General features: G+C 48.8%; 54 protein-coding genes and 1 other annotated feature. Of the genes, 50 read left to right on the top strand and 4 right to left on the bottom strand.

What is annotated here, in order from left to right:
• Positions 1–17: 17 nt before the first annotated feature.
• Genes fmt through QJ036_RS07725 form a run of 15 tightly spaced genes read left to right on the top strand, consistent with a single transcriptional unit; the run spans position 18 to position 16478 of the window.
• Positions 18–959, top strand: a complete 942-nt coding sequence (fmt, locus tag QJ036_RS07795) for a methionyl-tRNA formyltransferase (RefSeq protein ID WP_283230826.1) — start codon at positions 18–20, stop codon at positions 957–959.
• 3 nt (positions 960–962) lie between these two features.
• Positions 963–1682: a zinc metallopeptidase gene (locus QJ036_RS07790; RefSeq protein ID WP_283230825.1), complete on the top strand. Its 720-nt coding sequence runs from the start codon at positions 963–965 to the stop codon at positions 1680–1682.
• Complete coding sequence (gene rsmB / locus QJ036_RS07785) at positions 1675–3027, top strand: 16S rRNA (cytosine(967)-C(5))-methyltransferase RsmB (RefSeq protein WP_283230824.1); 1353 nt, start codon at positions 1675–1677, stop codon at positions 3025–3027. The genes QJ036_RS07790 and rsmB overlap by 8 nt, the downstream gene beginning before the upstream one ends.
• Positions 2984–4075 (top strand): dual-specificity RNA methyltransferase RlmN, encoded by a 1092-nt coding sequence (gene rlmN / locus QJ036_RS07780; RefSeq protein ID WP_283230823.1) that lies wholly within the window; start codon positions 2984–2986, stop codon positions 4073–4075. Before rsmB ends, rlmN begins: the two co-directional genes overlap by 44 nt.
• 34 nt (positions 4076–4109) lie before the next feature.
• The gene (locus QJ036_RS07775; protein WP_283230822.1) at positions 4110–4856 is read left to right on the top strand and encodes a Stp1/IreP family PP2C-type Ser/Thr phosphatase; all 747 of its coding nucleotides are present in this window, start codon (positions 4110–4112) and stop codon (positions 4854–4856) included.
• The gene (gene pknB / locus QJ036_RS07770) at positions 4850–7006 is read left to right on the top strand and encodes a Stk1 family PASTA domain-containing Ser/Thr kinase (RefSeq protein WP_283230821.1); all 2157 of its coding nucleotides are present in this window, start codon (positions 4850–4852) and stop codon (positions 7004–7006) included. The genes QJ036_RS07775 and pknB overlap by 7 nt, the downstream gene beginning before the upstream one ends.
• 8 nt (positions 7007–7014) lie before the next feature.
• Positions 7015–7893 (top strand): ribosome small subunit-dependent GTPase A, encoded by an 879-nt coding sequence (gene rsgA / locus QJ036_RS07765; RefSeq protein WP_283230820.1) that lies wholly within the window; start codon positions 7015–7017, stop codon positions 7891–7893.
• A 13-nt stretch (positions 7894–7906) separates the two neighbouring features.
• Complete coding sequence (rpe, locus tag QJ036_RS07760) at positions 7907–8566, top strand: ribulose-phosphate 3-epimerase (protein ID WP_283230819.1); 660 nt, start codon at positions 7907–7909, stop codon at positions 8564–8566.
• A gap of 14 nt (positions 8567–8580) precedes the next feature.
• Positions 8581–9228: a thiamine diphosphokinase gene (locus tag QJ036_RS07755; protein ID WP_283230818.1), complete on the top strand. Its 648-nt coding sequence runs from the start codon at positions 8581–8583 to the stop codon at positions 9226–9228.
• Positions 9229–9264: 36 nt separating this feature from the next.
• Positions 9265–10113: a pyridoxamine kinase gene (locus tag QJ036_RS07750; RefSeq protein ID WP_283230817.1), complete on the top strand. Its 849-nt coding sequence runs from the start codon at positions 9265–9267 to the stop codon at positions 10111–10113.
• Positions 10114–10137: 24 nt separating this feature from the next.
• Positions 10138–10713, top strand: coding sequence for a Maf family protein (locus tag QJ036_RS07745; RefSeq protein ID WP_283230816.1), 576 nt, complete (start codon positions 10138–10140; stop codon positions 10711–10713).
• On the top strand, positions 10710–11498 hold the full coding sequence (locus tag QJ036_RS07740; RefSeq protein ID WP_283230815.1) for an HAD family hydrolase: 789 nt from the start codon (positions 10710–10712) through the stop codon (positions 11496–11498). Before QJ036_RS07745 ends, QJ036_RS07740 begins: the two co-directional genes overlap by 4 nt.
• A gap of 13 nt (positions 11499–11511) precedes the next feature.
• Positions 11512–12648 (top strand): exonuclease SbcCD subunit D, encoded by a 1137-nt coding sequence (locus QJ036_RS07735; protein ID WP_283230814.1) that lies wholly within the window; start codon positions 11512–11514, stop codon positions 12646–12648.
• On the top strand, positions 12645–15407 hold the full coding sequence (locus QJ036_RS07730) for an AAA family ATPase (protein WP_283230813.1): 2763 nt from the start codon (positions 12645–12647) through the stop codon (positions 15405–15407). The genes QJ036_RS07735 and QJ036_RS07730 overlap by 4 nt, the downstream gene beginning before the upstream one ends.
• 21 nt (positions 15408–15428) lie before the next feature.
• The gene (locus tag QJ036_RS07725; RefSeq protein WP_283230812.1) at positions 15429–16478 is read left to right on the top strand and encodes a peptidylprolyl isomerase; all 1050 of its coding nucleotides are present in this window, start codon (positions 15429–15431) and stop codon (positions 16476–16478) included.
• Positions 16479–16550: 72 nt separating this feature from the next.
• Here the strand turns inward: QJ036_RS07725 and QJ036_RS07720 are convergent, their stop codons facing one another.
• Positions 16551–16775, bottom strand: coding sequence for a chorion class high-cysteine HCB protein 13 (locus tag QJ036_RS07720; RefSeq protein ID WP_283230811.1), 225 nt, complete (start codon positions 16773–16775; stop codon positions 16551–16553).
• Between the two features lie 183 nt (positions 16776–16958).
• Between QJ036_RS07720 and QJ036_RS07715 the strand changes: the two genes are divergently transcribed.
• The 10 genes from QJ036_RS07715 to QJ036_RS07670 all read left to right on the top strand — a co-directional run bounded on the left by QJ036_RS07715 (position 16959) and on the right by QJ036_RS07670 (position 26187).
• Positions 16959–17426: an Lrp/AsnC family transcriptional regulator gene (locus tag QJ036_RS07715; protein ID WP_283230838.1), complete on the top strand. Its 468-nt coding sequence runs from the start codon at positions 16959–16961 to the stop codon at positions 17424–17426.
• Complete coding sequence (locus tag QJ036_RS07710; protein ID WP_283230810.1) at positions 17426–17974, top strand: DUF5662 family protein; 549 nt, start codon at positions 17426–17428, stop codon at positions 17972–17974. Before QJ036_RS07715 ends, QJ036_RS07710 begins: the two co-directional genes overlap by 1 nt.
• Positions 17975–18214: 240 nt before the next feature.
• Positions 18215–18895, top strand: a complete 681-nt coding sequence (locus QJ036_RS07705) for a response regulator transcription factor (protein ID WP_283230809.1) — start codon at positions 18215–18217, stop codon at positions 18893–18895.
• Complete coding sequence (locus QJ036_RS07700; RefSeq protein WP_283230808.1) at positions 18892–20358, top strand: sensor histidine kinase; 1467 nt, start codon at positions 18892–18894, stop codon at positions 20356–20358. Before QJ036_RS07705 ends, QJ036_RS07700 begins: the two co-directional genes overlap by 4 nt.
• A gap of 42 nt (positions 20359–20400) precedes the next feature.
• Positions 20401–21297, top strand: a complete 897-nt coding sequence (locus tag QJ036_RS07695) for a metallophosphoesterase (protein WP_283230807.1) — start codon at positions 20401–20403, stop codon at positions 21295–21297.
• Between the two features lie 43 nt (positions 21298–21340).
• Positions 21341–22150 (top strand): segregation and condensation protein A, encoded by an 810-nt coding sequence (locus tag QJ036_RS07690; RefSeq protein WP_283230806.1) that lies wholly within the window; start codon positions 21341–21343, stop codon positions 22148–22150.
• A 32-nt stretch (positions 22151–22182) separates the two neighbouring features.
• Positions 22183–22752 (top strand): SMC-Scp complex subunit ScpB, encoded by a 570-nt coding sequence (gene scpB, locus QJ036_RS07685; RefSeq protein ID WP_283230805.1) that lies wholly within the window; start codon positions 22183–22185, stop codon positions 22750–22752.
• Positions 22753–22765: 13 nt separating this feature from the next.
• Entirely contained in the window at positions 22766–23563 is a 798-nt protein-coding gene (proC, locus tag QJ036_RS07680; RefSeq protein ID WP_283230804.1) for a pyrroline-5-carboxylate reductase, read from the top strand.
• Positions 23564–23650: 87 nt separating this feature from the next.
• Positions 23651–24922, top strand: coding sequence for an aspartate aminotransferase type Ic (locus QJ036_RS07675; protein ID WP_283230803.1), 1272 nt, complete (start codon positions 23651–23653; stop codon positions 24920–24922).
• Positions 24923–25002: 80 nt separating this feature from the next.
• A complete protein-coding gene (locus QJ036_RS07670) occupies positions 25003–26187 on the top strand; it encodes a pyridoxal phosphate-dependent aminotransferase (protein ID WP_283230837.1) in 1185 nt (394 codons plus the stop codon).
• 105 nt (positions 26188–26292) lie between these two features.
• Here the strand turns inward: QJ036_RS07670 and arcC are convergent, their stop codons facing one another.
• Positions 26293–27228, bottom strand: a complete 936-nt coding sequence (gene arcC / locus QJ036_RS07665; protein WP_283230802.1) for a carbamate kinase — start codon at positions 27226–27228, stop codon at positions 26293–26295.
• 164 nt (positions 27229–27392) lie between these two features.
• Here arcC and QJ036_RS07660 point away from each other — a divergent pair, with 164 nt between their 5' ends.
• From QJ036_RS07660 to codY, 8 genes are all read left to right on the top strand, one after another.
• A complete protein-coding gene (locus tag QJ036_RS07660) occupies positions 27393–28340 on the top strand; it encodes an alpha/beta fold hydrolase (RefSeq protein ID WP_283230801.1) in 948 nt (315 codons plus the stop codon).
• Between the two features lie 261 nt (positions 28341–28601).
• Positions 28602–29321 (top strand): FadR/GntR family transcriptional regulator, encoded by a 720-nt coding sequence (locus QJ036_RS07655; RefSeq protein WP_283230800.1) that lies wholly within the window; start codon positions 28602–28604, stop codon positions 29319–29321.
• A 179-nt stretch (positions 29322–29500) separates the two neighbouring features.
• On the top strand, positions 29501–30631 hold the full coding sequence (locus QJ036_RS07650; protein WP_283230799.1) for an Ldh family oxidoreductase: 1131 nt from the start codon (positions 29501–29503) through the stop codon (positions 30629–30631).
• 93 nt (positions 30632–30724) lie between these two features.
• Positions 30725–31900, top strand: a complete 1176-nt coding sequence (locus tag QJ036_RS07645; protein WP_283230798.1) for an NAD(P)-dependent malic enzyme — start codon at positions 30725–30727, stop codon at positions 31898–31900.
• Positions 31901–32138: 238 nt separating this feature from the next.
• Positions 32139–33674: a YifB family Mg chelatase-like AAA ATPase gene (locus QJ036_RS07640; protein ID WP_283230797.1), complete on the top strand. Its 1536-nt coding sequence runs from the start codon at positions 32139–32141 to the stop codon at positions 33672–33674.
• A 15-nt stretch (positions 33675–33689) separates the two neighbouring features.
• Complete coding sequence (gene dprA, locus QJ036_RS07635) at positions 33690–34805, top strand: DNA-processing protein DprA (protein ID WP_283230796.1); 1116 nt, start codon at positions 33690–33692, stop codon at positions 34803–34805.
• Position 34806: 1 nt separating this feature from the next.
• The gene (gene topA, locus QJ036_RS07630; protein WP_283230795.1) at positions 34807–36867 is read left to right on the top strand and encodes a type I DNA topoisomerase; all 2061 of its coding nucleotides are present in this window, start codon (positions 34807–34809) and stop codon (positions 36865–36867) included.
• Between the two features lie 121 nt (positions 36868–36988).
• Positions 36989–37765: a GTP-sensing pleiotropic transcriptional regulator CodY gene (gene codY / locus QJ036_RS07625; RefSeq protein WP_283230794.1), complete on the top strand. Its 777-nt coding sequence runs from the start codon at positions 36989–36991 to the stop codon at positions 37763–37765.
• A gap of 87 nt (positions 37766–37852) precedes the next feature.
• Here the strand turns inward: codY and QJ036_RS07620 are convergent, their stop codons facing one another.
• Positions 37853–39541, bottom strand: a complete 1689-nt coding sequence (locus tag QJ036_RS07620) for an ABC-ATPase domain-containing protein (protein WP_283230793.1) — start codon at positions 39539–39541, stop codon at positions 37853–37855.
• 158 nt (positions 39542–39699) lie between these two features.
• Positions 39700–39960, top strand: a binding site (T-box leader).
• Positions 39961–40050: 90 nt separating this feature from the next.
• Here QJ036_RS07620 and QJ036_RS07615 point away from each other — a divergent pair.
• The 6 genes from QJ036_RS07615 (at position 40051) to QJ036_RS07590 (ending at position 44831) form a co-directional block, all read left to right on the top strand.
• Positions 40051–40983 (top strand): bile acid:sodium symporter family protein, encoded by a 933-nt coding sequence (locus tag QJ036_RS07615; RefSeq protein WP_283230792.1) that lies wholly within the window; start codon positions 40051–40053, stop codon positions 40981–40983.
• A gap of 147 nt (positions 40984–41130) precedes the next feature.
• A complete protein-coding gene (rpsB, locus tag QJ036_RS07610) occupies positions 41131–41874 on the top strand; it encodes a 30S ribosomal protein S2 (RefSeq protein ID WP_283230791.1) in 744 nt (247 codons plus the stop codon).
• 98 nt (positions 41875–41972) lie between these two features.
• A complete protein-coding gene (gene tsf, locus QJ036_RS07605) occupies positions 41973–42905 on the top strand; it encodes a translation elongation factor Ts (RefSeq protein ID WP_283230790.1) in 933 nt (310 codons plus the stop codon).
• Positions 42906–43489: 584 nt separating this feature from the next.
• Positions 43490–43720 (top strand): hypothetical protein, encoded by a 231-nt coding sequence (locus tag QJ036_RS07600; RefSeq protein WP_283230789.1) that lies wholly within the window; start codon positions 43490–43492, stop codon positions 43718–43720.
• Positions 43717–43881: a hypothetical protein gene (locus QJ036_RS07595; RefSeq protein ID WP_283230788.1), complete on the top strand. Its 165-nt coding sequence runs from the start codon at positions 43717–43719 to the stop codon at positions 43879–43881. The genes QJ036_RS07600 and QJ036_RS07595 overlap by 4 nt, the downstream gene beginning before the upstream one ends.
• 41 nt (positions 43882–43922) lie before the next feature.
• Positions 43923–44831: a hypothetical protein gene (locus QJ036_RS07590; RefSeq protein WP_283230787.1), complete on the top strand. Its 909-nt coding sequence runs from the start codon at positions 43923–43925 to the stop codon at positions 44829–44831.
• 859 nt (positions 44832–45690) lie between these two features.
• Here the strand turns inward: QJ036_RS07590 and QJ036_RS07585 are convergent.
• The gene (locus QJ036_RS07585; RefSeq protein ID WP_283230786.1) at positions 45691–46026 is read right to left on the bottom strand and encodes a hypothetical protein; all 336 of its coding nucleotides are present in this window, start codon (positions 46024–46026) and stop codon (positions 45691–45693) included.
• 453 nt (positions 46027–46479) lie between these two features.
• On the opposite strand from QJ036_RS07585, the gene QJ036_RS07580 reads away from it, so the two are divergent.
• The 11 genes from QJ036_RS07580 to QJ036_RS07530 all read left to right on the top strand — a co-directional run bounded on the left by QJ036_RS07580 (position 46480) and on the right by QJ036_RS07530 (position 57127).
• Positions 46480–47130 carry a recombinase family protein gene (locus tag QJ036_RS07580; RefSeq protein WP_283230785.1) on the top strand — a complete coding sequence of 217 codons (651 nt, stop codon included), beginning with the start codon at positions 46480–46482 and terminating at the stop codon, positions 47128–47130.
• Positions 47127–47462, top strand: coding sequence for a hypothetical protein (locus QJ036_RS07575; protein WP_283230784.1), 336 nt, complete (start codon positions 47127–47129; stop codon positions 47460–47462). The genes QJ036_RS07580 and QJ036_RS07575 overlap by 4 nt, the downstream gene beginning before the upstream one ends.
• Positions 47459–48307: a HipA domain-containing protein gene (locus QJ036_RS07570; protein ID WP_283230783.1), complete on the top strand. Its 849-nt coding sequence runs from the start codon at positions 47459–47461 to the stop codon at positions 48305–48307. The genes QJ036_RS07575 and QJ036_RS07570 overlap by 4 nt, the downstream gene beginning before the upstream one ends.
• A 31-nt stretch (positions 48308–48338) precedes the next feature.
• Positions 48339–49352 carry a Fic family protein gene (locus QJ036_RS07565; protein WP_283230782.1) on the top strand — a complete coding sequence of 338 codons (1014 nt, stop codon included), beginning with the start codon at positions 48339–48341 and terminating at the stop codon, positions 49350–49352.
• A 38-nt stretch (positions 49353–49390) separates the two neighbouring features.
• Positions 49391–49618, top strand: coding sequence for a hypothetical protein (locus QJ036_RS07560; protein WP_283230781.1), 228 nt, complete (start codon positions 49391–49393; stop codon positions 49616–49618).
• 283 nt (positions 49619–49901) lie between these two features.
• Entirely contained in the window at positions 49902–50285 is a 384-nt protein-coding gene (locus QJ036_RS07555; protein ID WP_283230780.1) for a BlaI/MecI/CopY family transcriptional regulator, read from the top strand.
• Positions 50266–51645, top strand: coding sequence for a M56 family metallopeptidase (locus tag QJ036_RS07550; protein WP_283230779.1), 1380 nt, complete (start codon positions 50266–50268; stop codon positions 51643–51645). The genes QJ036_RS07555 and QJ036_RS07550 overlap by 20 nt, the downstream gene beginning before the upstream one ends.
• Before the next feature lie 194 nt (positions 51646–51839).
• The gene (locus QJ036_RS07545; RefSeq protein WP_283230778.1) at positions 51840–52547 is read left to right on the top strand and encodes a hypothetical protein; all 708 of its coding nucleotides are present in this window, start codon (positions 51840–51842) and stop codon (positions 52545–52547) included.
• 2140 nt (positions 52548–54687) lie between these two features.
• Positions 54688–55545 carry a ParA family protein gene (locus tag QJ036_RS07540; RefSeq protein WP_283230777.1) on the top strand — a complete coding sequence of 286 codons (858 nt, stop codon included), beginning with the start codon at positions 54688–54690 and terminating at the stop codon, positions 55543–55545.
• 3 nt (positions 55546–55548) lie between these two features.
• Positions 55549–56868, top strand: a complete 1320-nt coding sequence (locus QJ036_RS07535) for a ParB/RepB/Spo0J family partition protein (protein ID WP_283230776.1) — start codon at positions 55549–55551, stop codon at positions 56866–56868.
• Between the two features lie 49 nt (positions 56869–56917).
• Positions 56918–57127, top strand: coding sequence for a helix-turn-helix transcriptional regulator (locus QJ036_RS07530; protein ID WP_283230775.1), 210 nt, complete (start codon positions 56918–56920; stop codon positions 57125–57127).
• The last annotated feature ends 544 nt before the right edge of the window (positions 57128–57671 follow it).

The raw sequence follows: 57671 nt of genomic DNA, 5'->3' as shown, positions 1-57671 counted from the left end.
AGGTGGAGGAAAAGATTATGAGACTGATATTTATGGGTACCCCGGACTTTTCTGTGCCTGCCCTTGAAGCTCTCATTGCCGGAGGGCATCAGGTGGAGGCTGTGGTCACACAGCCGGACAAACGGAGAGGACGGGGAAAGGAAATGCAGATGACGCCGGTAAAGACGGCAGCTCTTTCTCACGGAATTCCGGTGCTTCAGCCGGAAAAGGTTAAAAACAATCCGGAATTTCTGACAAAAGTAAAGGAGATCTGCCCGGATGCCATTGTGGTCATCGCCTTTGGACAGATCCTTCCCAAGGAGATCCTGGAGCTTCCCAAATACGGATGTATCAATATTCATGCGTCGCTCCTTCCCAAATACCGGGGAGCGGCACCGATCCAGTGGGTCATCATCGACGGAGAAGCCGAGACCGGTGTCACCACCATGTATATGGAGGAGGGACTGGATACCGGGGACATGCTTCTCAAGACGGTAATTCCCATCGAGAAGGATGAGACAGGAGGAAGCCTGCACGACAAGCTGGCGGCGGCAGGAGGCCCTCTGATCCTGGAGACTTTAAAGGGGCTGGAAAGCGGTGCCCTCACACGGATGCCCCAGGTGGGCGAGACCTGCTATGCGAAGATCCTGACCAAAGCCCTGGGAAATGTGGATTGGTCCATGGATGCTGAGGCCATTGAACGGCTGATCCGGGGACTCTCTCCCTGGCCCAGCGCATACAGCCATCTGGATGGAAAGACAGTCAAGCTCTGGAAAGCTCAGGTATGTGAGGAGGATCTGAACGGAGACGATGTCCTGCCAGGTGAGATCGTCGGCGTTTCAAAGGACAGCATTTTTGTAAAGACCGGAAAAGGTCTTCTGGCCGTGAAGGAGCTTCAGCTGGAGGGGAAGAAGCGGATGGACGCGGGAGCGTTTCTGCGGGGATATTCCCTGAAGGCCGGAGACAGAATGGAGGAATAGCAAATGCCTTATTACGGATACTATTATTTCGATCCCACGTGGATCCTTGTACTGATCGGCATGGTGATCTGCATGATCGCATCGGCCAGGGTAAAAACAACATTTTCCAAATATTCGGGAGTCAGAAGCAGAACCGGCATGACCGGCGCTGAGGCGGCCAGACGGCTCCTTGACAGCCAGGGGATCTACGGTGTGCAGATACTTCCTGTTTCAGGAAATCTGACAGACCATTATGATCCCAGGGATAAGACTCTGAAGCTGTCCCAGTCGGTATACGGAAGTACCTCGGTGGCGGCCATCGGAGTGGCGGCCCATGAGTGCGGCCATGCCATTCAGGATGAGGTGGGCTACGGTCCTCTGCGTCTCCGGACAGCTTTTGTGCCGGTGGCAAACTTCGGCTCCAGCATCAGTATGATCCTGATCGTGGCGGGACTGATTTTCGGAGCAAGAAACGGAAGCTATTCGATTCTGGTCAATATCGGAATCCTCTGCTTTTCCCTGGCGGTGCTGTTCCAGCTGATCACCCTGCCTGTGGAATTCAATGCCTCCAGAAGAGCGCTTGTGCTTCTCAGGGAAAACGGGATTCTTTATGAGGACGAAGCAGCCCAGACGAGGAAGGTGCTTTCCGCAGCGGCTCTGACTTATGTGGCGGGAGCGCTTTCGGCAATTCTGCAGCTTCTGCGTCTTATCATTTTATTCGGAGGAAGAAGAGATCGTGACTGATGTTCGTGAAACAGCCCTTGTCTGCCTCATGAGGATTCTGGAAAAGGGTGAATACAGCCATGTGGTACTGAAGGAGGTCCTGGAAGCTCATGAGGAGCTGGAAAAGCGGGACCGGGCGTTTCTCACCCGGCTTGTGGAGGGAACCATCGAGCACCTGTATGAGCTGGATTATATCATCGATACCTTTTCGAAGACAAAAACGGCAAAGCAGAAGCCGGTGATCCGGGAGATTCTGCGGATGGGCGTTTATCAGATCCGATATATGGACTCCGTGCCGGACCGGGCTGCCGTCAATGAGTCGGTGCGTCTGACCGTAAAGCGGGGATATGGATTTTTTAAGGGCTTTGTGAACGGAGTGCTTCGCGCCGTCTCCGGAAATCCCGACGGTATTTCCTGGCCGAAACGGGAGGACGGCTTCGCACAGTGGGCCAGAGTGAAATATTCCATGCCTGTCTGGATCACGGAAAAGCTTCTTTCCGAATACGGGGAAGAACGGACGGAGGGACTTTTAGTCTGCGGTCTTTCGGAAAGACCGCTTACGGTGCGGTGCAACGAAAGCAGGGCCTCCCTGGAGGAGACAGAGGAAAGCCTCCGGTCCCAGAACATTGGGTTTCAGCGGGTGGAGGATGTTCCCGGCGCTCTGCTTCTTGAAAATTACGATAATCCTGCAGGGATCCGAGCCTTTGAGGAGGGCCATCTGCAGGTACAGGACGTGAGCTCCATGCTGGTGGGGCTTGCAGCGCAGATAAAGCCCGGAGACTGTGTGCTGGATGTCTGCGCGGCACCGGGCGGAAAAAGCCTTCATGCGGCGGATCTACTGGCAGGCACCGGTCATGTGGAGGCCAGAGATCTGACACCGGAGAAGGTGGCCCTCATCAGGGAGAATATCCGGCGCAGCCGCCTTACCAATATTTCGGCGAAGGTGTGGGATGCTCTGAATGAGGATCCGGAAAAAATAAAGTCGGCCGATGTGGTCCTGGCGGACCTGCCCTGTTCGGGAATGGGGATCATCGGACGGAAGAGTGATATCAAATACAGGCTGACAGAAGCTTCCGAGGAGGAGCTTTGTGCTCTCCAGAGAAAGATCCTTCAGGTAGTATGGAAGTATGTGAAGCCGGGAGGACGGCTGGTATTTTCCACCTGCACCGTATTTCCGGGGGAGAACCGGGACAATGCCCGGTGGTTTCTGGAGCATTATCCCTTTGAGCAGGTGGATCTTAAAAAGGTGCTGCCGAAGCGCTTTTTTGCAGAGGGAGAAGAATACTACGATCTCCAGCTTTTGCCGGGAGAGAAAGGAACAGATGGATTCTTTATTGCAGCATTCACAAGAAAATCAGATACATAAGAGGACGGACGGAAAGTGGGATATCAAATCCCTGAGCCTTGAGGAGCTTTCGGCGATCCTTGCCCAAATGGGGGAAAAGCCCTTCCGGGCAAAACAGATCTTTTCCTGGCTCCATGAAAAGCTGGTGACAGATTTTGAGGAGATGACCAATCTATCCAAAGGGCTTCGGGAGAAGCTTCGGGAGAACTTTTTTCTGACGGTGCTTACGCCGGTGGAGGTCCTGGCCTCCAGGCTGGATGCGACCAGAAAATACCTGTTCCGGCTGCCCGACGGCAATGTGATCGAGAGCGTCTGGATGGAGTATCATCATGGGAACAGCGTCTGCATTTCCTCCCAGGTGGGCTGCCGCATGGGCTGCCGCTTCTGCGCTTCCACCTTGGACGGCCTGGTCAGGGGATTGACTCCCGGGGAAATGCTGGAGCAGATCTACCGGATGCAGAGCCTTATGGGAAAGCGGATCTCCAACGTGGTCATTATGGGTTCCGGCGAGCCGCTGGATAATTACGACAATTTCGTGAAGTTTGTCCGCCTGGTGACTGATGAGCGGGGCTTTAACTTAAGTGTCCGGAACATTACCATTTCCACCTGCGGCCTGCCCGATCAGATCTTAAGGCTGGCCGATGAGGGACTTCCGGTGACGCTGGCCCTTTCCCTCCATGCGACCAACGATGAAAAGCGACGGGAGCTGATGCCCATCGCCAATAAATACAGCTTAAGCCAGGTACTTCCCGCCTGTGACACCTACTTTGAAAAAACAGGACGGCGGCTGAGCTTTGAATACAGCCTGGTGGGCGGGGTCAACGATACGGCAGAGGAAGCGAAGGCCCTGGCGGCACTTCTGGGAAAGCGAAACTGCCATGTGAATCTGATACCGGTGAATCCCATTAAGGAACGGAAATACGTTCGTTCCGGGCAGCAGGCCATTGCCAATTTCAAAAATATACTTGAAAAAAGTGGAATTAATGTTACTATAAGAAGAGAAATGGGGCGCGACATCAATGGAGCCTGCGGACAGCTGAGACGCAGCTACAGCGAAACGTGTCCGTAAAAGGGTATCTGTTCAGGCAGGAGGAGGATAGACCATGAAGGCCTACGCAATGACCGACCGGGGGAGAAAAAGACAGATCAATCAGGATGCAGTATATTATTCAGCCTATCCGGTTGGAAATATTCCCAATCTGTTCCTTGTGGCAGACGGGATGGGAGGGCATCAGGCCGGAGATTTTGCATCGAAATATACCATTGACAATCTGGTCAGACTGGTAGAGGAAGCCGAGGGAAACAACCCCATCACGATTTTAAACGAAAGCATCCGGCAGGCAAACAGCCTGCTCCTTCAAAAAGCCTCTGAGGAGGATGAGCTGGCCGGAATGGGAACGACTCTTGTGGCGGCATGTACCATGGGGCCGGTTCTGTGTGTGGCAAATGTGGGGGACAGCCGTCTCTATGTCGTAAGCGAAGAGGAGATCCGTCAGATCACCAGAGATCATTCTCTTGTGGAGGAACTGATCCAGCGGGGTGAGATGGAACGGGGAAGTGCGGCTTATCACGAGCATAAAAATATCATTACCAGGGCCATCGGTGCCGGAAAGGATGTATGCGCAGATTTTTTTGAAGTAAATCTGGAAGCGGGAGACACGGTGCTCATGTGCTCCGACGGCCTTTCCAATATGGTTGCCGATGAGCGGATCCGGGAGCTTTCCGCGGGCCGTGAGGACCTTCGGGCAGTATGTGAGGATTTGATAGAAGAGGCAAATAATAATGGCGGTAAGGACAATATCGCAGTTGTGGTGTTCCGTCCGTCAGACGATGAGGTGAAAGAATGGTAAGAGCAGGAATGTTTCTGGGAGACCGCTATGAGATCCTGGAAAAAATCGGTTCCGGCGGGATGTCGGATGTATACCGCGCCAAGGACCACAGACTGAACCGGGATGTGGCCGTCAAGGTTCTTAAGCAGGAATTCAATTCCGACAGAACGTTTATCGGAAAATTCAGGACAGAGGCCCATGCGGCGGCCTGTCTGTCTCACCCCAATATTGTCCATGTGTTTGATGTGGGCGATGAAAATGACATCCATTATATTGTCATGGAGCTGGTGGAGGGAATCACCCTCAAGACTTATATTTCCAAGAAGGGCAAGCTGGAGATCCGGGAGACCATCGGAATCGCCATGCAGGTGGCCCAGGGCATTGAAGCTGCCCATGAGCAGCACATTGTCCATCGGGACATCAAGCCCCAGAATATCATTATTTCCAGGGACGGAAAGGTGAAGGTGACGGACTTCGGCATTGCGAAGGCATCTACCACCGAGACCATTACCTCCAGTACCATGGGTTCGGTTCATTATATTTCTCCAGAGCAGGCCAGAGGCGGTTACTGCGACGAGAGAAGTGATATTTATTCTCTTGGTATTACCATGTATGAGATGCTGACAGGACGTGTGCCCTTCGAGGGGGATTCCACCGTATCGGTGGCTCTTCTGCACATTCAGGGCGAGATGGTTCCGCCGAGAAAATATGAACCGATGATTCCGGTGAGCCTGGAAAAGATCGTATTAAAGTGTACGCAGAAGAAGCCTGAGATGCGTTACCGCACTGTCACAGAGCTCATCGCTGATCTGAAGCGGGCTCTGATGACCCCCAACGAGGACTTTGTTCACATGAATACCGTGAACAGCAACGGTCCTACCAGAGTTATGAGCCAGGATGAGGTCAATCAGATCCGGAGCGGCGCCGCCATGGGTGCCATGGCAGCAGGCACGACAAAGGGACGCGGCAGCGAATATGCGGACAGAGGCTATGACGAATATGATGACATGGAGGAAGAGGAGCGGTATCAGCTGGATTATGATGACGAGGACCTTCTTCCTGATGATGAAGATGAGGACGATTACGAAGAAAATTCCAAATCCGATAAAGTTTACACCATCGTAGGGATTGCAGTTGCCGTGATCATCGTGCTGCTTGCCCTGTTTATTCTGGGCAAGACCTTTGGGTTTTTCAATTTCTCCGGAGGAAACAAAAATCAGACGGAGAGTACGGCCGAATCAGACGGAACAGAGGTAGAGATGCCGAGCCTTCTGGGCAAGACCATTTCTGAGGCAGAAGCCCTTCTGGCTCCGCTGGATCTGGAAATGAAGCTTTCCTACAGCGAGTCCAAGGATTACGAGGACGGTCAGATCATGGAACAGGAGTTCCCTGAGGGGCAGGCGGTGAAGCGCCATACGGTCATCAAGGTGACTGTGAGCAAGGGCTCCACAGAGACCAAGGTTCCGGAGAATCTGATCGGCATGACGAGAGAGCAGGCCATGAAGGCCCTCCATGAAGCCGGACTCAATCCGGAATTCAGCGAGATCTTCAGCGAGCTTCAGGAGGTCGGACTGGTGGCGAAGGTAAGCCCCGGTCTGGGCACAAAGGCTACCATGGGCGATACGGTTACGGTATACCTGTCCAAGGGACCGGAGACAAAGACGACCACCGTTCCCAATCTCCTCGGAAAATCCGAGAACCGTGCAAAGCAGGAGCTTTCTGATGCCAAGCTGGAGGTGGGAAGCATCACCGAGGATTACAGCGACGATTATGAAGAAGGCGAAGTTATGAGCCAGTCCGTCAAGAGCGGAAGCACCGTGGAGGAAGGCACCAAGGTAAGCTTTGTGGTAAGCCTTGGAAAGAAGGAGACCACCGTTTCCATGCCGGATGTCATCGGACGGTCTGAGGCGGACGCCATTGCAAGACTCCAGTCCCAGGGACTGATCGCAAAGCCGGGATATTATTATGACGATGAGATGGCACAGGGACTTGTCTTTGATGCGTCTGTGGATGCCGGAACAAAGCTGGATGTGGGCACAGAGGTGGAGATCTATGTGAGCAAGGGACCGAGACCGACTGAGGCGCCGACAACACCGCCCACGGAGGCACCGACCGAGGCACCGACCGAGGCACCGACGGATGCGCCGACCGAGGCGCCGGCATCAGAGTAGCTTAAGCCATGAAGGGAAAAATAATAAAGGGAATTGCAGGCTTCTATTATGTCCACGACGGTCATGATAAGGTCTATGAATGCAAAGCAAAGGGCATTTTCCGAAACCAGGGATTAAAGCCTCTGGTGGGTGATGATGTGTCGGTGGATGTCCTTTCCAGTGAGGAGAGCCTGGGGAATATCACGGAGATATTCCCCAGGAAAAACAGCCTGATTCGTCCGGCTTCGGCCAATGTGGACCAGGCCCTTGTGATCTTTGCAGTAAAGGAACCGGCCCCCAATCTGAATCTGTTGGACCGGTTTCTTGTTATGATGGGGCAGCAGGGGCTTCCCTGCCATGTCTGCATCAGCAAGACGGATCTGGATGTCGGCGAGGCAGAAAGACTGGCCGGTATCTATGAGAAGGCCGGTTATCCGTCTCATCTGGTGAGCACCTACGAAAAGAGGGGGCTTTCGGAGCTTTCCGTGCTCCTGGCAGGAAAAACCACGGTGATGGCCGGACCCTCCGGCGTGGGAAAATCCTCCCTTATGAATCTGATCAATCCGGAGGCACAGATGGAGACCGGTACCGTCAGCGCAAAGATCGGCCGTGGACGCCATACCACCAGGCATACGGAGCTTTTCTGTGTGGGAGAGGATACCTATCTTCTGGACACGCCCGGCTTCAGCTCTCTGGAAATCGAAGGGATGCTCTGCAGTGAGCTGCGGTTTTATTATCCGGAAATAGAAGCTCTTGAGGGAAAATGCCGGTTTCAGGGCTGCATTCATGGAAAGGAGCCGGACTGTGCAGTCAAGAAGGCGGTGCTGGAGGGCGGCATCAGCCGGGAACGATATGAAAATTATCTTCAGCTCTATGAGGAGCTGAAAGCAAAAAAACGTTATAAATGAAAAGGAGACCGATATGTTGATTTTATCCCCTTCTATCCTGGCGGCGGATTTCACAAAGCTGGGAGAACAGATCAAGGAGACTGTGGAGGCAGGTGCCGAATATATTCATCTGGATGTGATGGACGGCATGTTCGTGCCTCAGATTTCTTTTGGTATGCCGGTTATTGAGACTATAAGAAGCTGTACCGACAAGGTGTTTGATGTGCATCTGATGATCCAGGATCCGGGCCGGTACATTGAGACCTTTGCTAAAACGGGAGCCGATATTATCACCGTTCACGCCGAGGCCTGCACCCATCTGGACCGGGTGATCCAGCAGATCAAGGCGGCCGGTGTGAAGGCAGGCGTGGCTTTGAATCCGGCGACTCCCCTGTCTGCGCTGGATTATGTGCTGGACGAGCTGGACATGGTGCTGATCATGACGGTAAATCCCGGCTTCGGCGGACAGAAGCTGATTCCCTACTGCCTGAAAAAGGTCAGCGACCTGCGGGCGATGATGAAGGAGCGGGGACTGGACATCGACATTCAGGTGGACGGCGGCATCAAGGCCTCCAATGCAAAAGAGGTTATCGAGGCAGGTGCCAATGTACTGGTGGGCGGTTCGGCGGTATTTTCCGGCGATGTCGCGGCCAATACGAAGGCATTTATGGATGTGTTTGCAGAGTTTGAATAAAACGGGATGACAATATGAAGGTTTTGATTGTAACCGGCGGTGACGTGGACAAAGCGTCTGCCGCCGGATTTTTAAAGGGTTGGGGGCCGGACTTTGTGATTGCTGTGGACGGAGGCCTCCTTGCAGCGGAGGAGCTTACGCTTTTTCCCGACTGCATCGTCGGGGACTTTGATACCATTGAGCCAAAACGGCTCGCACCTTACCGGGAGCGTGGGGTCCATTTTGAGACCCATAAACCGGAGAAGGATTATACCGATACGGAACTGGCACTGTTTTACGGACTTTCCCTGGAGGGCGTCACGGAGATCACCATTCTGGGCGGCCTGGGCCGTCGGTTTGATCATGCGCTGGCCAATCTGCAGATCCTGCTTCACGGACTGAAAAAAGGCGTTTTCTGCCGGATGGTGGATGCATACAACTGCATTTATCTGTTAGAAAGGCCAAAAACACTGAAACGGTCAGAGACCTGGGGAAAATACATTTCTCTGATCCCATTCACGGAGAAGGTGAGTGGGGTGACCCTGGAGGGATTCAAATATCCGCTCCTCGAGGCGGTCCTGGTTCAGGGAAACAGCCTGGGCATCAGCAATGAACTGACGGAGGAGACGGGAACCATCCGGATCCGCGAAGGGATCGCCGTCTGTGTGGAGTCCAGAGATTGAAAATCATCGGGATCCGAAAATCAAAAAGGAGTAAATATGGGCAAGGAAATTGACAGATCACACAACAATCAGAAAAAAATCGCAGTCATCAATGATATCTCCGGATTCGGTCGCTGTTCCCTTACGGTGGCTCTGCCCATTATCTCGGCCATGAAGGTTCAGTGCTGTCCGGTTCTTACTTCGATTTTTTCCAACCACACCGGCTATCCGGAGTATTTCTTTGATGATTATACGGCAAAAATGCCGGAGTATATTGAAAAATGGAAGAGGCTGGGTCTTGAATTCGAGGGAATCTGCTCCGGTTTTCTGGGATCAAAGGAGCAGATCGATATTGTGAGGGATTTTATCCGGGATTTTCGGACAGAGAGAACCACTGTCATTGTGGATCCCATCATGGGAGATCACGGCGTTCCCTATGCCACCTATACGGAGGACATGTGTCGGGAGATGAAGCGGCTGGTGGAGTATGCGGACATTCTGACTCCCAATCTGACAGAGGCCTGTATTCTGACGGATACACCGTACCATGACGGCCGCTGGACCATGAAGGATCTTGTTTCCATGGCGGAGAAAATAAATGACGAGGGACCGGATAAAATTGTTATCACGGGAATCCGGCAGGGAGATTTTGTGGCAAATCTTGTCTATGAGGCTGGAAAGGAACCGAGAATCTTAAGAAGCCATCTGGTGGGAACGGAGCGGGCCGGTACCGGAGACGTGTTCTCCTCGGTCATCGCCGCGGATGCGGTAAACGGTGTCCCCTTTGACAGGTCCGTGAAGAAGGCAGGGGATTTCGTGAAAAGATGCATTCTCCGCTCAGAGGAGCTTGGGATCCCCAGACAGGATGGTGTATGCTTTGAGGAGCTTTTGATGACATTAAAATAAAGACGGAACAGTGGAGAATGAAAAATGGGAAAATTGATTCTGGCATCTGCATCGCCCAGAAGACGGGAGTTACTTGCCCTGACCGGACTTCCCTTTGAGGTGAGGCCGGGAAACGGGGAGGAGATCATTCATACAGACGATCCGGCAGAGGCGGTAAAGGAGCTGTCTTTTCAGAAGGCCTCGGCCGCCTGCGGGCTTGCTTCTGACGGAGATCTTGTCATCGGTGCAGATACGGTGGTGGCTCTGGATGGGACCATCATGGGAAAACCGAAGGATGAGGAGGAAGCCTTTTCCATGCTTGAGCGCCTTCAGGGAAGAGAGCATGGGGTCTATACAGGCGTTACAGTCATAAAAAAGGGAACTGAGGAATGCGTGACCTTTTCCGAACGGACAGCGGTCCATGTGCTTCCCATGACTTCGGAGGAAATATGGGATTATATAAAGACCGGAGAACCCATGGATAAGGCGGGAGCCTATGGGATCCAGGGCAGATTTGCCGTATATGTGGAACGGATCGAGGGAGATTACCAGAATGTGGTGGGACTTCCCGTAGCAAGACTTTACGGAGTGCTGAAAAAATTCAGGGAGGAGATCGTATGATCAAGCTGATAATGACAGATATAGACGGGACGCTGGTAAAGGATGGTTCCAGCACCCTGCCGAAGGAACTGGTGGACACCGTGAATGCCCTCATTGACAGGGGAATTCATTTTGTGGCCAACAGCGGCCGTTCCCTGATCAGTACGGAACGGCTGTTTGATCCCATCAAGGATCGGATCTATTATGCAGCCTGCAACGGGGCACTGATGGGACGCTATCAGGAGCTTCTTTTTGCGGAAACTGTTGAGAAGTCCCTTTTGTTGACCCTTCTTGAGGATGTGCGGACCATTAAGGATACGGTTCCCTTTTTTACGGGAGCGGGGATCATGTACTCCGATTCGGAGGATGAGGAGCTTCTTCGGTGGATGACCGAGGGATATCAGGAGGACATCACAAGGGTACCAGATATTGCCGCCATGCCGGAAGATTTTGTGAAGCTGAGCGTTTACGATAAAAAGCACAGATCCGGCGAAACCTTCCGGTCCTTCTGTGAAAAGTGGAAGGGTGTTGTCTCCACGGCAACAGCCGGCTCCATGTGGCTTGATGTATTTAAATTTGGCATCAGCAAGGGAACCGCAGTCAGATGGTATCAGAATTATTTTGGGGTGACCCCGGAAGAAACCCTGACCATGGGAGATCAGCAGAATGATGTTCCCATGTTAAAGGAGGCATACCACAGCTATGCGGTAGGCAATGCCATTCCTGAGGTTAAGGCGGCGGCCCGCCATGTGGTTGATACCTGTGAAAACGGCGGAGCGATCGCCGTGCTCAAGTCTCTCCTGTAAGGAGGAGCAGTCTGTGAAATTTGTCCATTTATCGGATCTCCATCTGGGAAAACGGGTCAACGGTTTTTCCATGATGGAGGACCAGAATTATATTTTAAAGGAAATTCTGAATATCATCGATGAGGAACGGCCGGACGGGGTGATCGTTGCCGGGGACGTATACGATAAAGCTGTGCCTGCTGCTGAGGCCGTCTGCCTTTTTGATGATTTTCTGTACGAGCTTTCCAGCCGGCAGCTGTCGGTTTTCGTGATCAGCGGAAACCATGATTCGCCGGAACGGATCGCGTTCGGTTCCCGGCTCCTTGACAAGAGCGGGATCTATCTGTCACCGGTCTATGACGGGACTGCCGCACCCGTTGTCCTTTGGGATGCCTTCGGCAGTGTGAATGTCTATCTGCTTCCTTTTCTGAAGCCCTCCCATGTGCGCCGTTATTTTGAAGATGAGAGCATTGAGTCCTATACGGATGCGCTGCGAACCGCCATACATGCCATGAACCTCGATCCGAAATCCAGGAATATCCTGGTCACCCATCAGTTTGTCACCGGGGCATCCCGGTGCGAGTCGGAGGAGATTTCTGTGGGCGGTCTGGATAATGTGGATGCTTCGGTCTTTGAACCCTTTGATTATGTGGCCCTCGGCCATATCCACGGCCCTCAGTGCATCGGCAGAGAGACGGTCCGATACTGCGGAACTCCCCTTAAGTATTCCTTCTCAGAAGCGGGACAGGAGAAATCGGTGACTGTGGCCGAGCTTGGAAATAAGGGAGAGGTTTCTGTCCGCACAGTGCCGCTTGTACCAAAGAGGGAGCTTTTTAAACTTCGGGGGACGTATCTGGACCTTACAGCCAGATCGTATTACAGCGATCTGGACCGGGAGGCCTATTATCAGATTACTTTGACGGATGAGGAGGATATTCCGGAAGCAGTCGGCAGGCTCCGCGTTATTTATCCCAATCTCATGAAGCTTGATTATGACAACAGGAGGACGCAGACGGCGGGTCAGCCCTTTTCATCGGAGGCGCCGGAGGAAAAGACGCCCATGGAGATTCTGGAGGAGCTTTATGAAAAGCAGAACGGAGGACCCATGAGCAGCAGACAGAGGGTGCTTGCCGGGGAACTGATCGAAAAAATATGGGAGGATGAGCCATGAGACCGGTGAAGCTTGTGATTTCGGCCTTCGGACCTTACGCCGGCAGGACGGAGGTTCCTATGGATGCGCTGGGGGAACGGGGGCTTTATCTCATAACCGGAGATACGGGAGCGGGGAAAACGACGATTTTCGATGCCATTACCTTTGCCCTTTACGGGGAAGCCAGCGGGACAAACCGGGAGCCGTCCATGCTCCGGTCCAAATATGCCGGGGATGCAACCCCCACAGAGGTGGAGCTGACATTTGCCCACGGTGGGAAAATGTACCAGATCAGGAGAAATCCGGAGTATGAACGGCCGGCCAGAAGGGGCGGAGGCAGGACGGTTCAGAAGGCGGACGCAGAGCTTTTTTTTCCGGACGGCAGGATCGTCACAAAGGTGAAGGAAGTAAATGCTGCTGTCAGAGAGCTGCTTGGAGTGGATCGGGAGCAGTTTTCCAGGATCGCCATGATCGCTCAGGGGGATTTCCTCCGGCTTCTGTTTGCACCCACGGAAGAGCGGAAGCAGATTTTCCGGCAGCTTTTTGAAACGGAGCGCTACCATGTGCTTCAGGAGCGGTTTAAGGAGCTGGCGGGTAATCTGGGAAAACAGTGCGGGGAACTGGAAGCCGGCCTTTGGCAAAGCATCGATGGAATCCGGTGGAGACCATCTGAGGAGGCTTTTGGGACGGCGGTGAAGAACCGGAAGGTACCGGCACAGGAGATCCTTTCGGCCCTTCGAAAGACCATTGGCCAGGATGAGGAAGAAGAAACAGTCCTGGAGGAAGCGCTTTCCGGTCTGGAGGAAAGGCTGTCATCCGTCAATCAGCTTCTTGGACGGGCAAAGGAGCAGAACCGGACCAGAGAGGCACTTAAGACGGCAGAGAAACGGCTGGAGGAAAAGCGGGAGAGTCTCAAAAAAGCGGAAGAGCTCCTTTCCGAAGAGCAGGGCCGGGAGGAGGAACGGAAGCAGAAGAAAAACCAGGGCGTGCTTCTTGAACATGAGCTTCCCCGTTATCGGGAATTGGAGGCTATCAGAAAAGAACGGGAGAAAGCCGAAAGGGAGCTTCAGAAAAAGCAGGAGGATCTGGAAAAAGGAACCGCCCGTCTGGAAAAGCTGCGTGTGGAGCTTCGGGCACGCCGGGAGGAGCAGGCCGGACTTTGGAAGGCCGGGGAAAGACTTGCACGGCTTTCCGGAGAGATGACGCAGGAGAAAGAGCGGAAAGGCCGGCTTTCAGAGCTTTTGAAGGACCTGAAGGAATCAGAACGGCTTTGGAGAGAATTTGAAGCGGCAAGGGATGCCTATCTCGCTTCTGCCGGGAAGGCGGAGGAGGAAGCGGCAGCTTTTGCCCGTCTGAACAGGGCCTTCCTGGATGGCCAGGCCGGGCTTTTGGCAGAACAGCTTCTGGATGGGGAGCCATGTCCGGTCTGCGGTTCCCTGTCCCATCCCCATCCGGCCGGACGGACAGAGCATGTTCCCACAGAGGAGGAGCTTAAAAAGGCGGAGGAGAGAAGAGATCGGCAGGCAAGGCTGGCCCGGGAGCGAAGTCTGGCTTCCGGTGATGCAAAGGGAAGAGCCGAAGCAAAGGAGCTGGAGATTCAAAACCGTCTGACCTCACTTTTCGGAGATCGTTCCATGGAGGGAGCGAAGGCCAGGGCAGAGGCTGCTCTGGAAAAGACCATTGCCTACATTCGTGTTCTGGAAGCGGAAATGCAGGCGGAGGAGCGGAAGAGGGAGCGAAAGGAAGAACTGGAACGGATGCTTCCGAACCTGGAGGCACAGCTGGAGCAGGAAACAGAGAACAGCCAGCAGAGGGCGGAAGAGCTTTCCGGCCTGATTGCGAAGGCAAAAGCTGCGGAGGAAAAGGCCGGTCAAATGAGACGGGAGCTGACCTGCGAGGACGAAGCTCAGGCCGTACAGGCACTGGTTTCCCTGAACAGGCAGCTTTCCGCCATGGAGGAAGCGCTTCGTCGGGCAGAGAAAGCATACCAGAAGAAAAAAGAGGAGCTTTCCGGAATCCTGGAACAGAAAAGCCTTCTGGAGTCTCAGCTTGACGGGACGGAGCCTGCCGATGAACAGGAATATGAGAGGGAAAGGGACCGGATTCTGGGAGACAAGGCGGACACAGAAACACGACGACTTTCGGTGAAGACGAGGCTGGCTGCGAACAGAGGCTGTGAGGAGACCATGGTTTCCCTTGGAAACCGCCTGAAGGAAGCAGAAGAGGAATGGAAGAGCGTCCGTGCTCTGGCGGCCACCGCAGGAGGAACGCTGCCCGGAAAAGAAAAGATCATGCTGGAAACCTATGTCCAGATGGATTATTTCAACCGGATCATTGCCAGGGCCAATGTGAGGTTCCTGGCAATGTCTGATGGTCAGTATGAACTCAGGCGTCAGGAAACGGCAGAGAACAATAAAAGTCAGAGCGGTCTTGAGCTGTCAGTTCTGGATCATTACAACGGAACGGAGAGGAGCGTCAAGACGCTGTCGGGAGGAGAGGCTTTCAAGGCTTCCCTGGCCCTGGCCCTTGGCCTTTCCGATGAAATTCAGGCTTCTGCCGGAGGAATCCGCCTGGATACCATGTTTGTGGACGAGGGCTTCGGTTCTCTGGATGAGGAGTCTCTGAACCAGGCCATCACAGCTCTCTCGGGACTTGCCGGCGGAAACCGTCTTGTGGGCATCATTTCCCATGTGCATGAGCTGAAAGAGCGGCTCGACAGGCAGATCATTGTCACAAAGGAGAAAACAGGCGGTAGCGCGATCCGGATTTCTGTGCTATGATAATCGCAGGAAAACGCCGGTGTGGAGGTATTTGATGTGAGAAAAATCGGGAAACGGGCTGCGGCCCTTGGGATGATCCTGTGCATGCTGCTTCCGGTTCTGGGCGGCTGCGGGAAAAAGGGAGGGATCCGTTTTACTGCGGGCCTTAAGGATACGGAGCTTTTCCGTCTGGAGGAGGAGATCTGCGAAAGACCGGAGGCCATGATCTTTATGCTCAGTCAGAAAACGAAATATGAGCACGAATACGGCAGCGGGATCTGGGAAGTGATGATCGGGGACAAGACCTTCGGAGAATACATGAGGGATAACCTTCAGGATTTTCTGGCCAAGATGAAATGTATGGTACTGATGGCAGAAAAGTATGAGGTGGTCCTGACCGATGAGGAAAATGTCCGGATTTCCCAGGCGGCCGAAACCTATGTGAACGGCCTTTCCGATCAGGTGAGGAAGGCCACCTCCATCGATAAGACGGCGGCGGAGACCGTATTCCATGATTATTATATCTCCAACCGGCTCATGGAGAAGCTGACGGCTGATGTTTCCACGGAGATCAGTGAGGATGAGGCACGGGTCATCCGGGTCCAGCAGATTTTCCTGGGAACCGAGGGACTTTCCGGCACGGAGAAGGAAGTGAAACGGACGGAGGCTCAGAATATCCGGACCCAGGCCGAGGCCGGTGCAGATTTTTCCGTTCTGGGAAAGAATGAAAATGAGGCAGAGGAATTTGAACTGGAGCTTTGCAGAGGAGAGGCGGAGCCTCAGTTTGAGGAGGCGGCGTTTGCCTTGAGCAGCGGACAGATCAGCGAGGTGGTGGAAACGGCCTACGGATTCCATGTCATCAAATGTATCAATAATTATGATGAAGCAAAAACGGCGGAGAACAAGGAAGCTCTGGTCAGGAAGCATAAGGAAGACCGTTTTTACGAATACTACGATGCCTTTGTAAAGACAATCGTGGCGGAATACAATGAGAAGGCATGGAAAAGGCTGGATTATCGGGAGGATTTCGGAACACCCGGCAGCGATTTTTATGAGGTCTACTATCAGTATTTCAATGACGGACAGCAATAAGAGGATCATACTGGGAAAAGGGGATGCCGAAGCATCCCCTTTTCGTGTTGTGACTCAGAACTGACGGAAGATTCAGTGGTTGCAGAAGCAGGACAGAATCAGGATCCAGATCAGCCAGCTGCAGCTGTTGCAGCCATCGCCGCCGAAGAAGCTGCCAAAGCCGAAGCCACAGTTGTCGTCACAGTCACCATGACCGCAGAGGCAGAGAATCAGTAACAGGAATAAGATGTTGTTTCCACCGGAGCTGCAGCCTCCGTTATTGGGACATCCACAGTTTGTTGCAGCCAGATCACTCATGATAAATCCTCCAAAGATTGTTTACACTATAGGATATGTCTGAAGTCTGTCCTTGTTTCCATATTGAGGAGGATGATTCCTTTTTGATTAATTTTATAAAGTGTATCAATATAAATGCTTGAAAAAAGTAAGCGAAAGACGTATAATAAGGGGTGGAAACACACAGGGGGTATTAACATTATGATGGATCATATAGACAGACAGATCGTAAATATTCTGCAGAAAAATGCGAGAACACCGCTCAAGGTCATTGCGGAGAAGGCTTACCTTTCTTCTCCGGCGGTATCTGCCAGGATCGAGCGGCTGGAGAAAGCCGGGATCATCACCGGCTATTCTGCGGAGATCAATGTGGAAAAGCTGGGCTATCATATCATGGCCTTTATCAATCTGGAGGTACAGCCCAAGCAGAAGAGTCAGTTTTATCCGTTTATCGAGGCCTGTCCCAATGTGCTGGAGTGCAATTGTGTCACCGGACAGTTTTCCATGCTCATCAAGGTGGCCTTCAACAGCACTGTGGAGCTTGATCAGTTCATCGGACGGCTTCAGGACTATGGACGGACCAGTACCCAGATCGTTTTTTCCACACCGGTGGGTCCCAGAGGGATTCAGGTCCTGGATGAGGAGGAAGAAAACCGGGGAGGGAAAGAGTGATGAAGGCTCTGGACCATTTGAGGACTATCAATCACCACAAAGGGCAGGTGATGAAAAACTGCTTCCGGGTGGGCATGTACAAACAGGGGCTTCTCCACGATTTATCCAAATATAATCCGGTGGAATTCTTTGTGGGCTGTAAGTATTATCAGGGGAATCGGAGCCCCAATGCGGCGGAGAGGGAGGCGAAGGGGTATTCCTCGGCGTGGCTCCATCACAAGGGCCGCAACAAGCACCATTTTGAATACTGGATTGACGTGGATATGGACAGAGGCTACCAGATCGCCGGGATGCAGATGCCGGTGAAGTATGTGCTGGAAATGTTTATGGACAGGATCGCGGCATCCAAAACATACCTGAAGGAGAACTACACGGATAAAAGTCCGCTGGAATACTACAAGCGGACCAGAAAGGTCATGGTGATCCACCCCAAGACCAGGAGGCAGCTGGAGGTGCTTCTGGTGATGCTGGCCAAAGAAGGGGAGGAGGAGACCTTCCGATATATCAGAGAGCATATTATAAAGAGAAAAAGCTGGCCCAAAGGATGATTTTGGGTATAGCGTCTGCAGAACACAAAACCCTTGGAAGCGGAGAGAGACTGCCTTCGAGGGCTTTTCTGCGTTTGGAAAAGCTTGATACGGGCAGAACCTGTGAAACTTGCGTGAATTCCTTGCCAAAACTATGGAAATACGAAACAGGGTCTGATAAAATGACAGTGTATCTTTTAATAAAAGCCCGGCATATGGTAATCAACAGGCCGCACCGAAGCGGCCGGAAATGAGGACGATATGGAAAAAATAAAGATTCTTGTGGTAGACGACGAAAGCAGAATGCGGAAGCTTTTGAAGGATTTTCTTGTAAAACGTGATTTTATGGTGGAGGAGGCCGGAGACGGCGAGGAGGCAGTGGAGCTTTTCCTGGAAGATAAGGATATCCGCCTCATCATCATGGATGTGATGATGCCGAAGATGGACGGCTATGAGGCGGTCCGGACCATCCGTCAGTATTCTCAGGTGCCAATCATTATGCTGACGGCAAAGAGCGAGGAGCGGGACGAGCTTCTCGGCTTCGAGCTGGGAGTGGACGAATACATCTCCAAGCCCTTCAGCCCCAAGATCCTGGTGGCAAGGGTGGAGGCGATCCTGAGACGCAGCATGGCGGTGAAGACAGGAACGGTGGAGGTGGGAGGCATCGTCCTTGACAAGGCGGCTCATCAGGTGACTGTGGACGGTCAGCCGGTGGAACTGAGCTTCAAGGAATTTGAGCTTCTGACCTATTTTGTGGAAAATCAGGGGCTTGCCCTTTCCCGGGAGAATATTCTGAACCATGTGTGGAATTATGATTATTTCGGAGATGCCAGGACCATTGACACCCATGTGAAAAAGCTTCGCAGCAAGCTGGGAAAGCGCGGCGAATATATCAAGACCATCTGGGGAATGGGGTACAAGTTCGAGGTGGATAAGGAATGAAGCACACCATTCGATTTAAATATACCATGATCCTGACGGGCGTGGTGGCTGCGGTCATTCTGGCCAGCTGGATCGCCGTCAATCTGTGTCTGGAGCCCTATTACCTGCAGCGGAAAAAAAATACGCTCATTCAGGCCTACAATGAGCTGGAGACACGGATGGAGAATGACGGGACGGTAACCGCCGATACGAAAATGTATCTCAGAAGGGTCAAGGAAAATTACAACATTGAAATATTTTTATGGGATTCCGCCCAGAAGGTGATCTATTCTTCCGGCAGCGGAGAGGCCCTTCAGAGCGGAAATAACCTCTTTGACTATATTTTTGGCACAAACCAGAGCGTGGAGCGGCTGGAGGCAACCAGTAAGTATCAGATCAATAAGGTGTATGACGGAAATCTCCAGGCTTATTATATGGAAATGTTCTCGTCCTATCTGGGCGGGAGCTTTTCTCTGATGCGGGTTCCCCTGCAAAGTATTCAGGAGACGGTCCGCCTGGTGAACCAGTTGAATCTGTATGTGGCCCTGGGAGTGGCCGCGGCCGGTATTCTGGCGGTCTGGTTCCTGACGAAAAACATGACGGCTCCCATTCTGGAGCTTTCTTCCATTGCGGAGCGGATGGCCAGCCTGGACTTTACGGCCCGGTATGAGGGAAATGACAACCGGGAGATCGAGATCCTGGGGCAGAGCATGAACCATATGTCGAAGCAGCTGGAAAAGACTATTCTGGAGTTGAAAACGGCCAATCTGGAGCTGAAACGTGATATCGAGCAGAAAACGAAAATTGATGAGATGCGGCGGGAGTTTTTGTCAAATGTGTCCCATGAGCTGAAAACGCCCATTGCGCTGGTACAGGGATATGCGGAGGGACTTAAGGAGGGGATCAACGACGACCCTGAGACCATGGAGTGGTACTGCGACGTGATCATCGATGAGGCTTCCAAGATGAATACCATGGTGAAGAAGCTTCTTACCTTGAATCAGATCGAGGCGGGCAGGGAACAGCTTTCCATGGAGCATTTTGATCTGATCCCTGTCATCGAAGGCGTTTTGAATTCCTATCGGCTTCTTCTGGAACAGAAGGAGGCGAAGGTCTCCCTGAAATGCCCGAAGAGCCTTTATATCTGGGCCGATGAATATATGGTGGAAGAGGTGATCCGAAACTATGTGGGTAATGCCCTGAATCATCTGGAGGGAGAGAAAAAAATCCTGATATCGGTGGAAAAACAGGACAGCAGGGCTCATATCCAGGTTCGGAATACAGGGGCACCCATTCCGGAAGGGGATATCGAAAGGATCTGGGACAAGTTTTATAAGGTGGATAAGGCCAGAACGAGAGAATACGGCGGCAGCGGGATCGGACTTTCCATTGTGAAGGCAGTCATGGAGGCCCACAACTGCAGTTATGGTGTAAAAAATGAAGAAGATGGAGTAAGTTTCTTCTGTGAGTTTGACTGTAAATAGAAGCCGTGTTATACTGAATAATAAAGATTATGGGGAAGATATATGGGTTTATGGATTGCAGGAATTATCCTGGCAGGTTTGGTGATTGCGCTGCTGCTTGTTTCCCGGTATGAGCGGAATCATGTGGCAGTAAGAGAATATGAGGTGGAGTCCGAAGCCGTCGGTGAGGCCTTTGACGGATATACGATGGTGGTCATGGCGGATCTTCATGACAATGGGGCCGGCAGGCGAAACAACCGAATGATGGCTTCTATCCGAAGGATCCATCCGGATGCAGTCATGGTGGCAGGAGATATGGTGATGGCCAGAAAGGGTGTCTGCCGTTACGGGGAAAGTGTCCGCCTGCTCCGTCGTCTGGCCTTCCGTTACCCGGTATACTACGGCCTGGGCAATCATGAGGACCGGATGGGCAGGGAAAAGGAAGTCTATGCTTCTGCCTACCGGGAGTGGTACAGTGAGATGATGCGGGCCGGAGTGACGGTCCTTGACAATCTTTCCCTGACCATTCGGGATGGAAAGGATGCGCTCACCATCACCGGCCTGAACATGGATCGATGCTATTATCATAAATTTAAAAAGCGTCCCATGGAGCCGGGCTATCTGGACCGGACGCTGGGAGTGGCCAGACGGGACGAATATCATATTCTGCTGGCCCATTCGCCGTCGTATTTTGAGGAATATGCGGCCTGGGGAGCAGATCTTACTTTAAGCGGTCATTATCATGGAGGAACGGTACGCCTGCCTTTTCTGGGCGGGCTGATCTCTCCCAATTTTGAATTGTTTCCCCGCTGCAGCAGAGGACGGTATGAAACAGATGGAAAAACCATGCTTGTCAGCGGCGGGCTTGGGACCCATTCCGTCAACCTCCGGTTGGGCAACATGTCGGAGCTTCTGGTGGTCCGGCTGAAGCGAAGGCGCCGGGACGGCGAACGGGCTTAAAAACTCTGCCTGGGATATTATGAGAGAGAAATGAGGATTTGACATGCAGTCAGTGCTGTCGGTGAAGCTTCAGGCCTTTGAGGGGCCTTTGGATCTGCTTCTTCATCTGATCGATAAAAATAAAGTGAATATTTATGACATCCCCATTGCGGAGATTACCGACCAGTATTTGGAGTATGTGAACGCCATGGACAAAGAGGATCTGGATGTGGTCAGCGATTTTCTTGTGATGGCGGCGACTCTTCTGGACATCAAGTCCAGAATGCTTCTTCCCGCCGAGGAGAATGAGGAAGGGGAAGAGGAGGATCCCCGACAGGAGCTGGTGGAGCGGCTGCTGGAATACAAAATGTACAAGTATATGGCCGGAGAACTGAAGGACAGACAGCTGGACGCGGAACGGCTTCTGTTCAAACCGGAGACCATTCCGGAGGAGGTGGCAAAGTACCGTCCGCCGGTGGATCTGGAGGAACTGCTGGATGGGGTCACCCTGACAAGGCTCAACGATATCTTCCGGGCAGTTCTGAGGCGGCAGGAGGACAAGATCGATCCGGTCCGCTCCAAATTCAGTCAGATCCAGAAGGAGCCTTTCCGTGTGGCGGATAAGATCGTGGAGATCCTCAATCTGGCGGCTGACCAAAGACAGCTTTCCTTCCGGGAATTTCTGAAGGCACAGTCCAGCCGGGTGGAGCTGGTCGTCGCTTTTCTGGCGGTGCTGGAGCTGATGAAGATGGGGAGTGTGACTCTCCGGGAGATGGATGGAGAGGAGGAGGATTTCCTTCTCGAAGCTTCCGAGGAGCTTATTAAGGACCGGGAACGGCTGGCAGAGGAACTAACCGCCAGCATTGACGGGTGAGAGAAGAAACAGGAAAGAAAAGGCAGAAATTTATGGAAATAAAAGAAGCAAAGAGGATTCTGGAGGCGGTACTGTTTGCCATGGGCGGCTCAGTGGAGTTAAAGTCCCTGGCGGAAGCCATTGGGCAGGATGAGGAGACAACCAGAAAGCTGGTGCAGAGCCTGGCGGATGATTATGAGGCCGAAGAACGCGGCATGAAGATCATCGAGCTGGAAAGCGCTTTTCAGATGTGTACCAGACCGGAATACTATGAAAATCTGATCCGGGTTGCGGCCCAGCCGAAGAAATATGTCCTGACAGAGGTACTTCTGGAAACTCTTTCTATTATCGCCTATAAGCAGCCTGTGACGAGGCTGGAGATCGAAAAAATCCGAGGGGTCAAATCGGACCATGCGGTCAATAAACTCATTGAGTACGGCCTTGTGGAGGAGGTCGGCAGACTCAACGTGCCGGGGCGGCCCATTTTATTCGGGACAACAGAAGATTTTCTGCGAAGCTTCGGCGTGTCCACACTGGAAGAGCTTCCGGCCATGAAGCCGGAGCAGATGGAAGAATTCAAGGCGGAGGCTGAAGAGGAAGCTCAGCTTAAGCTGGATCTGTAAGGAGGAGAAGGGTATGAAAAAAATCGGTTTTATCGGCTGCGGAAATATGGCCAGGGCCATGATCGGAGGAATTGTGGGAAAGAAGCTTGTGGCACCGGAGGAGATCATTGCCTCCAACAGAAGCCGGGGCGCCCTTGATTATGCGGAGAAGACCTGGGGTATCTGTGTCACCGGCGACAACAGGCAGGTGGCAAGGGAAGCGGAGATCCTGGTGCTGGCAGTAAAACCCCAGTTCTACAGCCAGGTGATCCAGGAGATCAGGAATGAGGTAAATGAGACCCAGCTGATCATGAGCATTGCACCGGGCAAGACCCTTGCCTGGTTTACGGAGCAGTTCGGACGGCAGCTTAAATTTATCCGCTGCAATCCCAACACTCCGGCTCTGGTGGGAGAGGGGATCACCTCCGTATCGCCCAACGAGCTGGTGACGGAGGAGGAACTGAAACGGGTCATGGATGTGCTCGAGAGCTTCGGACGGGCATCGGTGCTGCCGGAAACCATGAGCGAGGCGGTCATTGCCGTCTGCGGAAGTGCTCCTGCTTATGTGTTTATGTTCATCGAAGCCATGGCTGACGGTGCCGTATCGCTGGGAATGCCCAGAGCTCAGGCATATGAGTTTGCCTCCCAGGCGGTTCTCGGAGCTGCAAAGATGGTGCAGGAGACAGGGCTTCATCCGGGAGCCCTCAAGGATATGGTCTGCTCGCCCGGCGGGACCACCATTCAGGCGGTCCGTGTCCTGGAGGAGCGGGGGCTTCGAAGCAGCGTCATCGAAGCGATGACTGCCTGCGCCGACAAGGCCAGAAGGATGTAACAGGCCTGACAGACAGAAGGTAAAAGATTTGATATGTTGAATATGACGGGTGAAAAGTGGAAGGCAGAAAGCCGGAAAGGAGTCACTATGAAAAAGATTACAGAGTTTACAAGGGAGGAGCTTTTGGAGCTTCAGGAGGAGCTTGAAAAGCAGTACGAGGAGTTTAAGGCCCAGGGACTTAAGCTGGATATGTCCAGAGGCAAGCCTGCGGCAAGCCAGCTGGATCTGACCAACGGGCTTTTGACAGCACTGGATGATTACCATACCGAGTCAGGTCTGGACGCCAGAAATTACGGGGTTCTGGATGGAATTCCAGAAGCCAAAAAGCTATTTTCCGATCTTTTGGATATTCCTGTAGATAAGATCATTGTGGGCGGCAGCTCCAGCTTAAATCTGATGTACGATGCCATGACAAGACTGATGCTCTTCGGTACCCAGGGGGAGAAGCCCTGGAAGGATGTGAAGGGAATCAAGTGGCTTTGCCCGAGCCCCGGCTATGACAGGCATTTTGCCGTTACCGAGGACATGGGTATGGAGCTGATCCCGGTTCCCATGACGGCGGAAGGACCGGATATGGACGTAGTGGAAAAGCTGGTGGCAGAGGATGATACCATCAAGGGTATCTGGTGTGTGCCGCTTCATTCCAATCCCCTCGGCGCCTGCTATTCTGACGAGACGGTGGATCGTCTGGCTTCCATGAAGACGGCGGCGAAGGATTTCCGTATCTTCTGGGATAATGCCTACGGCGTTCACCATATTTACGAGGAGGTTCCCTTGAAGGATATCTTCAAGGCGGCTGCGGCATGCGGAAATGAGGACAGGATCCTTTATTTCTTCTCCACCTCCAAGATCACCTTCCCCGGTGCAGGCATTGCCATCATGGCGTCCAGCCTGTCCAACATTGCGGAGATCAAAAAGCATATGACCATCCAGACCATCGGCCATGACAAGTTAAATCAGCTCCGCCATGTGAAATACTTCGGCAATGCGGAAAATATCCGCGCCCACATGAGAAAGCTGGCCGATGCGTTAAGACCGAAATTTGATATGGTTCTCGACACTCTCGATGCAGAGCTGGGCGAAACAGGCCTCGCGTCTTGGGTAACGCCGAAGGGCGGCTACTTTGTAGCACTGGATACTCTTCCCGGCTGTGCAAAGGAAACCGTAAGGCTTGCAAAGGAGGCTGGCGTTACCATGACCGGCGCCGGAGCTACCTGGCCCTACAAGAAGGACCCCAAGGACAGCAATATCCGTATTGCACCCACCTATCCGACCATCGAGGAGCTTGACAAGGCCATTCATCTGTTCTGCCTGTGCGTGAAGCTGGCAGGAGTGAAGAAGCTGATCGGAGAATCATAAAAAGAAAATACTGGAAAAGCTCCGGCAAAAGGGCCGGAGCTTTCCTGAGAGAGTAAAGGAAGCGGGAGGAAATGACAGCGATGTTTGCAGAGAAAATGGTAGAGCTTGGGAGCAGACGCTCCACGATCCGCGAGATTTTTGAGTTTGGCAACAAGCGTGCGACTGAAGTGGGAAGAGACAATATTTTTGATTTCAGCCTGGGAAATCCCAATGTGCCGGCCCCGCAGACGGTCAGTGACGAGATCGTCCGTCTGGTGACCACGGAGGATGCGGCGGCTCTTCATGGGTATACCAGTGCCCAGGGAGATGCGGTGGTGCGCAGTCAGATCGCCGAGTCCATCAACAGGACCCACGGTACCCATTTTACGGGCGACAATCTGTATATGACAGTGGGTGCGGCAGCTTCCCTGTGCGTATGCTTTAAAGCCCTGGCGGAGGAGGGAGATGAGTTTATCGCCTTTGCTCCTTATTTCCCGGAATACAAGGTGTTTGTGGAGGGAACCGGAGCGAAGCTTCAGGTGGTGCCGGCGGATATTGACAGCTTCCAGATCAATTTTGATGCCTTTGAGACACTCCTGAATCCGAAGACAAAGGCAGTCATCGTCAATTCTCCCAACAATCCTTCCGGTGTTGTCTATTCGGAGGAGACGATCCTTAAGCTGACGGCTCTTTTGAAGGAAAGATCGGAGGAATACGGTCATCCCATTTATCTGATCTCCGATGAGCCTTATCGGGAAATTGCCTTTGACGGTGTGAAGGTGCCGTATCTGACTGAATACTATGACAATACCTTTGTCTGCTATTCCTACAGTAAGTCGCTGTCCATGCCCGGAGAGCGGATCGGCTATGTGGTCGTCCCCGGTGAGATGGAGGATTTCAAAGCCGCCTATGCAGCTGTCTGCGGAGCAGGGCGTGTGCTGGGCTATGTATGCGCTCCGGCCCTTTTCCAGAGAGTGGCAGCTTCCTGTGCCGGACAGACCTCCGACATTTCCGTCTACCGGAAAAATCGGGATATCCTTTACAACGAGCTGACCAGGATGGGATATACCTGTGTGAAGCCGGAGGGAGCCTTCTATCTGTTCCCCCGTTCCCTGGAGCCGGATGCCAATGCGTTCTGCGAAAAGGCGAAAAGTCTGGATCTGCTGCTGGTGCCCGGAGACGATTTTGCCTGCCCCGGACATGTGAGAATTGCCTATTGCGTGAAGACAGAGATGATCGAGAGATCTCTGGCTGCTTTTGAGAAGCTGGCGCAGATGTATCGATAAAAGAGTTTCATTATAAAAGCTTCGAAAAAAAGCTGCAGGGAGGATCCGTCAGTGGGCGGACTTCCTGCAGCTTTTTCAACTAAAAATTCTTTGTTTCAAAACCGTTTATTTCGCTGTGATCATGGTTCCGGTTTTTCCGTCCATCGCTTCCCGTGCCTTGGAAAGATCGGTGATGATCGCCTTTCTGCCGGGGCGGGCGGAGACAAATTCCACGGAGGCCTCGATCTTGGGAAGCATGGAGCCTGCCTCAAACTGATTCTGCTCCATGTATGCGTGGGCCTCGGAGGCGGTGAGACTGTCTAAAAACTGTTCATCCGGCTGCTTATAATTGACCGCAACCTTTTCCGTACCGGTCAGGAACAGAAGGGTATCCGCATCGACCATATCTGCCATGCGGGCTGCAGTCAGATCCTTTTCGATGACGGCACTGGCACCCTTCAGACGGGTTCCCTGCTGAAGAACGGGAATTCCGCCGCCACCGCCGGCGATGACAAGCTGATTGGCGTCCAGAAGGGCACGGATCGCATCGATCTCATAGATGTCGATGGGCTTCGGTGCGGCGACGATCCTGCGATATCCTTTTTCTTCCCTGACAACGTAATTGCCCTTGGCAGTTTCCGCGCGGGCCTCATCTTCGCTCATATAGCGGCCGATGACCTTGGTGGGTTCGCTGAAGGCCTCATCAAAGGGATCCACCCGCACCTGGGTGATGATGGTGGAAACCGGCTTGAAAATACCGCGGTTTAAAAGCTCTGTCCGGATGGCATTCTGCAGGTCATAACCGATGTAACCCTGACTCAATGCGCCGCACACCGACATGGGAGCGACCGTATATTCCGGTGAGAGACGGCTGAACTCTGTCATGGCCGTGTGGAGCATACCGACCTGAGGACCGTTTGAAAAGGTAATGGCCATCTGATATCGTTCTTCCACCAGGTCTGCGATGGCGCAGGCCGCTTTTGTTACTGCCTGCTTCTGGTCAGGAAACAAAGTGCCGAAGGCGTTTCTTCCCAGAGCAACCACAATCCGTTTATTGTTCATGATAATCCCTCGTTTCTGTCTTAAAGTATTTATCAGTATACCATGAAACCGGAAGTTTTCCTAGCATTTATTTTAGATAAACAGGCGAACGTTGACAGGAAAACATCGGTTTACTATAATGGGATCAGAAACCTTCGCATGACGGCAAAAAGGAGGCTGTGAATATGGAAGGAAAGATTGAAAAAAGAGATTTTTACATGGATTCGGAAAATAAAGGGCAGAAGCTTCACTGTGTTGCATGGCAGCCGAAAAACGGTGAGGTGAAGGCTGTGCTGCAGATCGTACACGGCATGGTGGAATATGTGGAGCGGTACGGGGAGTTCGCCTGTTATCTGGCAGAGCAGGGGTACGCTGTCATTGGACATGATCATCTTGGACATGGGAAAACGGCTCAGACAGAAGAAGAGCTGGGATATTTTGCCGAGCAGGACGGCGATCGTCATGTGATTGCCGACATGTACCGGCTCACCTGTGAGGGAAGACGGCTCTGGCCCGGAGTGCCCCTTGTCATCATGGGACACAGCATGGGCTCCTTTTTTACAAGAAAATATCTGACAAAATACAGCAGGAAGGTGGACGGAGCGATCATTATGGGGACCGGCTTTATGGCGCTTCCCCTTGTCGCCTTCGGAAAAGCGGCAGCAGGACTGATCTGCCGGGTCAAGGGAGATCACTGCAGAAGCAAATTCCTGTATAAGCTGACGCTGGGCGGCAACAACCGCCGCATCAAGGACTGCAGGACAGAAAATGACTGGCTGAGCAACAACCGGGAGTCGGTGGATGCCTACAATCAGGATCCCTTCTGCAGCTTTATGTTTACGGCGGGAGCCTATCGGGATTTCTTTTCTGTTCTGGTGGATCTGGCAAAAAAGAAGGACTTTGATACAATGAACAGAAAGCTTCCTCTGCTTCTTGTGGCCGGGGAGGAGGATCCGGTGGGCAATTACGGAAAGGGCGTGAAGGCTTGCTGTAAGCAGTTTCAGGTTCTGGGCTTTACTGATGTCACCATGAAGCTTTATCCCGGGGACCGCCACGAGATCCTCAATGAGCTTGACCGCGGCGTGGTTTACGATGACTTGAGAAACTGGCTTGACCGGGTCGTGACGGGTTAGGGAAAGGCTGGATGTGCGGAACCCACAATATCTTAAAGGAAATTTCGCAAAAAGAACTAAAAGTTTACCGTTAAGTATCCGAAAAAATCAGGAAAAATATCAATGAATTTCCTAAGCTGTGGGCTGAATCCATGATGCTGAGAATCGACAGAAAATTTTGGGGTCGAGCTGCATACGGAAAGATTTCAGGTGCAATTACAATACGATTCTGCTATAATATAGAAATCATATGCTGTACAGCAACAGAATCGGAGTAATATTATGTTCAGAGAAATTAGTAAAGAAAAGGCATTTGACGATATTTTAGATCAGATCATAGAGAATATTCAAAACGGCACCCTGAAGGAAGGGGATGCGCTTCCTGCAGAACGTTCCATGGCAGATGCTCTGGGGGTGTCCCGGCCGGTACTGCGGGAAGTCCTTCGCGCATTGGAACTGATTGGAGTAATTAAGAGTGTGCAGGGCGGAGCCAATTACATTGCAGAGGATCTGGAGAGCTGCCTGATCGGTCCACTGTCAATCCTGTTTCGTATGAACAACAGCAATGCACTGCATGCCCAGCAGCTGCGTTCCGCATTGGAGCAGGAGGCGGCCCTGTTGGCAGCGCAGAACTGTACCCCTCTGGATGCGGCGGAACTGCAACTTATCATTGCACAGCTGGATGCAGCAGAGGATGAGAAGATACGCGGCAATCTTGATCGGAAGCTCCATATCAAGATTGGAAAGATGACGGGAAATTCTATGATTTTCAGTGTGATGAGTGCGTCGGCACAGCTTACTGAAATGATTATCAGCGGGATTCGAACCTATATCATGCAGAAGGATAACTCTGTGTCAGAGGTGGATGAGCAGCATCGCAGGCTGGTGGAGGCTATCGTGAATCACTTGCCTGAGCAGGCAGAGCGCTGCATGAGGGAACATATGGATACGGTGGAAAAGTACGTACGGGAGATCGCAGACCAAAAGAGAAGCGATAAATAAAACAGAGTAAGTTAAGACTGAACTGCAGCCATTTGCACAGTTCAGTCTTTTTTATGGAAACAAATGTTACTGTAAAATTTTATTTTTGGTATTGCTTTTTTATAAAAACAATGATATAATCCATTTCAAAATTGGTATTACCAATAAAATGATAAGTAAAACCAAATGGGAGGACTTATATGGGGTACGTAAAATGGAGCTATGATACGCTCAATCGCTTTTGTCACGATGTTTTTTGCAGATTTGGATTTACGGAAGAGGAGAGTAAAACCATTAAAGATGTTTTGCTCACGGCAGATCTTTTTGGAATTGAGTCCCATGGTATGCAGAGAATGGTTCGCTATCACAAGGGGATTGAAAAGGGAACGATCCATCCGGAGGCAAAGCCGGAGATCGTGTTTGAGACACCTGTTTCTGCTGTGATTGACGGACACAATGGTATGGGACAGCTTATTTCTGCTTTTGCTATGGAGAAAGCAATTGAAAAAGCGAAGAGTACAGGAATCGGTATGGTTACGGTTCGTGAGTCCAATCATTTTGGAATCGCCGGATATTATGCCAAAATGGCCAGTGATCAGGGACTGTTAGGTATGGCATGCACCAACTCCGAAGCCATCATGGTTCCTACGTTTGGAAGAAAGGCTATGCTGGGCTCCAATCCTATTGCGGTAGCCATGCCTGCGGAACCTTATCCGTTCCTGTTTGACTGCTCCACCACCGTGGTCACTAGAGGAAAACTGGAGATGTACAACAAGATGAATAAACCTCTCCCCCAAGGCTGGGCGCTGGATAAGGACGGACATGAAAGCACATGCGCTCCGGAGGTGTTGAAAAATATTACTTCGAAGCAGGGCGGCGGTATCATGCCTCTTGGCGGCAATGAGGAAGCAAGCGGCAGTCATAAAGGATACGGTTACGGAATGCTGTGTGAACTGTTCAGTTCCATTATGTCTCTTGGAGTTACTTCAGATCAATGCTGCACCTTCAAGGATAAGACAGGGATCTGCCACGGATTTATTGCGGTCGATCCGGCAATTTTCGGAGATGCAGAAAAGATTAAGATGCATTTGTCAGAGTATCTGGAGACACTTCGCCGGAGCCCGAAGGCAGAGGGGCAGGAGCGCATTTATACACATGGAGAAAAAGAAGTGTATGCCATGAAAGAGCGTATGGAAAATGGAATCCAGGTAAATGACAATACGATGGTAGAACTGGCAGAGCTGTGCCATTACCTGAAGATGGATTTCGGTTCCTATTTTAAAGATTATAAGCTGCCGGAAAACAGCACATTTTTTACGGGAAATTATTGATCCTTGAGAGATCGTTGGTTTCACAGAAAAATTCAGGTTTCAGAAAAGTGGATCCTGTACTGTTTACAGAAAATGATTCGGGAGGAAAATAAAATGGATTATGCAAAGGAATCTTTACGGCTTCACAATGAGTGGAAGGGAAAAATACAGGTAGTGGCGAATGTCCCTGTGGAGACAAAGGATGATCTGTCCCTGGCATATACTCCGGGAGTGGCACAGCCTTGCCTGGAAATTCAAAAGGATATTGACAAGTCCTATGATTTGACAAGAAGATGGAATATGTGTCTGGTGGTGACAGACGGTTCTGCAGTTCTTGGCCTGGGAGATATCGGACCGGAAGCAGGTATGCCGGTTATGGAAGGAAAATGCGTTCTGTTTAAAGCATTTGGTAATGTAGATGCATTTCCGCTCTGCATCAAATCAAAAGATGTGGATGAAATTGTAAATACAATTTATTTGATTTCGGGCTCTTTTGGCGGCGTGAACCTGGAGGATATTTCAGCTCCGAGATGCTTTGAGATAGAGAAAAAGCTGAAGGAAAAATGTGATATTCCAATTTTCCATGACGATCAACATGGTACTGCTGTAATTACTCTCGCAGGTCTGAATAATGCCATGAAGCTTACCGGAAAGAAAAAAGAAGCGGTCTCCATAGTAATAAACGGTGCAGGTGCAGCGGCAATCTCAATTGCGCGCCTGCTTCTGAAAGCCGGATACCGTGATGTGACATTGTGTGACCGGAAGGGAGCCATTTATGAAGGCCGACAGGAAGGTATGAACTCTGTCAAAGAGGAGATGGCGAAGCTTACTAACCGTTCAAAGAAGCAGGGAAGCCTTGCGGAGGTCATTCAGGGTGCTGACGTATTCATCGGTGTATCTGCTCCCGGCGCATTGACCACGGAGATGGTCAGAACAATGGCGAGGGATGCGGTTATCTTTGCATGTGCAAATCCCGTTCCGGAAATTTATCCGGAGGACGCGAAGGCGGGCGGTGCAAAAATAGTTGCCACAGGAAGAAGCGATTTCCCCAATCAGATCAACAACGTGCTGGCATTCCCGGGAATCTTCCGGGGAACTTTCAATGTAAGAGCCAGAGACATCAATGATGAAATGAAGATCGCGGCAGCTGACGCTTTGGCAGGCCTCATCAGCGATGAAGAACTGGATCCGGATTACATTATTCCGAAAGCATTTGACAAGAGAGTCGGCCCGGCTGTAGCAAAAGCAGTAGCAGAGGCAGCCAGAAGGACGGGAGTGGCGAGAAAGTAAACAAAAACCAAATTTGGCTCGTTTTATGATAAAGCAAGCGTTTGGTCGGCTGCAGATATGGCTTGACCGAATTGTGAAAAGATAGTATTTTATATATAGAAGAAACAGGCAGGAGGCGTCTGTCTCCTGCCAAATTAACATTTCTGAGTTTATTCTTTTATTCTGAAGCTTTCTGCTTCAGAGTCCTATGTTTCCCAAAAAGAAGAAAAAATTTATCATGTAGGAAAGGAGTTCTGATTTGTACAGCAGAGTTTACAGTGCTGCCCTTTACGGCTTGGAGGGGCGGCTGATTACCGTGGAGGCCGATTTGAGCGACGGCCTTCCAACCTTTGAAATGGTAGGGACGCTCTCCGGCGAGATCAAGGAGGCGGCTTCCCGGGTGCGGACAGCACTCAAAAATACGGGCTGGCGTCTGCCGCCGAAACGGATCGTGATCAATCTGGCACCGGCCAATGTGCGGAAATACGGAACGGCCTTCGATCTGCCGGTCGCAGTAGCAGTTTTGGCGGCAATGGGAGTTATTCCGGCGGAAAATCTGCAGGGAATTCTTCTGGCAGGCGAACTGGGCCTTGGCGGTGAAGTGCGGCCGGTGCCGGGGATTATGGCACTGGCGGAATGTGCCGGGGAAGCGGGACTGTCCTGGTCAATGGTTCCGGCACAGAATGCCGGGGAGGGAGCCGTCTGCGGAAAGATCAGGGTCTGCGGTGTAAAGAGCCTGGGAGAGGCGGTGAGATTTCTGCAGAGACCGAAGACCATGACGGCGGTATCGCCGGATCTGGGCGGCTTTTCCCCGGACGGGGACAGTTATCTGGCAGATGTGAAAGCTTCCGTGGATTTTCAGGATATCCGGGGCCAGCGGGCGGCAAAACGGGCAGTGGAGGTGGCTGCGGCGGGCATGCACAACCTTTTGCTCTCCGGTCCGCCGGGAGCGGGAAAAACCATGCTGGCCAGCAGCATTCCCGGCATCCTGCCGAGGCTGACTCTGGAAGAGAGCAGGGAGATCAGCCGGGTGTACAGCATTTGCGGCATGCTGCCGGAGGGGCAGGCGCTCTTTCTGAAAAGGCCGTTCCGGGCACCGCACCATACGGTGACGGTACCTGCGCTCATTGGAGGGGGACGGCTCCCGAGACCCGGGGAGGTATCTCTGGCCAGCCATGGGGTCCTGTTTCTGGATGAATTGCCGGAAATGTCTCTTCATACCATCGAAGCGCTTCGTCAGCCGCTGGAGGATAAGCGGGTGGTCCTTTCCAGACTGCACGGTTCCTGCGAATTCCCTGCCGGTTTTATGCTGGCAGCGGCTATGAATCCCTGTCCCTGCGGATATTATCCTGACAGAAACAAGTGCAGATGTACGGAGTATCAGATCAGAAAATATCAGGAAAAGCTGTCCAGACCCCTGATGGATCGAATGGATATCCGGGTGCTGGTGGAGCCGGTCCCTTTTGAGGCTCTCAGAAACAGAGGAAAGGAGGAATCCTCTGCAGCTGTCAGGGAGCGTGTGGAAAAGGCGAGACTGATTCAGAAAAGGAGGTTTGCCGGAACCGGGATCCTCTACAATTCAGAAATTCCGGCAAAGGAAATTCAGAGCTTCTGTCCCATAGGCGAAAAGGAAGAGGCATTTTTACAAAAGGCCTTTGAGGTGATGCATATCAGCGCCAGGGCCTGTCATCGGATCATCCGGGTGGCGAGAACCATTGCCGATCTGGCCGGCGAGGAACAGATCGGCGTCTGTCATCTGAAGGAAGCGGCAGCCTACCGTGTGGACCAGTATTGAAAAAGGAGAAAACACATGGCTCTTAATAAGAGAGAATACAGCTTCTGGTTCTGCAGCCTTTCCCGTCTGACGGCACGGACGAAAAGCCGGCTGAAGGAGGTACTGGGCGGGGAGGAAGAGCTTTACCGGGCTTCGGAGAAAGCGGTGAAGGAGGTACTTCAGTCTGTTCCGCGAGTGAGAAACCGGGAGCGGATCTGGGAAATGCTTCTGGAAAGCCGGGATGAGGAACGGATCCGGCGGGCATATGACAGGATGGAACAGGCCGGGATCCGGCTGGTGACAAGGGAGGATCCTGAATTTCCGGAAAAACTGGGAGGAATCGTCGACTGCCCCTCAGGTCTGTTCGTAAAAGGAAGACTGCCCGATCCAAAGCGGCCGGCTGCGGCTGTCGTAGGGTCCAGAAGCTGCAGCTTTTATGGAAGGACGGCGGCCCAGGAGCTTGGCAGGACACTGGCGAAGGCCGGAGTTCAGGTGATCAGCGGACTTGCGCTGGGAATTGATGCAGCGGGCCACCGGGGAGCACTGGACGTTTGCGGAAGGACCTTCGGAGTTCTGGGATGCGGACCGGATCAGATCTATCCCAGGGAGAATGAAAGCCTTTTCGGAAGGGTAGCAGAGGCCGGAGGCCTGATCTCCGAATATCCACCGGGAGTGGGGCCGGAGGCCTGGCATTTTCCGGCCAGGAACAGGATCATCAGCGGACTTTCGGACAGCATCGCCGTGGTGGAGGCGGGGAAAAAGAGCGGTTCCCTGATCACGGCATCCTATGCGCTGGAGCAGGGAAAGGATATCTGGGCAGTGCCGGGAAGGATGGGAGAGTATCTGAGCCAGGGAACCAATATGCTTATTCGGGATGGGGCATTTCTTCTCACGGAGCCGGAGGATATACTTATGAGCTGGAATCTGACCGGAAAAAGAAATTTTGAGAAAACAAAGTTATCTCTTGATAAAAATGAAGAAAAGGTGTATAGTTGTCTCGATTCCGACCCTAAATCTGAAGAAAGGCTTTGCGCAGAAAGCGGACTTGACAGCGCCGTGGTCGCTGCCGTTTTGGTGGATTTGGAGCTGGAAGGACTGGCTGTTCAGCCGTTTCGGCATTATTATGCGGCGAAAAGAGATAAAGGAGAGTAGTATGGCGAAGTATCTGGTTATTGTGGAGTCCCCGGCGAAGGTCAAGACAATAAAAAAGTTTCTGGGTCAGAATTATGACGTGGAAGCATCCAACGGACATGTAAGAGACCTGCCGAAAAGCCAGATGGGCATTGATGTGGAACATGATTATGAACCAAAATATATAACGATCCGCGGAAAAGGAGATATCCTGGCAAATCTGCGGAAAAAAGTGAAGAAAGCGGATAAGGTCTATCTGGCAACTGACCCGGACCGGGAGGGAGAAGCCATTTCCTGGCATTTGATGGCGGCCCTTAAGCTGGAGGACAAGAAGGTACGGAGGATCAGCTTTAATGAGATTACAAAAACCGCAGTGAAAGCATCCTTAAAGGCGCCCAGAGCGATCGATATGGATCTGGTGGACGCTCAGCAGGCGCGGCGTGTTCTGGACAGAATGGTGGGTTACAGCATCAGTCCTCTTCTGTGGGCAAAGGTGAAGCGGGGACTTTCTGCAGGCCGTGTCCAGTCGGCAGCCCTTCGGATCATCTGTGACAGAGAGGAAGAAATTTCTGCATTTATTCCACAGGAATACTGGAGCCTGGAGGCCGACGTTCTCTGTGAAGGGGAAAAGAAGCCCATGCGGGTGAAATTTTACGGCGACAGCAAACAGAAGCTTACGATCGGGAATCGGGAGAGCCTGGACAAAATCATCGAAGCGGTAAAAAAAGAAGAATTCCGGATCTCCGATATCCGTGTGGGAGAGAGGGTGAAGAAACAGCCCCTTCCCTTTACCACCAGTACCCTGCAGCAGGAGGCGGCCAACGTCCTCAATTTTTCCACCCAGAAGACCATGCGTCTGGCCCAGCAGCTTTACGAGGGTGTGGATATCAAGGGAAACGGAACGGTCGGTATCATCACTTATCTTCGTACCGATTCCACCCGCGTGTCTGAGGAGGCGCAGGCCTCTGCAGCCAGGTTTATCCAGGCGGAATATGGAGAGGAATACGCGCTTGCGGAGGAAAGAAAAGAAAAAAATGGCGGGAAGATCCAGGATGCCCATGAGGCGATCCGTCCGACGGATATTTCCATGACTCCGGCGAAGATCAAGGATTCTCTGTCCAGAGATCAGTTCCGGCTTTATCAGCTGATCTGGCGGAGATTTACGGCCAGCAGAATGGCGGCGGCAGTCTATGAGACCACCAATGTGAAGCTGGATGCAGGAGAGTACCGTTTTACGGCAGCTGCCTCCAAGGTGAAATTTCCGGGATTTTTGAACGTCTATGATGAGCAGGATGAAAAGAAAGAGCCGAATGCTCTGGCAAAAAATCTGACAATGGATACAAAGATCTCCCTGAAGGAGTTTGATTATAAGCAGCACTTTACGCAGCCGCCGGCCCATTACACGGAGGCATCCTTAGTGCGGGCGCTGGAGGAGGCCGGTATCGGGCGTCCAAGCACCTATGCGCCCACCATCACCACCATTATCGCCAGAAGGTATGTGGCAAAGGAAAATAAGAATCTCTATGTGACCGAGCTTGGTGAGGTGGTCAATCACATTATGAAGGAGGCCTTCCCCAGTCTGGTGGATGTGGCCTTTACCGCCAACATGGAGTCGCTTCTGGATGGCGTCGCCGAAGGCGTTGTAAAATGGAAAACGGTGATCCGAAACTTTTATCCGGATCTGATGGAGGCAGTAACAGAGGCACAAAAGCAGCTGGAGACTGTTAAGATCGAGGATGAGGTTACCGATGAGATCTGTGAGAACTGCGGCAGAAACATGGTCATCAAATACGGCCCCCATGGACGGTTTCTGGCCTGTCCCGGTTTCCCGGAGTGCCGGAATACGAAGCCGTATCTGGAAAAGATCGGAGTGCCCTGTCCCTTATGCGGCGGCGAAGTGGTTATCCGGAAAACCAAGAAGGGAAGACGGTATTTTGGATGCAGCAATCATCCGGAATGTGAATTTATGTCCTGGCAGAAGCCTTCCTCACAAAAATGTCCGAAATGCGGTAATTATATGGTAGAAAAGGGAAATAAGCTGATTTGCTCCCAGCAATCCTGCGGCTACCTGATGGAAAAATAGAAATATTTGAAAAAATGATAATTTAATAAAATAATTCGGAAAAGTATTGTAATGTTTAGGAAAATGTGATACGCTAATTTCAAATATAACTTATTACCCTAAATAGAGCAGGAGGCCGGCAATGAGTGTACAATTATTGGATAAGACCAGAAAGATCAACAAATTGCTTCATAACAATAACTCCAGTAAGGTAGTCTTCAATGATATTTGTGCAGTGCTGAGCGAAATTCTCGATTCCAATATCCTTGTGATCAGCAAAAAGGGTAAGGTGCTTGGCGTAGGATTAAGCGATGGAGTGGATGAGATCGAAGAGTTGATCGAAGATCAGGTGGGTGGATATGTTGATAAAATGCTGAACGAAAGACTGCTCAGTGTTCTTTCCACCAAAGAGAATGTAAATCTGGAAACCCTTGGTTTTGAGGAAACAAACGTTAAAAAGTATCAGGCGATTATTACCCCCATTGATATTGCGGGAGAACGGCTGGGAACGCTGTTTATCTACAAATCTTCCAACCAGTACGGTATCGATGATATCATCCTGAGTGAGTATGGTACCACAGTGGTCGGTCTGGAAATGATGCGTTCCGTCAATGAGGAGAATGCAGAAGAGACGAGAAAGGTTCAGATCGTAAAATCTGCCATCAGCACATTGTCCTTCTCTGAGCTGGAGGCGATTCAGCATATCTTTGAGGAGCTGGAGGGAAGCGAGGGAATCCTGGTGGCCAGCAAGATCGCAGACAGGGTGGGGATTACCCGTTCTGTGATCGTCAACGCCCTTCGCAAATTTGAAAGTGCCGGAGTCATTGAATCCCGTTCCTCCGGTATGAAGGGAACTTACATCAAGGTGCTCAATGATGTGGTGTTTGATGAACTGAAAAAGCTGAAGGAACCGGTGTAGGTGATAAAAGCTGAAATAAAGAGGATGGAAGGCACAGGCTGAGATTACAGTCCTGTGCCTTTTTGACTGCGCCATGCAGCCCACGTTTCAGAAGCGGCATCGGTTGACGCAGGCAAAGATCTCCTGGAGTCTGGGCAGAGCCAGGAAAGGCGGGCAGTCTGACGAGACGATGGATTCCAGTCCCTCCGATGTGAGTGTTTCATACAGGTGTCTGAGCTGATCGGACAGGGAAGCATCCGGATGGCCATGGATCACCAGATATTGAAGAATGGAGCCAAGTGCTCGTGTCTGCTCTTCATCCACCAGCTGCTCCACGTAGCGAAGATCTATGGTTTCCCGGTCAAAGCTCAGAGAATCCTTTCCCATGGTGCGGATCTTTACACCGCGGCTGTCCTCCCGCTTCCCGGCAGAAAGACAGAGCCTTCTCGACAGATTGACTGAGGGGAAAGGGACATCCTTTTCGGCAGCAGGAACGAGAGCGGCCTCTTTTTTGGCAAAATCTGTGATGTCGACCGCGTGATAGCTGTCCATCTGTATGATCGTATCTGCCTTTCGGAAAAAGGCTCCGGAGCTCCCGACAACAAGGATCGTGGAAATTCCGTATTCCTCATAGAGGGGACGGATACGGGCAAGGAAGGGGGTGATGGGTTCCTTGTCAGGGGCAATGACCCGCTGCATAAGCTCATCCCGGACCATGAAATTGGTGGCGCAGGTATCCTCGTCGATGAGAAACAGTCCTGTGCCGGCCTCCATTCCCTCCACGACTCCCGCGGCCTGAGAGGTGCTGCCACTGGCGTCCTCGGTGGAGAAAAGCCGGGTATCCTTTTTATTGGGCAGATGGTTGATGAAGGGGGAGATGTCCACCTTTTTGACGACGCGTCCCTCCTCGGCACGGAGCTTTACAGCAGTGGCATCGGTGATGACAAATTCCCGGCCGTCACCGGAAACGTGGTTATAGACACCTGCCTCCAGGGCTTTCAACAGGGTGGATTTTCCGTGGTAGCCGCCTCCGACGATCAGGGTGATCCCCCGTCGGATTCCCATGCCGGTGACGGTACCGCGGTGGGGAAGGGTCAAAGAAATCCGCAGAGAATCCGGTGAGGAAAAGGGAACGGCTCCCGGCAGAGGAGCATTTGATACACCGCTTCTTCGGGGAAGAACGGCTCCGTCGGCAACGAAGGCAGCCAGCTCATTTTCGGTGAGCAGAATTCGTAAAGCCTGTTGATCCTCATACAGGTCGATGGCGTTCCGGAGGGCTTTCTGATCCGTGTTTCTGCTGTACAGGGCATTTTTGACTGCCCTGGGCAGATAGTCGAAAAGGATCTTTTTCAGCTCTCTGGCGTTGATAGTGCGCCCATTGGCGGGAAAACCGGCTTCAAAGCGCACGAGAATGGTGTGGCTGTCCCGGTCAATGGTACAGGCAGTGCGGCCAAGCACCTCCTGTCCGGGCCTGGTGGTAAAGAGGGCACCGCTTTTTCCGGATCCCCTGGCCTGAAACGAGTACTCCTGAATTTCCTTTGCAAAACGACGCAGAAGGAAATCGCAGAAAGCGGTTTTTCTGTCCGGGGTACGCCAGAGGTCCGGAGAAAAACCGGAGGCCTTGTCTGTGATGTGGATGGTCAGCCTGGACGGAGAGGCGAAGGGGTCTCCCTGTACATGGTCGATGGAGAGGGAATAATCGCCGAAATCATAGGCACCTTTCAGTGATTTATAGGCTGGATATCCCTTATGATCGATCTCGCGGAGCATGATATCAAGCTGTGAAGAAGATTTCATTATATCAGTTCCTTTCTTTTACATTGAAGTTAAAGTGATCCGACTTATTTTTCGGTCTATTATGATTGTAGCACAAGAATCAGATTTTTTTGGAAAAAATCAGTTCAGAACATTGACATTTTGAAATAAAAGGACTATAGTTTGAGGCAGTCAAAGATAACAGTGCAATGATAAGGAAAGTAGAGTTGGAAGGATGCACAGAGAGCTGCGGTATGGTGTGACGCAGACATCCTGAAAACCTGAAGATCACCTTGGAGCTTTCTGCCCGAAGGAGCCGCTTTTTGATGAGGTCGGTCCTGTGTAAGGCGGAACGGGTAACATCCGTTAGAAATGTTTGCTGTTGATGGACAGCATGACGAGTGGTCGGGCATTCCGGCAAGAAGAGTGGTACCGCAGAGGATTCAGCCTTTGTCTCTTTGGAGACAGAGGCTTTTTTTGACTCCGAACCAGGTTATCAAAGTGCCGTTTTCTCTGACAAAATAATACGACAGCAAAAGGAGAACGAGAAAATGAAAGTGATGGAAAAAATCAGTGACTTTATCGGAAAGTATATGGCAGTTCTTGTGCTTGCGGTGGCAGCACTGGCGCTGTTTGCACCGTCGACGGTAAGCTTTGTTAAGACAAGTTATGTAAACACCCTTCTTGGTATCGTTATGTTCGGTATGGGACTTACATTGAAAGCGGAAGATTTTAAAGTGGTATTCAGTCATCCTAAAGATGTGATTTTTGGTGAATTGGCCCAGTTTTTGATTATGCCGCTTCTGGCTTTTGGGCTGACAAAGCTTTTCCGGCTTTCACCGGAGCTTGCCATCGGTGTAATTCTTGTGGGAACATGTCCTGGCGGAACTTCTTCTAATGTAATGACGTATCTGGCGAAAGGAGATGTGGCATTATCTGTGGGAATGACAGGGGTTTCAACGATCCTGGCACCTTTTATCACTCCGCTTCTTACTTATCTGTATGCCGGTCAGACGGTAGAGGTTGATATGATGAGCATGTTTTTATCAATCATCAAAGTCGTGATCATTCCTGTCGTAGCCGGTGTGATCATCAACAAACTGTTTTCTGAATTTACAGAAAAAGTGACAAAAATCCTTCCGCTTATTTCGGTGCTGGCCATTGTGGCAATTGTTGCGGCAGTCGTGTCGGCCAATTCGTCAAAGATCATGACCAGCGGTCTTCTGATCATGGCAGTTGTGGTTCTTCATAACTGCGGTGGTTATGCTCTTGGATTTTTTGTGGCCAGACTCCTGAAAATGGATATGAAGAAGAGAAAAGCCATTGCCATCGAGGTGGGCATGCAGAATTCGGGACTTGCCACTTCACTTGCTGCAACACATTTTGCACAGTATTCTCTGGCAACAATTCCGGGAGCTGTATTCAGTGTATGGCATAATATTTCCGGTGCGGTTTTTGCAAATTTCATGGCTAAAAAAAAGTGAAAAATACTTGCAATCCCATAGATACCGTGTTAAAATGATAAGGCTGAAAAAATGTCACGCAGATGGATTCTTCAGACGGTGCCGGAGCTCCGGTCTCTGAGGAAGACAGAAATCTGCGGAAGATCAAACCAAATGGAGGAAAAAGACATGAGCGTTATTTCAATGAAGCAGCTGCTGGAAGCAGGCGTACACTTCGGACACCAGACAAGAAGATGGAACCCCAAGATGGCTCCCTATATCTACACTGAGAGAAATGGTATCTACATCATCGACCTTCAGAAATCTGTCGGCATGGTTGACGATGCTTACAAGGCAGTGGCTGATATCGTAGCTGACGGCGGTACCATTCTTTTCGTAGGAACCAAGAAGCAGGCTCAGGATGCCATCCAGACTGAGGCAGAGCGCTGCGGTATGTATTATGTAAACCAGAGATGGCTGGGCGGCATGCTGACCAACTTCAAGACCATCCAGAGCAGAATCCAGAGACTTCGTGCCATCGAGAAGATGCAGGAAGACGGAACCTTCGATGTACTTCCCAAGAAGGAAGTTATCGCTCTCAAGAAGGAGATGGAGAAGTTAGAGAAGAACCTGGGCGGCATCAAGGAAATGAAGAAGCTGCCTGACGCTATCTTTATCGTAGATCCCAAGAAAGAGAGAATCTGTGTTCAGGAGGCTCACGCACTGGGTATTACTCTGATCGGTATTGCTGATACCAACTGTGATCCTGAGGAACTGGATTATGTGATCCCCGGCAACGACGATGCAATCCGTGCCGTTAAGCTCATCGTTTCCAAGATGGCAGACGCTGTCATCGAGGCAAAGCAGGGCGAGGAAGTTACTGAGGGTGCAGCAGAGGCTGAGGAAGCAGAAGCTGAGGCAGTTGAGGCTTAATTTAAGGAGACAGCCCTTCGGGGACATTAGCAGTGCAGCGGATATACGGATCCCGACTGCGTGCAATGTATCATATCGAGAAAGGATTGGAAAAAATTATGGCAGCAATTACAGCAGCAATGGTAAAAGAGTTAAGAGAAATGACCGGCGCCGGCATGATGGACTGCAAGAAGGCTCTTGCAGCAAATGACGGTGATATGGATGCAGCAGTTGAGTTCCTGAGAAAGAACGGACAGGCCAAGGCTGAGAAGAAGGCAAGCAGAATCGCTGCTGAGGGTCTTGTAAAGACCGTGATCAGCGGAAACTGCGCTGCTGTTGTAGAAGTAAATTCCGAGACAGACTTTGTTGCAAAGAACGAGACCTTCCAGGCATACGTTGCAGAGGTTGCAGCTCAGGCAGTTGCATCTGATGCAGCAGATATGGACGCTTTCATGGAAGAGGCATGGAATGCAGATCCTTCCAAGACTGTGAAGGAAGCTCTGGTTGAGAAGATCGCTGTGATCGGTGAGAATCTGAAGATCAGACGTTTTGAGAAGCTGGTTGAGGATAACGGCTGCATCGTTGAGTACATTCACATGGGCGGCAAGATCGGTGTTCTGGTTGACATTGAGTCTGATGTTGTGAATGATGCAGTAAAAGAGATGGGCAAGAACGTAGCTATGCAGATCGCAGCTCTGAGCCCCAAGTATATCGACAGAAGCGAGATCAGCGAAGAGTATATTGCACATGAGAAAGAGATCCTTATGGCTCAGATCCAGAACGATCCCAAGGAATCCCAGAAGCCTGCCAAGGTGATCGAGGGTATGATCAACGGACGTATCAATAAAGAGCTGAAGGAGATCTGCCTGGTAGATCAGGTATATGTAAAGGCTGAGGACGGAAAGCAGACCGTAGCCAAGTACATCGATGAGGTTGCAAAGGCCAACGGCGCAAAGATTTCCGTTAAGAAGTTCGTTCGTTTCGAGACCGGTGAAGGCCTTGAGAAGAAGAGCGAGAACTTCGCTGAGGAAGTTGCAAAGCAGATGATGTAATCAAAGAATTTTTACCTTTTTAAAATCATAAAATCTATGAAGGCCCGGAATGCCTTGTGGATACTTGTTTTTTTGTTTCCATAAGGTTTTCGGGGCCTTTTTCTATGGCCTGACGAAAAGTCGTCAGGAACCGCCAAAAACCGTCAAGGACCAATCCAATTTGAGTAAATTTTGAGTAACGATTTGAGTAACATAAATTTTAGATAGTAATTTGAGTAATACAGAGTAACTTATTGTAATCTACTCACGCAATGTTTCCGGCACTACCTGTATTCGGCTTTCTTCGCCGGATAGTGAGGGATATTACATTTAAGCATAATAAAATGACCGCTATGGCGGTCATAATAAAAACCAAAAAGCAAACAGCGGAACGGTGCTACCAACACCTTCACTGCTAGGACCCAGACTCCCGAACAGCTTATACCACGGCTTGCTTTCGATTACTTTCAGTATATCGGTCTACCGATAAAATGTCAAGGATAATCACAGCAAAATTTAATTCCCGTATGGTAAAAAGGTAAAGCATTTGTTGGAACACTGGATTCCCGCAGATGCTTTTTTTGGTGTAAAGAAAGGAGAGGCCGATGGGACGCATAAATAAAACAGAGACTACACTATGTGCCTATGGCTGGGAGCTGGCCGGTTGGCTGCAGCAAGTGTTAAGCACCGCCGACTCGGAAGACGGAAATGCGGAAAGACCATCTGAGGAAGAAATCTGCCGGATGGCCGAGTATCTAAGGAGACTGGATGGACAAGTGCGTCTGCCATTGGTGACGCCATTTATATCTGTATCAAAGGAAGGAGAAGAAGAATGAAACTGGACAATGACAAGATTATCATTGAGAGCCGCTATGAGATCGATGATATCCAGGAAATGATTGACTGTTATCTTAAATATGGGAAGCCGAAAATGGTGACAAAAGAAGAATTGGAGCGGATCCGGAAAAAGTTGGATGCCCTGTATATGTGCTGGTAACATAAATCCAAAAGATTTGACTCGGAGAGGAGGTGGAAAGCATGAGAAAACAAAAGTATAGCGTGTATTATAGGAGCATAAACGCAAAGCTGACAAAATCAGAAAGAGGACTGTTTAATTTGCTACTTACCCGCCAGAACGAGAGCGGATGTGTGCGGGGCGTCTATTACCGGGAGTGCTGTGAGATTCTGCAGATATCCTATCAGGGCTTTTATGATAGTCTGCATGGACTGGAAAAGAAAGGTTTATTAAGAACACAGAAAAATGATTATTACGATATTGATGTCTGGATCCTGGATAATGATTTTAAAGATGGGGACTATGCAGATGGATATATCAATATGTCAAGGGCTATGTACAGTGATCCGGAGTTTTTGAGGCTTTCCGCCGGTGCCCAGATCATAGCAACGGATGCCATGCGATTTGATGATACTAATCACACAACTTATCGTATCGGTATCAAAAAACTATACAACAAGTATACGGAGTTTTTGGGGGTTAAGCGTCGGTCCATCAAAGCGTATCTGGAGGAATTGCGGCCATTTTTTTCTATTGGTATGAGAAATGGAGTGTGTTACATAGAGCCGTTGTCTCGGGCGGTACGCGGCCTTAAAGGCAACAGATCGGAAACCGATAAGGAAACGCTGCATCGCCATTTGGTCCGGGTGGAGTGCCGGCGAAACCGGATTAAAGAGGCACCAGAGCAAGTAATCCGGGAAACAGCGGATCTGTTTATCCAGTACGGAACTGAGATCCAAAAATGGAATGAAAAGCACCCTTATAACAGGATTACCTTGCCCGGTGTTATTAAAAAGAGTCTGCAGACGATCAATGCTAAGACAAAGAATGTTTATAAATGGATACGGACTCTGCGCCCGGCTTTGGTCCACAAGTTATTGCGTAACCTATTGGGCCTTGATCGATCTATGCAAATACCAATTATAGACTAAGAAAACAAAATAAGATGAAAACAGATTTAGTATATATCAATACACTAAGTCTATTTTGCGTATGCAAGAACTTTAAAAATTAAAAGAATTATCAAGTAGTGATGGCCAAAAAGGAGGCTGTCACTTTTTTTGTTTTGATGCAGATAATCCATTCAAATTTTATGCACAGTCAGAATATGAAATATTCAACTTTATTGACATAGAATGTTAATATATTCCATTTTAAGGAAGAAAATCAAAAAAACATCCCGGATTTTTGCCGCGCAAAATAACCTGGAAGCATTGTAACTGTGGGCTTTTTTGGGTATTATAAGAGCCGTATATATCACTACTATATAAATACTCACTCTTATGTATATTGATATTTTCTACTGCAAAATATCAGATCCTTTTTGCAGATCAAAAGATAAACTTGCAGATGGCATAGGGAGATTATGAAAAAAACATCGTCACCTATGTAAAATGCAAGGCTTAACTGCACTCACTGCGCTCGGCCTTGCATTTCACATTTTGATGTGCTCATCACATCTTCGCGACGATGAAGGGAAAAGACAAGCCAACAGAAGCTTCCCATCGTCACGATCCAGCATAGCACATCAAAACGGCTCCTTAGATATTCTCATCGGAAGATACCAAAGCTCAGAATCAGCTAAAAAAACAAGCCTAAATGCGAAATTCCGTTTTATGGCTATAATGAGGGTCCCCCGGGGACCTTCATTCCATGATCACCCTCAAGGTCACCGGGTGACCTTCACTCCATGGCGCCCCAGGGTCACCGGGTGACCTCCACTCCATGACCACCCTCATGGTCCACCGGAGACCTCCACTCCCTGACTGCCCCAGGGATCCCGAGATAATACTACGGCAACAGGTGCTGCCGACGCGGCACATACATGCCATTATTGGCGCAATATGTATAGGTTACATTGTCCAGCCGGTAGCAGGCCACCATGTTGTACAGCCGCATATTGCGGACCGGATCGCCAGGGTCAGGGACCGTAAATGTCACAACAGCATAGTGACCATACAACCAGCGGGTGTAATCCGTTGCCAATAATGTATCCACAGAGCCATCATCTTCCATGTGTACTGCCAACTGGCAGTACGTGCCTGGATCGCCAAAGCCATGGATCCAGACCTCTCCTTTGCAACCAATCTGTAACCAACTGCACCGTTTATAATCGTATATAGCCATTGTTATCCTCCTGTAGTATTATTGTTATTATTAATTATTGTATATAGTATGTGCTGGTGGTGACCGTGACTTATACATACGCATATCCCTCCGTTTTTTTCCATAATATATATGGTTGATATTGGCGCCCCAAAATCACTTTTTTACGTTTTTTTACAATTTTTTTTTCGGGGTGGCGGAGAATTAATCAAATTTATTATCATCTTATATATGGTTGAAATGAGAAAATGAGGTGTATTCTGATACAATGTTTTTATAGAATTTAAGATCTGTCCTTCTATCTCGCTGTTTTTAAGTGTCAAAAAGTATACAATTTGGGAATATAAATTTAAGAAGAAAAAGAACTGCCAAAAAGTATGTATGATTACTTTTGGCAATTCCCAAAAAGTTAAATGACATTTTGGGAGGTTTATGATAAAATGAGATAAGAGAATAGGTAAGAGGTATCGTAAAATGGGATATTATTATGGATATCATCGGACAAGTACAAAAAAACAGCATTTGGACCGGGGAATTGATGAGATCGAGCAGTTCTGCAGAAACCGTGGGATTCATCTGGAAAAAATTTTTACGGATCAGCAATCGGGCATGAATTTTGATCGTCCCCGCTATATTGTTTTGAGAAATGATATCCTTCGCCCCGGAGATACGCTTATTGTGACCGAAGTTGATCGGCTGGGGAGAAATAAGAAGGAAACACTGAATGAGCTGCAATATTATGCAGATCGTGGAATCAGAGTTATGATTCTCGAAATACCGACTACTTTGCAAGACTTAACAGGATTGCAGGATAATATGGCAGCCATGGTTCTTGATACGATCAATCATATGCTCATTGAGATTTATGCAACGATAGCACAGGCAGAATTTGAAAAACGGGAAAAAAGGCAGCGCGAGGGTATACAAAAGAAGAAGGACAGGGGCGAATGGGCCGATTATGGACGGCCGAAGGCCATGGATTTTGAAAAATTCAAAGAAGAATATAAAAGGGTACAGGAAAAAGAGATCCAGCCATTTGCGCTGATGAGAGAATTGGGATTGTCGCAGTCAACATTTTATCGGTATAAGAAACAGTATGAAGCTGAAATAGAGGAGGGCATATGAACTTTACAGTTATGCACCTGGATGAGCCGGTTGCTCATGTCAGCGTTTCAGATGATAAAAGAAAAGTATTGATTAGGAAGTTTGTGCCGGATTCTTATAAGCAGCCTTTCTGTGGGAATAGGGAAGATATTTTTAGAGTATATGATTTTTTAAAAAGTCGATGCTATGAAAATGAGAGAGCAGATCTGAAACAAATACTGGAATCGGCTGGTATGGCTTCAAACAATCCATGGGAGTGGGTAAAAAAGACTCATGGTGTAACCTATGACGATTTTATATGGATTCGGTTCCCGGGAGAAACTTTACAGTGGAAGGATGTGGCAATAAGATGAGAGAATACACGTTAGATACAAAAGCTCTGGTAATGGTACAGGGGAGCTCCAAGGGAACACAGCCGAAGTATTATGATGACGGCTATTGGTATAAGGCAAATTCAGAAGGATATGAAGGTCTGGCCGAATATCTTGTTTCTCTTGTTTTAAAATGCTCCAATATCAAAGATTATGTTGTTTATGAGCCATGCAAAATTAATGGGAAATCCGGCTGCCGGTCTAAAACATTTTTGAGCAAAACAGAGTCGTTTATCAGCTTTGAGAGGCTTCATGAAGTATATGAAGGAGGGCATCTGTTGGACCGGGTACGGGTTATTCCGGAGCCTGCAGAGAGGATCCAGTTTGTTAAACAATTTGTGAGGGATACAGTAGGTATCGATTGCTCTGAATATCTTTCTCAGGTCTTATCTTTGGATATGCTTACTTTAAACATTGACAGACATTTTAATAATCTGGGTGTCGTTATTGATAATGAAAGCGGGATCTGCCGTCCGGCCCCTGTTTTCGATAATGGGGCGGCGTTATTGAGCAGTTGGGGAAGATTCAATGAGGAAACCATTGAAGAGAATATAGCGCTTGTTTGCGGACAACCCTTTTGCGCGAATTTAAGACGCCAGGCTCTTGAGGCCGGGATCGGCCTGCAGATTGATTACGGACGGTTAGAAACATGTTTAAGCCAGGAACCAGACTCGAGAGCGTTGCGGGTTTTGGATTACCAGCTCGAAGCAAATAGAGATATTATCCCGAATTTTCACCTGAGAGAAGAGTGTTTAGAAGATGAGTGGGAGCATAATCCAAAAGATACTCTTCTGCAGAGAGAGGATGAATGGGAACCGGAATTGTAACAGGATATGATTAAAGTAAAGGGAGAATATCATGAGTCCTTATGAACGATTACTGAATGAATGGAAAAAGGAGAATCTGCAGACGGCAGATGATCTGGCAGGAAAACTGGACAGCTTTCGCGTATTATTTGCCTATCATTCCGGAAAAATTGAAAATGAGAATGTCACTTATCATGATACCAGAGATATTTTTGAAAATGGGAAAATCATTGATTATACAGGTGACATAAGAACTCTGTTTGAGATTCAGAATCAGAAAGAAGCGCATAGATTTATTCTGGAATCCTATGAAGAGCGAAGAGCTATAGACGAAGAGTTTATTAAGCAGCTGCATGCGATCCTGATGAAAGGGTGCTATGATGAACACAGGTGGAATCAAGGGGAACGTCCCGGAGAATATAAGCTGCATGATTATGTAACGGGTATTCGTGAGATCGGTTGTCCACCGGAATATGTGTCTGAGGAAATGGAAGAACTGATAGAGGATATTCAGGAAGCCGTGCCCCCTGAAAAAGCGGTTATTGGGGGTGCTTATCTTCATGCAAAGTTTGAAAATATACATCCATTTGCAGATGGAAATGGGAGAGTAGGAAGAACTTTGATGAATTATTACTTTTTGCTTCAGGGGCATCCTCCGGTGATTATTTACGAAGAGGATCGAAAGAAATATTATGCAGCTTTAGAAGAATTTGACGAAGAATTAAAACTGGATCAGATGATTGGCTTTTTAAAGTCTGAAGCAATAAAGACACACAGCCGTTATCTTGAAAAGCCGTTGGTGATTGCAGATATTGAAAAATGTGGTTATCGGGCAACGGATTCTTTGATTAAAAATATGAGAAAGCTACGGGAAATCTGTGGTACAGACTGCACTCTTAAGGATGTAGAAACATGGAAGTGCAATGGATTTCCTGAAAAAGCTGGTGAATATGCAGAACGAGTTATTGAAGAATTGCGTGATCAGGAGAGGGAAGAAGGTCTGAAAAATTCTTACAAGCCGGATGAGCCACGGTATGAAGAGGATGAATGGGAACCGGAACGGTGATAACTGCAGACAGACATGGAAGTAATAAGGAGACAGAAATGGAGAAAAAATATCGATGGGTAAATGATTCCGTAAAAATTGATTTTCCGCTTCCGAAGCCGATTCAGGAAAAGGTGGATATGTTGGAATATTATGATGAAACGGAAGACTATGGGTATTTTGACGCCTGTGAGGTGTTGGAATGTTATGCAAAGCATTGGGTTCCCGATGAATCAATTACGCAGGAACAATTTGAAAAGCTGTGTGACAGGTATTGCGGAGGATGATATGTGAGGCATAAGAAACTTTGTATTTAATAGCAAGAGGATAAAGGGTGAACGGAATTATAATACTATGGATTAATAAATCCCAAAGTCTAGTATGGCTTTGGGATTTACTTTTAGAAAAAAATAATGGGGGATGAGAAAAAAATAAAAAATATATATTGTTACAAATAAGTTCTAAAAATATAGAAAATAATTAATATAATACTTGATAAAATGAGAACAATATGGTAGTATATAATTGAAAATTAAATTTAATCTTGAAACGCGTTTTGAGGAGAGAACAATGAAAATTGAAGAGTTACCAATTACGGAATTGACAATCATGAAGATTATCTGGGATGCGGATCGTCCTATGCAGCTTGCCGATATTTATGCACAAACAAAGGATGTATACAACAAAAAGTGGCAGTATCAGACGGTGTCGACATATATCCGTTCTTTAGTGCGCCGTGGTTTTCTTCATATGAAACAGGCAGGAAGAGCGTATGATTATACACCTGCAATTAGTGAAGAAGCATATCTGGAATCAATTATGGGATATATGGCGGATTTTTGGGGGAAGAAGTCGCTTCTCTGTCTGGCTTCCAATTTGCGTGAAAACGAGCAGTTAACCGACGAAGAGATAAGAGAGATAGAGGAAATTCTGGATGAGTCTGAGCAGCAGTGAATGGTTTTTCTGCATCTTACTGACTTCCATAACCGGAAGTGTCGCCTATGGCTTGTGGAAGGTACTGGAGCTATTTTTAGAACGGTATAAAAAATATAACTGGCTGGTCTTTTCGGCAAAGTTAGTTGTAATCTTCTGGTTAATGCCTATTGTTTTTTTACGCTTTAAATGTGCATCTTATAATGGACAGGGAGGCGTGAATGATATTTTTGGGATTTCTCCCTTCACATATAGAGTGTTAAAAATAGTGTTTTTTATCTGGCTGTTAGGTTTTTTATGCCAGTGTACCTGGCATTTCAAAAATAAACAGTATTTGAAGTATATAAAAAAGCACAATATTTTGCCGGAACAGGAACTGGTTGATGTAAAAAATATGCTGCAGGAACAATATGGTATAAAACGCAGAGTAGAAATATATAAAAATATCATTTGTACGATACCTCAGGTCAGCGGAATAAGAAAACCAGTCATTCTTCTTCCTGAAAACATAGATATTTCACAAAATACAGAGATTATAATCGGGCATGAATTAATGCATGTTAAACACCGGGATCAGATCTGGTTGTATTTTCTCGTCTGGTTAAAACGAATTCATTGGTTTAATCCGATCGTGTATCTGCTTACAAACGATATTGTGGAGTGGAATGAGATTTATTGTGACAGAGATTTGTGCAAAAAAGAAAATGCTCCTTTTTCTTATCAACAATACTTTAAAGCCATTGCTAATTTTTCAGGGAAGGAAAAGAGGAACAGGATGGGACTGACAATGTCGGCATTATTTGAAAATATGAATAGTGTAAAAAGGAGGGTGCTGAAGTTGAAAGGATATCAGTATATGAAAGAGTTAAAAAAAAGTACGGTACTTTTATTATCGGTTCTCTTTGTAGGAACAGTTACAGTTACTTCTTATGCAGCTAGTGACGGAGTATTGCAGGGATATGATTTTCTTAAAGAACAGACAGAAGTGGTGATTGAGGAAGAATTAGAGGAACCAGAGGTATTGATTGAGGAAATCATTCCAGCCGAAACGGAAAGTAAGATTACAGAAATAGAAATGCCACTCATTGTGACCAGAGGAACCAGCAGTTATACGTGGACGATTCCAGTGAATACGTTGAAAAAAACGATAGAATTTACACCTTGTATAGGTGATGAAATACTTGTAATGGCAAGTATTGAACCGAGTGATTGTTTAACCAGAGTGGGACTCATGGAACCGGATGGTGTGAGAAGAGCGGTATCTTCTACGGGAAAGATAGACCATACTTTTACAATTAGAAAATCGGGAGGTCATAGAGTATATATTGAGAATCAGTCAAATCAAACAATCTCGGTATCATTTGTTTTGAAAAAACCGTAATAATTAAAGGGGCGCGTCCCCTTTAATTAAAAGGCGATTCAATTATAAATTAAATTGAATAATGAATTAAAGATTATTTGGAAATGAGGTGAGTCCAATGAAGAGGCTTATGTAAAATAATCCGTGTATAATAATGTCGTAACAATTTAATTATTTAAATTTGTGCATTCTTTAAAAGAGGAAAGGAGAATTATATGTTAAAACGATTATCTGGGTTATTCTTAGCGATTTGCATTATGTGTGTTTTTTCTTGTACTGCATTTGCACATGCTGCTGAATCATCCGTCAATACGTCTGAAGAAATTCCTTATGAAGCAAAATTTAATAGAAGTAGTCTATTAAATGCTGTTTGCGAGGAAAAGGGAAACGGGGAATTTCTGTTTACTAAGCAATCAGATTTATTAAACAGTGATGATGAATTTGTTGTAGAAGTAACAAAAGTAAAAACTTTGGACAGTGAAGCATATTCAGCATGGAAAGCTGTTTCTGATGCTAAAGCTGGAGTTAATCAATCATTGGTAGGGAGTGCTTATGATACATCTGGTTGGGTACTTATGAGCAGTACATTATATTTTACAAAAGAAGTGAGTGGAACTATTACATTTATCACTGCAAATAAGGCTACTTACAGCTATGACAGAGGACAGCCGACAATTGTTGTAAATAGTATAAAATCTGTCTTAAGCTGTGCCTCACTAGCACAGTCGGGACAAGTGAAGAGTAGTAATACAGTGTTTGGAAGTAATACAACATATACTATTACAGCTCCTTCATCTTGGACAAAAGTTAATATTCAATCACCGGGAGCAATGATCGGAAGTTATTTGGAAATGTCTTTCACGAGAGGAGGAAGCTCTTGGAGTAGCAAGTTATCCAATGAGTATGTAAATAATCTGCAATGAAAGATAAGAAAAGAATAATAGTCATATTATGTGATTTGTTTTGCGCGTCTATGATGATATTCTATCATGATATAAAGCAATGGGCTTTATATATTGGATCAATTTACTATTCAGTGATTTTAAAAGTGATGATTCCATATATATATATCGTTATCTTTTATACCCTTTTTTCTGTTTCTCTGGGAATAGAACGATGTTTAAAGGAAAACAAATCACATCAAGTTTTATACAGCAATATTTTGTGTAGAATAATGGTTCCGATTGTATACATGGTGTATTTACAGATAAACGGATCATTTGTATTATATGCTAAAGAATTATTGATTGTTCCAATCTATTCTATTATTGATTTATTAATGTTCCGACACATTAGATTGAAAAAGTAGGAAGTATTCAATAGGTATGAGACATAGATTGGATCATGAAAGATTATTTCAAACACCGATATTCTAAAAGAATAGAATATCGGTGTTTGAATATGTGTATCTAGCTGTATGTTTTTTTGTTCGTCTAAGAATCTTCTATCTATTTATCGGTTGATATAATGCTATAACATAATAATCATTCAATACTCAATACTCGAGGAGGAACGTCTCGGGTACTTATAATGCTCGTTTTTATTGAAGGGGGGGACATTATAAGAAGAATGTATGAGATGTTTACTGTTGGTTTTATTAATATAAAATGGGACAATATAAATATTTTGTCCCATTTCTTAATTATAAGTATATCATAAAAACGATAACATTACAATATGTTTAACGTGTCGAATTAACACCTATAGATAACTACTATTTATATTGCAAAAACCAAAACTATGTCAAGCCACAGTACGCTGTCCGAAGGACGGGCAGGGCTTGACATAGGCATGACAGTAAGCTTATTAGCGAAGTCGGTTCCAATGGGACCGGCTTTCGCCTTGCTCTGGCGAAGAGCCGGGTCAAGCGTCGCACGCTTGTCCGGGGGTACAGGGGGTGGAAAACCCACTGTTTTAATTTGAACCCCACCAACTCAAGAACAAACATTACCGGATAATTTATAAAGTAGTCCTTGATGATATCTGGGAGTGGCCAGGAAATGAAGGTCCCCAGGGGACCCGAGGGCGGCTACGGAGTGAAGGTCCCCGGGGGACCCTGGGTGGCTATGGAGTGAAGGTCCCCGGTGACCCTGAGGGCGGCCAGGAAGTGAAGGTCACCCGGTGACCCTGAGGGCGGCCAGGAGGTGGAGGTCACCCGGTGACCCTGAGGGCGGTCAAGGATATGAAGGTCACCCGGTGACCCTGAGGGGGCCAGGAAGTGAAGGTCACCCGGTGACCCTGAGGGCGGTCAAGGATATGAAGGTCACCCGGTGACCCTGGGGGCGGCCAGGAAGTGAAGGTCACCCGGTGACCCTGAGGGCGGTCAAGGAAGTGAAGGTCACCCGGTGACCCTGAGGGCGGCCAGAAAGTGAAGGTCACCCGGTGACCCTGGAGGAGGTCAGGAAGTGAAGGTCCCCCGGTGACCCTGGAGGCGGTCAGGAAGTGAAGGTCCCCGGGGGACCCTGGGTGGCTATGGAGTGAAGGTCCCCGGGGGACCCTGGAGCGGCCAGGAAGTGAAGGTCCCCGGGGGACCCTGGGGCGGCTATGGAGTGAAGGTCCCCGGGGGAACCCCGAAAGCGGAAAACCGGCTTGAGCCGGTTTCTTTTATGCCTCCGGCGGCCCGGTATCGAACGTATTCCTGTTATCGCTTCCTTCTTTTTATCATGCTGCCTGTCGCCTGGGCTTTGACGCTGTCATTATAGCTTCATTTCCAGAACCAGCAAGGGGACACTCCTTATCCTCACTTCGTTCCGGTACCGTTTTCACCCCTTGCAGAACCTGTTCATTTCGCATCATTAACAGCTATCAAAACCCCATACGACGACAGGCAGACTTTATACGGATATGAAAAGATAGGAGGTGAACCATACATGAATACGTTCGATACCGGGTGAAAAACCTTCCCCCACCAACTCAAGAACAAACATTACCGGATATGTTTTACAATAATCTTATTGACATTTCATGTTTTTTATAATATGTTCTTAATCGTAGAACATTCTTAATTGTAGAACATTTATGGGTAATAAGGGTAGCAATAACGAAAAGAAGGAGCATATTATTATGGCAATTACAATTTCTGTGTTAAACAACAAAGGTGGAACCGGAAAAACCACCAGTGTCCTGATCATCAGTCAGTTACTTGCTTATCTCGGAAAAAAGGTCTTAGTTGTTGACTTTGATAGTCAGGCCAATAGTTCCATGAGCCTCGGTCATTTGGTAATTGATACTTCCGAAGTGATAAGCGGGATGGAAGCACCAAAAGAACCCAATATCGCAGAATTAATGAAAGGCCGTTATCGCACCAAAGAAGATGTTATGTCTGTGATCTATCCCAGTTCTATTGCAGGGATTGATCTGATTCCGGCAAGCAAACGCCACAAACAGACTCCATATAACATTCTCTTTAATACATCCGCTAATAACAATGTGATATTAAAGCGAGCATTACAGACGGTTCGTGAAGATTATGATTATATACTGATTGACAATGCACCGGCAGACGATATACTGACAACCAACAGTCTTTATGCAAGTGATTTTATCATTTGTCCAGCTAATGCAGAATCGTACAGCCGGAAGGGAATTGAAGAAACCTTAGACAATGTTTTACGAATCAAAGAGGATTTTGATATTCCAGTCACGGTTAAAGGAGTATACATTACACGGGTTGAATCCAATACAGTTATTTTTCGGGCTATATATGATGAGCTGTGTCAGAGTCTGGGGGATATGTTTTTCAGAACCTATATCGCAAAAGACGTTAAGGCAAGCGAAGCGATATCACAGAATCTTCCAATTCTGCAATATTGCCCTTCTACCCGTTGTGTTTTTGATTATGCCAAACTGCTGTTAGAAATGGATATTTTAAACGAAACGGATACCTTGTGCTTAAAGAAATCGATTGGAATGGAGGAATAGATTATGGGACGACAGAAATTTAATTTTCAGAGACCGGCTGATAATATGAATGGAGGAATGCCTGCGGAAAATCGTGTGGAAGCCCTTGCACAGAAGCTTGAAAAAAAGGAGCCGGAACGAAACGAATTCAAGGTTATTAAGATACCTAGAAACAGGATCGTAACAAATCCAAAGAATGATTATCCCATTGACGATATTGATAAACTGGCTGATTCCATTCTGCATTTTGGGTTACAGCAACCACTTGTTGTAATTTACGATATCGACAATGATTTGTATATGCTGGAAGCCGGAGAACGCCGTACTACGGCCCTTGATAAGATCATTGGAGAATACAGAGATTATAATGGAGATCCGGAAGACCGTAATTACAAGGATTATCTTCGGAATGTCAAAGAATATGAAGGGGGGTATCCTTGTAAGATTAATCGGACGCTCAAAGATGGAATGTCACCGGAAGAAAGACGCAGGGCCGAAGCTGAAAGTGAAATCCGTCTGATTATCACCAATGACGAAATTCGGGAAAAAGATCCTGTTTTACAGCAGAAGAAATTGAAAAGACTGGAAGAATTATATGCTATCATTTATCAGGATGAACCGGTCAATATCATCAAAACGCTGGCACAAGAAACTGGGCTGGGTGAATCACAAATAAAGCGTTATCGTTCTATTGATAAATTGATTCCTGAACTCAAAAAAGAATTCGAGAAGCATAATATCACCTTGAAAGAAGGAAGTAGTTATTCCAAACTTTCAGAAGAAGAACAGCGGACTATCTATGAAATGATACAGGCTGGAAAGACAGTTTCAGCTGCAGAAGCGGAAAATATGAAACGGCAGAAAGAAAAAGCCGATCAGGAACTTGCCCGACTGCAGGACAGTTTGAAAATAACTGCCGCTCAGAATACGGAAGCTTTAGAAAAGCTCCGAAAAAATAAAGAGGAAGAAATTAAAGAAAAACAGGCAGTAATTGACAATCTTGAAAAGGATCTGAAAATCCTTAAGGACACTCATACAGAGATGGAAAAGGCTCAGGCTGAAAAATTAAAGGCACAATATGAAGCACAGCTTACATCTCTGAAAAAGGAACGGGACGATTTGGAAAAGGCCCATGCTCAAACCGAAGAGAAGCTTCGTCAGGAGTTGGACGCCGCGGAAAAAGAAAAAGCACAGAATTTGGAAACCATTAAAGCGACTCTCGAATATGAGACAGCCATTGAAAATTGGAAAGCCGCAACTGACAAATTGCAAAAAGCTTATAAGAGGTATTCCGCTTCCGGCATGACTGCTTTACCCGCCCCTGAAACTCTTTTCAATAAATAACAATTTACTCCCGGAGGATATATCCTCCGGGAGATAGAAAGGAATAGAAATGAACGCTGAAGCTATTTTTAAACAAAATTTATATCGCTTACGATCTGAACATGGTTATTCAAAAATGGCAGTAGCAAATGGTATCAAGATTGCGCGTAGCTACTATGGATACCTAGAAGAACCAGGAAAACATGTTTGTCCGTCTTTTGAAGTTATGGATAAAATTGCAGAATTTTATAATATAACGGTTGACGAGTTGTTTAAATAACTTTACCTATTCCCTATATTATTAATCGTAATATAGGATTGCCATAACAGAGAAGGTGTAGCCTTCTCTCCTTCTAAAAACACATCCCAAAGTGATGATGGGCTTTGGGATGTAACTATGAGATTTTTAAGATACCTCCAGAAGATGTAACCTCTGGAGGTATTATTTTTGGGGTCCCCGGGGGACCCTGGAGGTGGTCATTGAGTGAAGGTCCCCGGGGGACCCTGAGGGCGGTCAAGGATATGAAGGTCACCCGGTGACCCTGAGGGGGCCAGGAAGTGAAGGTCACCCGGGGGACCCTGGGGTGGTCAGGAAATGAAGGTCCCCGGGGGACCCTAGGCGGCTATGGAGTGAAGGTCCCCGGGGGACCCTGAGGAGGCTATGGAGTGAAGGTCCCCGGGGGACCCTGGAGCGGCCAGGAAGTGAAGGTCCCCGGGGGACCCTGAGGGCGGTCAAGGATATGAAGGTCACCCGGTGACCCTGAGGGGGCCAGGAAGTGAAGGTCACCCGGGGGACCCTGGGGTGGTCAGGAAATGAAGGTCCC

Origin of the sequence: Fusibacillus kribbianus, assembly GCF_030053595.1 — a bacterium.
Lineage (GTDB): Bacteria > Bacillota > Clostridia > Lachnospirales > Lachnospiraceae > Lientehia > Lientehia kribbiana.
The sequence above is the reverse complement of the archived record's forward strand: the minus strand, read 5'-3'. Positions and strand labels throughout refer to the sequence as shown.

What these genes read in the sequence shown, in the direction of transcription:
- fmt (WP_283230826.1), top strand. Translation starts at nt 18, where the DNA reads ATGAGACTGATATTTATGGGTACCCCGGACTTTTCTGTGCCTGCCCTT.
- QJ036_RS07790 (WP_283230825.1), top strand. Translation starts at nt 963, where the DNA reads ATGCCTTATTACGGATACTATTATTTCGATCCCACGTGGATCCTTGTA.
- rlmN (WP_283230823.1), top strand. Translation starts at nt 2,984, where the DNA reads ATGGATTCTTTATTGCAGCATTCACAAGAAAATCAGATACATAAGAGG.
- QJ036_RS07775 (WP_283230822.1), top strand. Translation starts at nt 4,110, where the DNA reads ATGAAGGCCTACGCAATGACCGACCGGGGGAGAAAAAGACAGATCAAT.
- pknB (WP_283230821.1), top strand. Translation starts at nt 4,850, where the DNA reads ATGGTAAGAGCAGGAATGTTTCTGGGAGACCGCTATGAGATCCTGGAA.
- rsgA (WP_283230820.1), top strand. Translation starts at nt 7,015, where the DNA reads ATGAAGGGAAAAATAATAAAGGGAATTGCAGGCTTCTATTATGTCCAC.
- rpe (WP_283230819.1), top strand. Translation starts at nt 7,907, where the DNA reads ATGTTGATTTTATCCCCTTCTATCCTGGCGGCGGATTTCACAAAGCTG.
- QJ036_RS07755 (WP_283230818.1), top strand. Translation starts at nt 8,581, where the DNA reads ATGAAGGTTTTGATTGTAACCGGCGGTGACGTGGACAAAGCGTCTGCC.
- QJ036_RS07750 (WP_283230817.1), top strand. Translation starts at nt 9,265, where the DNA reads ATGGGCAAGGAAATTGACAGATCACACAACAATCAGAAAAAAATCGCA.
- QJ036_RS07745 (WP_283230816.1), top strand. Translation starts at nt 10,138, where the DNA reads ATGGGAAAATTGATTCTGGCATCTGCATCGCCCAGAAGACGGGAGTTA.
- QJ036_RS07740 (WP_283230815.1), top strand. Translation starts at nt 10,710, where the DNA reads ATGATCAAGCTGATAATGACAGATATAGACGGGACGCTGGTAAAGGAT.
- QJ036_RS07730 (WP_283230813.1), top strand. Translation starts at nt 12,645, where the DNA reads ATGAGACCGGTGAAGCTTGTGATTTCGGCCTTCGGACCTTACGCCGGC.
- QJ036_RS07720 (WP_283230811.1), bottom strand. Translation starts at nt 16,775, where the DNA reads ATGAGTGATCTGGCTGCAACAAACTGTGGATGTCCCAATAACGGAGGC.
- QJ036_RS07715 (WP_283230838.1), top strand. Translation starts at nt 16,959, where the DNA reads ATGGATCATATAGACAGACAGATCGTAAATATTCTGCAGAAAAATGCG.
- QJ036_RS07710 (WP_283230810.1), top strand. Translation starts at nt 17,426, where the DNA reads ATGAAGGCTCTGGACCATTTGAGGACTATCAATCACCACAAAGGGCAG.
- QJ036_RS07705 (WP_283230809.1), top strand. Translation starts at nt 18,215, where the DNA reads ATGGAAAAAATAAAGATTCTTGTGGTAGACGACGAAAGCAGAATGCGG.
- QJ036_RS07700 (WP_283230808.1), top strand. Translation starts at nt 18,892, where the DNA reads ATGAAGCACACCATTCGATTTAAATATACCATGATCCTGACGGGCGTG.
- QJ036_RS07695 (WP_283230807.1), top strand. Translation starts at nt 20,401, where the DNA reads ATGGGTTTATGGATTGCAGGAATTATCCTGGCAGGTTTGGTGATTGCG.
- QJ036_RS07690 (WP_283230806.1), top strand. Translation starts at nt 21,341, where the DNA reads ATGCAGTCAGTGCTGTCGGTGAAGCTTCAGGCCTTTGAGGGGCCTTTG.
- scpB (WP_283230805.1), top strand. Translation starts at nt 22,183, where the DNA reads ATGGAAATAAAAGAAGCAAAGAGGATTCTGGAGGCGGTACTGTTTGCC.
- proC (WP_283230804.1), top strand. Translation starts at nt 22,766, where the DNA reads ATGAAAAAAATCGGTTTTATCGGCTGCGGAAATATGGCCAGGGCCATG.
- QJ036_RS07675 (WP_283230803.1), top strand. Translation starts at nt 23,651, where the DNA reads ATGAAAAAGATTACAGAGTTTACAAGGGAGGAGCTTTTGGAGCTTCAG.
- QJ036_RS07670 (WP_283230837.1), top strand. Translation starts at nt 25,003, where the DNA reads ATGTTTGCAGAGAAAATGGTAGAGCTTGGGAGCAGACGCTCCACGATC.
- arcC (WP_283230802.1), bottom strand. Translation starts at nt 27,228, where the DNA reads ATGAACAATAAACGGATTGTGGTTGCTCTGGGAAGAAACGCCTTCGGC.
- QJ036_RS07660 (WP_283230801.1), top strand. Translation starts at nt 27,393, where the DNA reads ATGGAAGGAAAGATTGAAAAAAGAGATTTTTACATGGATTCGGAAAAT.
- QJ036_RS07655 (WP_283230800.1), top strand. Translation starts at nt 28,602, where the DNA reads ATGTTCAGAGAAATTAGTAAAGAAAAGGCATTTGACGATATTTTAGAT.
- QJ036_RS07650 (WP_283230799.1), top strand. Translation starts at nt 29,501, where the DNA reads ATGGGGTACGTAAAATGGAGCTATGATACGCTCAATCGCTTTTGTCAC.
- QJ036_RS07645 (WP_283230798.1), top strand. Translation starts at nt 30,725, where the DNA reads ATGGATTATGCAAAGGAATCTTTACGGCTTCACAATGAGTGGAAGGGA.
- dprA (WP_283230796.1), top strand. Translation starts at nt 33,690, where the DNA reads ATGGCTCTTAATAAGAGAGAATACAGCTTCTGGTTCTGCAGCCTTTCC.
- topA (WP_283230795.1), top strand. Translation starts at nt 34,807, where the DNA reads ATGGCGAAGTATCTGGTTATTGTGGAGTCCCCGGCGAAGGTCAAGACA.
- codY (WP_283230794.1), top strand. Translation starts at nt 36,989, where the DNA reads ATGAGTGTACAATTATTGGATAAGACCAGAAAGATCAACAAATTGCTT.
- QJ036_RS07620 (WP_283230793.1), bottom strand. Translation starts at nt 39,541, where the DNA reads ATGAAATCTTCTTCACAGCTTGATATCATGCTCCGCGAGATCGATCAT.
- QJ036_RS07615 (WP_283230792.1), top strand. Translation starts at nt 40,051, where the DNA reads ATGAAAGTGATGGAAAAAATCAGTGACTTTATCGGAAAGTATATGGCA.
- rpsB (WP_283230791.1), top strand. Translation starts at nt 41,131, where the DNA reads ATGAGCGTTATTTCAATGAAGCAGCTGCTGGAAGCAGGCGTACACTTC.
- tsf (WP_283230790.1), top strand. Translation starts at nt 41,973, where the DNA reads ATGGCAGCAATTACAGCAGCAATGGTAAAAGAGTTAAGAGAAATGACC.
- QJ036_RS07600 (WP_283230789.1), top strand. Translation starts at nt 43,490, where the DNA reads ATGGGACGCATAAATAAAACAGAGACTACACTATGTGCCTATGGCTGG.
- QJ036_RS07595 (WP_283230788.1), top strand. Translation starts at nt 43,717, where the DNA reads ATGAAACTGGACAATGACAAGATTATCATTGAGAGCCGCTATGAGATC.
- QJ036_RS07590 (WP_283230787.1), top strand. Translation starts at nt 43,923, where the DNA reads ATGAGAAAACAAAAGTATAGCGTGTATTATAGGAGCATAAACGCAAAG.
- QJ036_RS07585 (WP_283230786.1), bottom strand. Translation starts at nt 46,026, where the DNA reads ATGGCTATATACGATTATAAACGGTGCAGTTGGTTACAGATTGGTTGC.
- QJ036_RS07580 (WP_283230785.1), top strand. Translation starts at nt 46,480, where the DNA reads ATGGGATATTATTATGGATATCATCGGACAAGTACAAAAAAACAGCAT.
- QJ036_RS07575 (WP_283230784.1), top strand. Translation starts at nt 47,127, where the DNA reads ATGAACTTTACAGTTATGCACCTGGATGAGCCGGTTGCTCATGTCAGC.
- QJ036_RS07570 (WP_283230783.1), top strand. Translation starts at nt 47,459, where the DNA reads ATGAGAGAATACACGTTAGATACAAAAGCTCTGGTAATGGTACAGGGG.
- QJ036_RS07565 (WP_283230782.1), top strand. Translation starts at nt 48,339, where the DNA reads ATGAGTCCTTATGAACGATTACTGAATGAATGGAAAAAGGAGAATCTG.
- QJ036_RS07560 (WP_283230781.1), top strand. Translation starts at nt 49,391, where the DNA reads ATGGAGAAAAAATATCGATGGGTAAATGATTCCGTAAAAATTGATTTT.
- QJ036_RS07555 (WP_283230780.1), top strand. Translation starts at nt 49,902, where the DNA reads ATGAAAATTGAAGAGTTACCAATTACGGAATTGACAATCATGAAGATT.
- QJ036_RS07550 (WP_283230779.1), top strand. Translation starts at nt 50,266, where the DNA reads ATGAGTCTGAGCAGCAGTGAATGGTTTTTCTGCATCTTACTGACTTCC.
- QJ036_RS07545 (WP_283230778.1), top strand. Translation starts at nt 51,840, where the DNA reads ATGTTAAAACGATTATCTGGGTTATTCTTAGCGATTTGCATTATGTGT.
- QJ036_RS07540 (WP_283230777.1), top strand. Translation starts at nt 54,688, where the DNA reads ATGGCAATTACAATTTCTGTGTTAAACAACAAAGGTGGAACCGGAAAA.
- QJ036_RS07535 (WP_283230776.1), top strand. Translation starts at nt 55,549, where the DNA reads ATGGGACGACAGAAATTTAATTTTCAGAGACCGGCTGATAATATGAAT.
- QJ036_RS07530 (WP_283230775.1), top strand. Translation starts at nt 56,918, where the DNA reads ATGAACGCTGAAGCTATTTTTAAACAAAATTTATATCGCTTACGATCT.